We start from the raw sequence: 57671 nt of genomic DNA, 5'->3' as shown, positions 1-57671 counted from the left end.
GGTGACGTAATGGAAACCGTCGGCTCGAGCAATACCTGTAAAATTATCGAAGTTAAATAATCTAAGTGAGGCACACGAGCGGCTTAGCCGCTGAAGTGTGCCTCGATATCTCTGCACAACTCAATATATTCGTCCAGTTGCTCAATCAGCGTATCGCGTTGTTCAGGGCTTAGAGTACCGCTTAGCTTGGCAAGATAACGATGACGAATACTGGCTTTCTCTTGACGGTTTTCGCGCTGCGCTTCAGACAACATTTGTTCAGGATCGGTAATCAGCGATTTAATTCGTTGCTCGTCCATTGGCGATGCCTTGAGTGCGCTTTCGAATGCATCTAACCAACGCTGACGATACGCGAGCCAGTCATAATCATCAGGCACCGCGGCGGCTTCTTCCACCCATGCTTTGACCAATTGCTTTTGCGCGTCGCTCAATGTACCTAATTGCTCTTCTAGGTTTTCTTGGCTACGTTTCACACGGTCGTAAGTAGCAAATAAATCGCCCCCCTCCTCTGCTTCCTCTTCTCGCTCTTCATCAATCTTGCCCTGCATTGACGTAATGAGCTGTTGTTTTTGTGCTGAGGAAAGTGCGTTAAGGAAGCTGGTATGAGCAGCAATCTGGTTTTTCATTTGCTGCCAAAAATACCAGGCGTCTAACTCCAGTTGCTCGATTAAGTCACGATCAACGGTGTCTTCCGCTAATGCCTGCCGCAAGCTTTGGAGTCGGACGCGATATTGTGGAATCTGATCAGTCGCGTGCCATTGATGAAGTTCACCAATAATTTCTGATGCACGCTCCTGCTGGTCATCAGTAAGCTCAACGTAATCGCCCAGTTGCCACTCAATAAAAGTATCAAGGTAACGATACCCGAATTGGGCCGTACAACCGACTAGAAAAACTGATAAAACAAGTATTGCCGCATAGATTCGAAGCATTAGTTTAATATAAGTTGTTTGATCCTATCTTTATAACTACGGCTGACTTTTAATTTTTGACCATTTTTAAGTGAAATATGGTATTCACCGTTTTGACGAGTGCATAACTTCTCGACTTGATTCACATTCACAATGGCAGAGCGGTGAATACGCTGGAATAAATTGGGGTTGAGTTCTTTTTCCAGTTCTTTCATAGTTCGGCGCAAAATAAAGGTCTCGCCGCTGGCATGGATACACATATAGTCTCCCGCCGCATCAATCCACTCGATAGCGTTGACAGGAACACGGGTTATTTCGCCGCTATCTTTAATGGCAATATGCTCAGGATAACGGCTCATAGGCACCTCATCACCACTTGCCAAGCGCTCAAGAATCACATCGCAGTCTTCACCCGTCACCTCGGCAACAAGGTTGACTAACTTCTGCTGTGTCGCATCAAACTCATTCGGTTCGAGTTCATGCTTTACACGTTCTATAGTTTCCGCCAAACGTTCCTCGTCAACGGGCTTTAATAGATAGTCGAGTGCCCGCACTTCAAATGCTCGAATAGCGTATTGATCAAATGCGGTGACAAACACGATAGCAGGTAATGTTGGCATACTCTGTTGCAACGATTTTAACACCTCAAATCCGTTCAAGCCTGGCATCTGAATATCTAAGAATACAATATCAGGCTTCAATGCACTGATTTCTGCTATGGCTTCGCGACTATTGCCTTGATGACCGATCAACGTGATTTCATCAAATGATTCCAGACGGATGGCCAGTCCTTTACGTGCTAACGATTCATCGTCAACGATGTAAGCAGTAAAACTACGACTCATACACTCTCCAAGGTTTCATAAGGCAAGACGATCTCTACGCATAAGCCTTGCGGTTCATTTTTTGTCATCCGAAAACTAAAATCATCACCATATAACGCTGATAATCGCTCTCGAGTATTTTTTAAACCGACACCCGCGTTCCGCATTAACAGCTCTGGTTTTTCCGGTGCATTCGGACCATTATCACACAAACGAACCTTTAGTTCTCCGTGCTCTATATAGGCAATCAAGGATAATACGCCTTGATCCTCGGTCTTAGCAATCGCATACTTTATAGCGTTCTCAATTAACGGTTGGAACAGCAAACTCGGAACCAATGCCTTCTTTGCTTCATCGCTGACATCGACAATAATTTCTAAGCGCTCATCAAATCGCACTTTCTCGATGTCGAGATACAGCATGAGTGCCTCGACTTCCTTTTTTAAGGTGATTTTCTTAATAGGATCGTTATCCAACGAAAACCTTAAAAAGTGGCTTAATCGGTTGACCATTTTGTTCGCGATCTCGGTATCTTTTACCAGAATCAGTGTCGAGATCGCATTAAGGCTATTAAACAAAAAATGCGGATTTAATTGATAGCGTAACATTTTGAGCTGTGCTTGATGCGCCATCGAAGAGGCCATGAGCGCTTTCTGTTTTTCACTCTGCAGCATGCGGTAGTACTTAATACCAAAATACAAACCGCTCCAGCTCAAAACAATGTAGAACTTAGCAATATTATTCTTAAAATACGCGAGCTTACTATCGGGAGTAAATCCAAACTTATAAATTTCCCAATAGGTCGCATTATCGATGACTGCCCAAAGGCAAGCGATGGTGTAACTCGCCAAGATAACGACAATCATTAACAGCAGCGGGTGCCACTCCCACACGCGTTGATAAAAATAACGAAGCGGCAGCGTTAAAAAAAGACCCGTATACGCACCCAGAATCAACACCACGCCATAAATATCACGCATTTCGTGCATGAGCGAGCCGATGTAGTTGACCAGCGCATAACCAGCCCATCCGCCAAACTGTAAAAGCCAAAACCAGCGATCGGAGCCAGGAAACCATGACTTACTAAGAATTGCGTTTACCAACGTATTAACCCTTATTGCTATGCAAGTCGCGCATTAAGACTGAGCACGCGAGAGTGCATCAATATCGACTAAGCTTCCCGAAAAGAGTCCGTTAATCGCTTCTTTTTGATGACTATTGAACTGCACGCCCAGGGTGACTTCATCACTTGAGGTTTTAACCTGTCGTACGATACTTCCCAGCTTAATCGTGTTGCCAGACTTTTGATTAACGATGAGATTGGCTCGTTGACCAGTCTCCCATTCAGATGGGTTTTCTTGCTCTTCATCGACCGGCTCATCAAGTGAATAACGCAACTTACACCCTGTTTCTGAAACATCCAAAATGATGGCTTCAACGGAAGAGGCAACGGTATTATCCTCTGCGAGACGCTCTATTGTACAAGGCAGGTAAGCATCGAAGCGTCGCCCTTGACGTATCACGCGACTTTCAACTTGCTTAGGCCAGTCTAAAAACAGCATTTTAGTGGGATGGGCTACGACGAAGTCGATATCACTACGAAACGCGCAAATTTCACCGCTCTCGTTTTCTAGCACAAAGCGCACAATGATTGGCACACCCTCGTAAAGGTGTTCTCTAAGCTCACCGTAGCGCCGAGAATCAGGCATGTTGACGATAAACCAACGTCCCATAACAGCACCGATAAAGTCTGTCTGAAAACGCGCTGGCACATTAAGACCAGATATCTGAATTTCGACTTTTTGCCCTACGGTCAGCTGCTTGATTTTCGCCGTCATGCAATCCCCTGTAAATAAAACTAAGTATGTTAATATAATTCCTAAAAGCCAATGACTGTCAAACAAAGGAGTATAAGTTTGAATAACTACCACATTAACCCAATTGACCCTAAAGGTCATTTATTTGAGGTCACGGTCGATATCGCAAACCCTCATCCAGATGGTCAAGAACTCTGGCTTCCTAATTGGATACCCGGTAGTTATTTAATTCGCGATTTTAGCAAACATATCATTGGCATATACGCTGAACACGATGGACACGCAATTAAGCTCGATCAAATCAGTAAAAACCGTTGGCGCTTAGCGCCGTGCGACCATCCGGTGCAAGTAAGCTATCAAGTATACGCCTATGATCTATCGGTAAGAAGTGCTTATCTCGATGAGTTGCAAGGTTTCTTCAACAATACATCATTGTGTTTGGCTGTTGCCGGTCAGGAGCAACAACCTTGCCGCTTGAAACTTGAGCCCAGTGATGCGGTCGCTGATTGGCGAGTAGCAACGGGGATGCCACGGATCTCGGGCAAATCACACAGTTGGGGTGAGTTTGAGGCAGAAAACTATGACAAACTCATCGACTACCCTTTCTTGCTTGGTGATCTGACCATCGAGGAATTCATTGCCCATGGTATTAAGCACTCGTTGGTTCTCAGCGGACGCCACAAAGCAGATACCGCGCGAATCACAGCCGACTTGGCACGTATTTGTGAATATCAGCTAAAAATGTTTGGCGAACCGGCACCCTTTAAACATTATACCTTCTTGACCATGGTCGTTGGCGATGGGTTTGGAGGGCTTGAGCACAACAATTCAACCGCCCTCGTATGCAGTCGCAAGGACTTAATCAAAGCGGGGCAAACAAAGGTCGATGATAACTATGAGACCTTTTTAAGCTTATGCTGTCACGAGTATTTTCACAGCTGGAACGTCAAAACGTTAAAACCTAAGGCATTTATTCCGTATCCGCTTGAGCGGGAAACCTACACCGAGCAACTGTGGTTCTACGAAGGAATGACCTCTTATTTTGATGACTATTTGCTGCATCGCGCGGGGATTATTTCGGCTGACCGCTATTTACGCTTGCTCGGCAATACGCTGGCACGTGTAGAACGCGGTGTCGGACAATACCAACAGTCCGTGACTGAATCAAGCTTTCTCGCGTGGACCAAGTTTTATCAACAAAACGAGAACTCGCCGAACAGCATTGTGAGCTATTACGCAAAAGGTGGTTTGATTGCACTGTGCCTTGACTTGACCATTCGCCTGCAAAGCGACCATCAGCTCGACTTGCAACAGGTCATGCGCGACTTTTGGCATCGCTACGGTAAAACGAATGAAGGAACTGAAGACCATACCTTTATTGAGTATCTCAGCCATTACACGGCACTTGATGTCAATGAGTTCATGCACGCTGCATTGTACTCGCGCGAGCAATTGCCCGTAACGGCGCTACTAGAAAATTTCGGCGTAAAAGTAGCGCGTCATGTTCCAGCCAATGACTTACAAAGTAACGGTAAGCTACCAGAAAAATCGGCGAAAGTGACGTTAGGTGCTCGTTACAAGAGCCATCCACAAGGTATCGAGCTAACTCATGTCTACCACGATGAGACGGCCTACGATGCGGGTCTATCTGCAAATGACCGTATCATAGCGATCGATCATTTACAGGTCAGCGTTGATAACCTCAGTGAAGTTTTGGATGCCTTTAAGCCAGGCGACAGCGTCACCGTGCATGCCTTTAGACGGGATGAGTTAAGAACATTGAAGTTAACTTGGCAAGCACCGAAGAAAACAAGCTACGTGCTGTCTATCACGCAGCCTGAGCATTTAAACGGCTGGTTAAAAACGACGGCCTAATGAGTATCAGCTAACGGATAAAGCTGGGGTAATAACGCAGGATCGAGGCGTTCATTACCCCAGTTCACACGCCAATCAAGGTGCGGACCCGTTGCCCGGCCTGAAGCACCAATTTCACCAATCTTTTCACCTTGCTGAATGGTATCACCGACCTCAACAGATAGCTTACTCAAATGCAGATATGTTGTATTCACACGATATCCGTGATCAATAATCAGTGTACCACCCGAGTAAAATAAATCAGGCTCCGCCAATGTGACGACACCACTCCAAGGCGCATAAACGGGCGTCCCTGTTGGTGCCGCTATATCCTCGCCGTAATGCGGACGACGTGGTTCACCATTATAAAAACGCTGTGATCCATACACACCACTGATGCGCCCTTCTGCGGGCTTACGAACCGGTGTTAAAAAGTCCATGCGCTCCGAATCAGCTTGACGCGCGCGCCACACTTTTGCCGCTTCAGCTTTTGCGCGTTTTACCTGCGCAGGGTCTGGTGTGACGGTTTTTTGTGGTACGCCTTCAACACGGTCAATGTTGTATTCACGTTTGCTCAAGGTTAACTGCAAAGGCTTTTTGGTACCATTCTCAACCACTTCAAGCGTCTGATTTAACTCTGCATCGCGACCAAAGCCAATGACAAAATAACCCGCTTCACTGATGGCGAGCGGCTTACCTTGGTAGATGACTTGAGTATTAGGTTCGACCTGTCCAATGAGCAACGCACCTTGCGTCAGTTTACCGTGCCAAGTAACAAGGTCTTGGTCATTCGCCGCCCATACGGCAGAGGTAACACCGATACTCACTAATGAGATAAGAGAAACCAGTTGCTTCAACGGGCTAAGCATAGGCAATCGCTCCTTTACCCACCCCTTCGAACGCTTTAACTTTAACGCGTTGCTCTGGGTGCGTTTGTTTGATCTGAGCAGCAATGAATTCTGCAATACACTCAACAGTAGAGTCAGAATCAATAAAATCGTTCTCGCTTTTTGGCACCATTAATTCGAATAACCCCTGATCCGCCACATAGCTATAGCCAACATGCGTTGCCTCGCTAATTTGTTTAGCCGACTCAGAGCGCTGCAAACGCTTTATTTCAACTTTGTCTTCTTCAGAGCCAATGTAGATGTCTTCCCAACGCTCAGACCACTGCTTCTCAAGGACCGGTTGACGGATATTGTCGAGCGCAATTTGAATTTTTGACCGGTGTCCATGTGCAATACGTTGGCAGTTACCATCATGCTTTTTAAGACCATGAGTGTAATGGTAGTAAAATCCATCAATCGCTTCGGGGCGCAATGACAAACGTAAACCTTGTACATTTCCCGGCAACTCGCGCTTGATCACCGCGCGCAGATAATCTGTCACCGTTAACGCATCAACTTTTTCGGCATCAATATAAGCAAAGGCTTCAGCCGGACAAAAAAGATGAATTGAGCGCCCTTCTGGTCGCATAAAGTCGACCCAATGCGATTCATCATCAGCCGAGTGTGTCACCTGTGTGAAAGCATGCCCGCTCGGTACCAAGAGCTTATGATCGACTGACCGATCAATAATCGCTTTAATCTGCTTTTTTACACGACCAAAGTCTAGCACCATTGACTGTTCATTAAGTGAACCATCCAATTCGATATCGACAATCCAGCTTTCTCCCACGATACCGCGCTCAGCGCACAGGTAGGAACAATCAATTACGGTCAAATCATCTACAAATAACAGCATAGCTCTCGCTTACATCTTATAAAAATCGGTTCAATTATAACGTTATTCATTGGGTTACGCACCCAACGCCAACATGCTTAAGCAATAATTTTCAGTTCACTGAGTACATCAACAAGTAAATGCACCGCCAAGCCAATCAGTAATAAGCCCATCAATCGGTCAACCCAGTGCATGTAGCGCCAAACGCGTTTAAACACGCGCTCAGATGACAACACCCGAGAGAGAAACAAAAACCAAATGCCTGTCGCGATGATTAAGTAAACCGCGTAACCCATTTGCCAGGTAAACGGTGTTTCTGGGCTAATCACCACGGTGAACAAAGTCAAAAAGAATAGTGTGGCTTTAACATTAAGGCCGTTGGTAATAAACCCCGTCATAAACGCACGTCGTTCAGACGGTCGTTGAGGGTCATACTCATGTGTATTCGGCGCTGGCTTCGGTTTAGACTGTAAGGCGCCCACCCCCATGTACGCCAAATACAGTGCACCTGCGGTCAAAATAGCCGCATAAAGCCACTGGGTTTGTTTAATAATAATGGCAACGCCTACCAAGGAATATGTCACGTGCAAAATAATACCCGCAGCAATACCAAGGCTGACATAAGCGCCGACTTTACGACCATAAGATAAGCTATAGCGTGTCACCACGGCAAAGTCTGGACCAGGACTCGCCACCGCGAGTAAGTGATAGGTAGCAATCGTAAGAAACTCTGCCCAATAAGACACTACTTGCGCCTCCATGCAATTAAGGTTAACTTTTAGTTAATTCAAATTAAACAAAGCTGGTTAGCTATGAGCACTAAATCTAACTTGTCATTGAACGCGCTGCGTGTCTTTGACGTGGCTGCACGCGCGGGTACCTTTAAACAAGCAGCACAGCAATTGGGTGTCACGCAAGCCGCGGTGACTCGACAAATCCAAACACTCGAAAATCAATTAGGTATGCGGTTGTTCCAACGGGATAATCGCGTTCATGCGCTGACGCCTGCTGGACTCGAATTGGCACCCGCACTTGAAAGCATTTTTCGCGAGTTGGATCATACTATTCAGCGTGCTCGTTCGACCGCTGATCATAACATTACCCGACTGACACTGGCTATCAGTTCTGAACGCTTACGCTACTGGCTTCAAGACCGATTGGCTGACTTCCACTCTATTTATCCGCATATCCAACTCAGTTTTGTACGGAGCGATGAACAAGTCAATGATCATCAACAAGCAGAATGGGCAAGCCAAATACAGCACGAGAATATTGACTTACTGATCAGTCAAAGTCTCCTGCGTGACACGCAGGTGCAGCAAACCACGCTGTATAAGCCCAGTTACATCGCTATCAGCCCCGACTCCACTTGCCAACCAAATGAGGCGACTTGGTTTGTAGATAAGGGACACCCGATGCATCAACGGGTTATTAACCAACACACCCATGGCAGCGTGTCACTCAACATCAACCAGTGCGCTGATACCACCATGGCGCTCGATTTAGCCGATACCTATCAAGGCATTGCTATCATTGACGAGCAGCTTGCTTATCATCCCTCACTGAAACACTGGCACGTACTTGGAAATCCCGAATCCTCTCGAAGTGTCGCGGTGTATGCGCAGTATCGAAAGAAACGCCGTTATTCGGTGGCATTAGTCGCCCTACTCAATTGGCTTAAGTTACAAGTCAAAGATATCGACATCTAAGACGAGGAGTTATCAAGGTGCCTAACACCCCTCTAAAAACCGAACTTTTTAATTTTAAACGTCACGATATCGCACAGGTCGTAGCGATTGAGCAACAGCTATACAACGATCTGGCCTACCCTGAGCTGTTGTTTTATCAAGCCGTGCATCAATGGCCAAGTTCACAGTTCATTTGTCGCGACGCCGACAACATCCTCGCTTATGCCATGTACGCCCCAGCGGAGAAAGCCAACACCCTGTGGTTAATGTCAGCGGCGGTAAAACCTAATTGCCAAGGCCGTGGCGTCGGCACAAAACTTTTGAGCGATAGTCTGCGTAGTCTAGATGAACAAGGCACAACTTCGATTCTGCTCAGCGTGGCGCCGAATAACGCAGCCGCGGTCAGTGTGTATGAAAAATTAGGCTTCGAAGTAATAGAAACCGCCGAAGATTATTTAGGTCAAGGCCAACATAGACTCATCATGCAGAGGAAAATCACCGACAAGGATTCACTATGAACTTTTTGCAGGATTGGGCAAGTGCCGCACATACCAGTGTGGGCTTTTTCTGGATGGCATTATGGGCGTTCGCCCTTGGGTATTTAGTCAGTAGTCTGATCCAAGTGATGGTTAGCCGAGGTCGTATGAAGCGCCTGATGGGTGATGACTCACCCAAGTCGATGGCACTCGGCACCTTTTTTGGATTTATCTCGAGCTCCTGCAGCTTCGCTGCACTATCAACGACCCGCGCGCTGTTTAACAAAGGCGCCTCATTTCCTGCATCAATGGCATTTTTACTTGCGTCGACCAATCTGGTTATTGAACTCGGCTTCGTCATAGCAATCTTTCTCAGTTGGCAATTTGTCGCTGGCGAATATATCGGCGGCTTACTGTTAATAGTCTTTGCTTGGCTTTATATCAAACTGACCTCACCCACTGGGCTCATTAAGTCGGCACGTAAACAAGAAGATGGCGAAGACGAGGATAATTCGAGCAAAGCGTGGCGAGCCTTACTCAGTCGTGAAACCTGGCAACAGGTAGCAAAAAAGTACCAAATGGAATGGCAGATGGTATGGCAAGACGTTCTGCTGGGGTTTACCGCAGCGGGTATCATCTCGGCGTTCGTACCCAGTGAGTTTTTCCATTGGTTATTTCAAGGTTCAGGCGCTGAGGTGAGCGATGCATCGTTCTGGCAAGTGTTGCAACAAACCATCGTCGGACCGCTTGCAGCATTCTTCACTTTTATTGGTTCCATGGGCAATATTCCGCTGGCAGCGGTGCTCTATGGCGAAGGCGTTGCATTTGCCGGTGTCATGGCATTCATCTTCTCGGACCTCATTGTTCTGCCTGTGCTGCGTATTAACGCAAAGTACTACGGCTGGAAAATGGCATTGTATATTGCCCTCATGCTGTTTGTGTGCCTCGTATTAACAGCGCTGACGCTGCATTATGGCCTGTTCGCATTTGATGCGTTACCCGACCATTCACAGCAGCAGCACATCACCGAGCGCGCGTTTTTCTCAGTTGACTATGGCTTTATTCTGAACATTATCTTCGTAGCCGTCAGTGTTAGCCTCGTTTACTTAACCCAACGCCAAACACACCAACACAGTCATCACGGACACCACCACGACCATCATCACCATGCTAAAAGTTGGCGTGACCATTTGATGAACGGTCTCTGTGCTCTAGCCGGCGTATGGTTGGTCATAGGGCTCATACTCAATGGGGTGCTTTAGTGTCACTTTTTGATGGTGCCGATCCAGTCCAGTTTGCCCCGGGCGCTTGGCTTTATCCGGGCTATGCTACACAGCAGGCTGCCGACATATTGGCAGCCATTCGAGCGTGTGTGCGGCAGGCGCCTTTGCGACACTTCACTACGCCTGGTAATAAAAAAATGTCTGTTTTAAGTAGTAATTGTGGTGATTTTGGCTGGGTATCCGACACAAAAGGTTATCGCTATCAAGCACTGGATCCGCTCACCCATGCGCCATGGCCAAAAATTCCCAGCCTGTTATACGAGGACGCCGTGCGTGTTGCTGAGCAAGCAGGCTACCCAGATTTTGTGCCCAATGCGTGCTTAATCAATGTGTATAAACCCGGTGCTAAAATGGGACTGCACCAAGATCGCGACGAATCCGACTTAACTCACCCCGTGGTCTCTTATTCATTTGGTCTGCCCGCGCGTTTTATCTGGGCTGGTCAGTCACGTACCGGCGCGAAACAACGTCTGCCGCTGAATCATGGAGATGTATTAGTTTGGGGCGGTTCCAGCCGGCTCAATTATCATGGTATTGATAAACTCGTCGACGGCACCCACCCTCTCACCCAACAAACACGTGTAAACCTCACATTAAGAAAAGCTTAATATCTGCTGATCCATTTACATACAGTCACGTATGTATCATTACCTGTATATGAGAGGAAGTAGTATGAGCAGTATCAAAACAGCGGCAGTCGCATTGGCAGCCGCAACCTTTTTATTACCTGTACAAGCAGATGAGTGGCACGTGTCAGCCTCGTATTCAACCGATCAATTGCGTGGCGCACGTGTTGGCTATCGTACCGAGAGTACCCAGTTTGACTTTCTACAGTGGGCCGGTAGCCCACAAGTAAGTCTAGAAATGGGGCTCAATCATTGGCAAGATTCGAACGATACGTCTGATAATATTACCGCATTCACTGTTTCACCTGTGTTTCAGTGGCAGTTAACCGAAAGTGCCACTCCACTCTATTTGGAAGCGGGCATCGGCGGTAGTTATTTTGACAAAACACGTATTGGCGACCGCCGTTTATCAACACAGTTCCAGTTCGAAGACCGAGTAGGATTGTCATGGCAATACAGTGCCGCCAGCGATGCTCGTATTACCGTTCAATATTCCCACTACTCTAACGCGGATATAAAGCGACCTAACGACGGATTGGACTTTTATTCGATTTATTGGGTATTACCTATTTGAATACCTTAGCAAAGGAGGCAATTATGATTCCCCAGTTTGGTATGGGTACATTCAGACTCGAAGGGCAAGAACTCACGGATCTCGTTAGTGCGGCGATTGACATGGGTTATCAACACATTGATACCGCACAGTTTTATGATAACGAGGCGGATGTAGGCAAAGCACTCGCTCAGCATAGCAATAAAGATGTGTTTGTAACTACCAAAGTATGGTACGAAAAGTTAGTCTATCAAGATGTGCTGGATTCATTGCAAGAGAGCCGTGATAAGCTACAGCGCGACACCATGGATCTTGCGCTCATCCATTGGCCTTCGCCCAATAATGAAGTGCCAGTTGAAGAGACGCTAGATGCACTACAAAAAGCGCAGCAAGATGGTTTGATAAAACATTTTGGTGTATCTAACTTTACTATTGATTTGCTAAATCGTGCCGCTGCGCATGTAGGTCAGGAAAACCTGTTGACCAACCAAATCGAAGTACATCCCTTTTTCCAAAATCATGCAATTACCGATGCCTGTAAGCAGATGGGCGTCAAGGTAACGGCGTATTTGCCGTTGGCAAAAGGTGCCGTGATGGATAACGCGGTTATGCAAGATATCGCTGAAAAACATAACGCTTCACCTGCACAAGTGGCTATCGCTTGGCAATTGGCGAATGGCTATATCGCTATTCCATCAACCACCAAGGTTGATCACTTAAAGTCAAACTTTGAGGCACAGCAGTTAAAGCTCGACCAAGATGACTTGAAAGCTATTGCTGACATTGATAAAGACGATCGGTTAATTGATCCTGATTTTTCACCCGATTGGGATTAAAAAGTAACCTTTAGGCAGCGTACCTTGTGCGCTGCCTATTGAACATCCCTTAGGTTCTGGCACAATGCCGTTAAGTCCGTTTTTAAAACACAGTGCCATGACTCGATTTTCACAACATCAGAAACCTTCTTTCATTGCGGTGTGCATTGCGCTCGCGGTGGTGTTTGTGTTGTGTTGGGGTAATCGCTTCAGCCTCGTCAAAACGTGTCAGTTAAGTGACCAACACAGTCAAGTAACGGCATCTACGGACTCAGTCAATCACACATCACCCGATAGCCACAAACAATGTGATCACGCCTCGCATCTACTCAAAGTGAGCCAACTCGATATCAGCGCGCTGGCGCTATTCGTGGTGTTTATTGGTTTCATTCTTCATCAAAATCGAACCGCGCGACAACCAAGCTATCGCTATCGTGCCGCCAAGCCTAAACGAAGGTGCCATAGCCTGTTCTGCTTGTTCCTGGAATAGCCCCATACGTTTAACTCAACAACGTATTTATCAGCTATTTTAGGAGTATCAATGAAAACAAACACAACTTTTGGCTACCTGCGTTGGTTCAGCGTTTGGGTAAGTCTCTTGCTCTCTACGCTCAGTTGGGCGCAGACAGCCCCCACGACGGGCTGGTTAACGAGTGCTGAACATGATGCCGTTGAGGTTAAGCTCGCGTTAACCGGTGAGTTTAATCCCACAACACGTACCTTACCGGCACTCCTCTCGGTGCAGCTCAAAGACGACTGGAAGACCTATTGGCGCGCGCCCGGTGAAGGTGGAATTCCACCACGTATCGACTTAGCTTCATCCAAGGGCATTGAACAAATCTCTTGGCATTGGCCAACGCCGAGCGAATACTACGTGCAGTCCATTCGCACCGCGGGCTATAAACACCAGGTTACGTTTCCCCTTGAGATTGTTGTATCTGAAGCTGCTGAAATGGCTCAATTGGATGCCATATTCACGTTATCAAGCTGCACGAATATCTGTGTACTAACAGACTTCCCGTTACAACTGGACATTGATCTGAGCCAACTCACGCCTGATAGCGAGCAAAGCTATGCATTTGCGCGTGCCATGAGCCAAGTCCCGCAGCCACTCAATAACGCTGAAATCACACGAGCAAGCTACTCGGCTAATAATCAACAGGTGAGTTTTGAACTCTCTCGCGCATCGGGTTGGTCGTCACCACAAGTATTTATTCATAGTGATGCTAAACAGCTCGATGAGGTCGTCTTTAAATTGACTCAACAAGACCTAAGCGCTGATAAAGAGCGGTTATCCGTGAGCTTTGAGGCATCGCATTGGTTGGAGTTGCCTGAATTAGTCAATCAAAAGGCCACCATCACGGTGCGTGATGGTGAGTTTGCAGCCGCCTACACAGCCCCACTCAAAGCAGATGAAGTATCCGTACCGAATAACGCCGACCATACAATGACCGTTTGGAGTGCATTGCTGGCTGCGTTACTCGGTGGACTGATTCTTAATATTATGCCGTGTGTACTGCCTGTGCTTGGAATAAAAGTTCAGTCTTTGATTGCACACCATGGCACCTCGCAGCGATATGTTCGGATTCAGTTTCTTGCCACCGCCATGGGAGTTATCACCACCTTTTTAGCCATGGGGGCACTGTTAGGTTTACTTAAACTCAGCGGTGTAAACATCAGTTGGGGCATGCAGTTTCAAAACCCTTGGTTTATCGCGACCCTTGCCGTTATTACCTTTGTATTTGCCATCAATTTGTTTGGCCTGTACTCGATAAGCCTCCCGCAATGGCTGAGTCAGTGGGCGATGAAACCGCAAAGTGGTTCATTGTTGGGTCATTTCAGTCAGGGTGTATTCGCCACCGTTTTAGCGACGCCTTGCACAGCGCCTTTTTTGGGCACTGCCGTCGCCTTTGCATTGGGTGCGCCCATGTATTTGTTGCTACTGATATTTCTTGCATTGGGCGTTGGTATGGCACTCCCTTGGTTAGCCATTGCGGCATTTCCTCAAACACGGCGACTGCTACCCAAGCCCGGACCTTGGTTGAAATGGGTAAAACCGGTGTTTGGGGCATTACTGCTCGCGACAAGCATCTGGCTACTCACGTTGTTAGCACCGCATTGGCAACCCTCTTCCAGCGAATCAACCTCGGCTCAGACAACCACTGAACGTTCTTGGCAAGCCCTGTCGTTTAAGACCATCCATCAATCGGTTACACAGGGCAAAGTGGTGTTTGTAGATGTCACAGCCGACTGGTGTATTACCTGCAAGGCAAATAAGCTTGGTGTACTTAAACAGGAGCCCGTATACAGTGCACTCGCTGCCGATGATGTGGTCAGAATGCGCGGTGACTGGACGGTGCGTAATGACTATATTACTGATTTTCTGCGCGCCTATGACGAATACGGTGTACCTTACAACCGCGTCTACGGCCCAGGTGCGCCAGAAGGTATTGAGTTGCCTGTCATATTAACCAGCGACGCTGTGATGCGCGCGATTGAGGATGCACGCCATGAGTAAGTGGGCGTTGAGGGGTATTAAACTGCTGGGTTATCTCGTCGCCGCCGCCGCCATTGCGTTCGGCGTTGACTTATATCGTAACCACGATGTACCCAAGGCATTACCCAACGAATTAACACTAACAACCCTCGCGGGTGAGCCACTCTCGGTTGCTAAGATGAGTGAAAAAGAACCTGTGTTGATTTACTTCTGGGCAACGTGGTGTCCCGTGTGCCCGACGGTCTCGCCGACGGTGGATTGGTTAAGTGAAGACTACAAGGTCATCTCAGTGGCGTTGCGGTCGGGCCACAACGCTAAGATTTCCGCTTATCTTAAGCAACATGAACTGGAGTTTACGACCATTAATGACGCTCAAGGCGAGATCGCGCGTCACTTCAATATCAGCGTAACACCCACCATTTTGATTATTAATGACCATAAAGTAACCAGCGCCACCAGTGGCTTTACCTCGCCACCGGGTATCCTTGCGCGCTTATGGCTAAGCAAATTATCAGATTAACTTTTAAAGATAAGGAATTAACCATGTTTAAACGACTCACACTCTGTATGGGTGCCGCATTGATAAGCCATGCGATCAGCGCACAGTCGCTCACCGAAAAGCAAGAAACAGATCTTGAACAGATCGAAACCATGTTGCGTGACAACCCGCAACTCATTGGTAATATGCGCCAAGGGCTCGAGAATTTTCTTGATGAGCAGCGCGCCCAACAGGAAAAGTATACCGAATACAAGGACTGGTTATTTGATACATCGGTCCATCCCACGTTAGGCGATGTTGATGCGCGACACTCGATCGTTATTTTTACCGACTACAACTGCCCTTACTGCAAACGCCTAGAGCCAAGCCTTGAACGCATCATTGAAGAGTATCCATCGATTAATGTCATCAATGTCATCGTGCCGCTGCGCCAACGCGAAGTGAAAGGCATTGCTACCAATTCGACGGAGTTTGGTTTAAATGTGTGGGCCAATGCAGCCGACGACTATTACGACGTACATACGTTGTTAATGGATAAGTCGGGCATGCACACAGCCGACTCACTCACAGCGATTGCAGAACGCACTCAAACGACACAGTGGCTCAAATCAATGGATGCCAGCAAGCAAGTCGTGCAAAAAAACCTTGAGGCATTTCAAGCGTTAGGTTTTCGGGGGACCCCTACCATCATGATTGGTGAGCAGTGGATACCTGGTTTTATCCAGTACGGTCAGATCGAACAAATCGCCAAACAAGAGTTTGGTTTATAAACTTGGCCTTCAGGGGACTTTCGGGTCCCCAATTATATTTGCTCTAATGCCAGTTCTTCGTTGAACTGACCAATGGCACGTTGCCGACCTTCACGTTTGGCTTGATAAAGATAGTTATCTACCTGTTTCACCTCATGGTGAATATCTGAACTTAACTCGACCACTTTAAACCCCATCGAGATCGTAACTGCCAGTACGTGTTGCCCTGCACTAAACGGCTGCGAGTTAACCTCAGCAATAATACGCTGCAATGCTAAGCGTGTTGAATCGATAGAATCATTAACGGCCAAGTAAATCAGAAATTCCTCTCCCCCCCAGCGAATAACTTTGTCATCGCTTTTTGTCGCGTGCTTTAGACGTTTCACAAGTATTTGCAGCACTTCATCGCCTACATCATGGCCGTAGGTATCATTGAGTGTTTTAAAGTGATCAATATCAATAAGACCAATGAATGCTTTATCACGATCATCGCGCAACTTTTCATCTTCGAGGAATCGGTAAAAATAACGTCGATTATGAGCCCCGGTGAGCGGATCATGATGGTTCTCATGCTCTAACGCAGCATTGGCAGAGTCTAATGCTCGGTTAAGCCGTTTAAGTCTAAAGTGAGCAAATAAACCAATCGTAAGAGTCAATAACGCACCCGCTACAATCGCCGCAATCAACTGGATTTGCGCCCTTTGCCTCGCCTCCATAAAGGCAATTGATTGCTCGGCCTGCGCCAATGCTTGTTGCTTTTGCTCAGCTTCGAGCAATGCGGCGATAGTGTCGCTTTCGGAATGCCCATCGTTGCTCTCTAGTTCACGATACAGTTCAATACTCTTCTTTAGATAGCTGTAAGCCTCCTTAGAATAAGACTGTTCTTGCAGTAACCTGGCCCAATCTTCATAGCCTTCAGCAGTTCTTAAATCATAACCATTCGCCAAATACCATTGATCGGCTTCGTTAAATAATTTAGAGGCCCTATCGTATTGCCCCGTATCAAGCAGAGCGTACGCACGAGACATCTTGGCAGCGGCGACATAATAGGGGCTAGCCTTTGCTTCGGCGAGATTCAGCATATCCTGAGTCAGTGCTAAGTTTTTTTCGACCTGCCCTGTATTCATGTATATATAATGCAAGTTACTCCACACGATGAGCTTGAGTTCATAATCCCCTTGGCTGGATTCAAGCTGTAACAAGTCTTCGTAAAGCGCGATTGCTTCCTCATTACGCCCTGCGTAGCTCAGAATATAGCCTTTATCTAGCAGACGGTTAGAACGAGCATAGGTTGTCTCTGCTAGCTCAATAGCACGATCAATATTCTGCAAAGCCCTGTCAAATTCCTTCAGATCATTTTGCAAAAGCGCGCGAAGCGAATATGCCTGGCTTTGCAGGTGCTGAAAGTGACTTTCTTTTGCTATTGCAAGCATAATACGCGTCGCTTCAATACCTTCTGCAAAGCGCGCTTTCTTTATCGATTCGCTCGTATAGAGGTAGGCTGATAAATACCTTAATGGCGCAGAGGAAACTTCCGACTGCATAGAGTAAGCCACCAGTACTCGGTCATATGCCTTGCCTGACTCCCCCGCATTGTTAAAACGGTTTTGTTCACATAGGGACTCCGCTACAGCAAAGTTATTCCTCTCTAAAAGAGTGGCTTTGTCAGAGTCGCGTACAGACCTTAACTCAATGTTATTCACGCAAGCTAGATAATTGAGGTAGGCTTGCTCTCGTAATGAGTGTGGGGCGTACTCTTGAGCAAGAGACTTTACCGTGGCGGCATACTGTTCGGAATCATGAATCGTTTTTAACTGATTCTCTAATGCGGCCTCAAACTTCGTATATTGCCGCATGGAAGCATCGAGCTCTTGCGCAACCACTGAAAATGATGCCATCAGCAAGGTTAAACAAACCAACTGGTTACGACAGCGCACCATAAAAGACTCCAAGTTGTGCATAGCCCGCGCTCCGTGCTCTTGAATACGCTTTCCAGTATTTATAATGCAATTTGGATTGTCAATTCAAAAAAAGTTCTCAGAGAGCGGATGTCTACACCCGCTTAGCCGCCAATTATTTAATCACCGTTAAACACTAACCGAATCTAAACAATACTCACCAGATATCCGATGAACCATGGCGCAATACCGTATAAACACAATAATCCGCCTTATTTATTTTCTAGCTATCAAACACTAAAAAAGAGTACAGTATCCGCTTGAGGAATCAAAATATTGGTTTTTAAAGCTACATAGTGAAAACTCAATGAATAAAAACCTAACTTCGTTAATTCGGGCGTTGCTATTAATAGGCACAGTGGTCTCACTTTTTTTTGTGCCATGGCCCATCGTTACCACGTGGTTGACGCCGTTACCCGACACCGTGCAGCAACAAATTGAAGAAGCAACTCGATCGCACTTTGATGGCATGCTTGTTTATGTGCAACAAGGTGAGCACGAGGCTCAAATTTATACTTCTGGCTGGCATGATCGTGATAATAAAGTCCCCGCTCGACCCGATGCGTTATTTAAAATTGCGAGTATCAGTAAACTCTATATCGCGTTAGCAACCACTAAACTGGTTAGCGATGGACACGTATCACTCGATGACACACTCGATAAACTATTACCGAGACTCACCCATCAGATCGACTATGCTGATAAAATTACTTTAAAAATGCTTGTGCAACATCGCAGTGGGCTTCCTAATTACACGGATACGCCCGACTATTGGATGGAACCACCTGCTAGTATGGAAGAAAAACTATCGCTGATCCTAGATAAACCGGCGGACTTTGAACCCGGCACCGATTATGCGTACTGCAATACCAATTACCTGCTACTGGCTGAGATTATCAACACAACTCTTGGCCATTCTTATCAGGGTTTTATTAAAGAACGGATCTTACAACCGCTAAATTTAGACCAAACCTATTTCTCTCTCACTGAAGTTGATATGAATCATCTCATGGGCGGCTACTATGTGGGGGTGCAATCCGACATAAAAGGGAACAATTACGGTTCGATGATCGCCAGTATCAGCGATGTGGGTCGGTTCATTCGAGCACTTAACGATGGCGCTGCATTTGCACCGGGTGAACAAGCCATCTACTCGTCGATCTATGAGTTCGAGCACGGTGGCTTAATACCCGGCTATCAGAGCTTAGCCGAGTATCACCCAGACATAGATACCGTCGTTGTGCAGTTTGTAAATACAACCGACTTTAACGGATACGAGTGGAATCTCTCGGAAGTTTATATAAATCGTATCGTGGACATACTTAAAAAGAAGCCTTAGCTGGCTTCTTTTTGTTTCGCAAACTTATCAACCGTATTGGCATCCACATCACAAGCGGCTTTAAATTCTTCCGAACCTTCACTTTTGCCCACCTTAAATACCGAAAACATTCTGGTCATAACAGGGGTGCGCTCGACATTTTGTTCAGTCGGCTTAAAACGAAAGTAATGTAAGTTTACAGCGATTGCTTTGGCAACCGTTTCGTTGGGATATGCATATTCGACTTTGTAGTTTGGCACGCGTCCCTCACTATTTATTGTATAGATAATTGAGGCGCAGCCATTTTGATTGTTACGTGCAAGTTCCCGTGCGTATTTATCAGAGGTGTTACGTGTTTTTTCTTGTTTCTGCATAACCCAGTAGTCGGTTACAACCTGACCATTTTTTTCTTCGGTTAAGTCCAAAACATACTCGGGCTCTTCGGGTAAATCCCGACCCATACTTTCACATCCAATCAGCCCCAGTAAACATATTGCTCCCGTGAGGCCAAATGCCAACTTTTTCATTTTTATATCCTTGTAAATTGACTAAATTAGCTACTGGAAACATAAATCATATCACAGTGTTAACAAAAGTTAACAAAAAGTAACAATAAAACCCTTTATACTGGCGCCTGTTTGGAGGACGACCTCCCCCATTCTGGGTATAAATGACCAGGACGACCTGGCAAATTCAATGAGCTTTTTTATGTCTTGGATATACCTTATATTGGCTGGATTACTTGAGATCGTATGGGCGTTCTCAATGAAACAGTCCGCTGGATTTACTCGACTTACGCCATCCATTATTACCCTTGTTGCGATGATCGCTAGCTTTTGGTTGCTCGCTGTAGCGATGCGTTCAATCCCCCTCGGGACCGCCTACGTGATTTGGACGGGCATTGGCGCTATTGGCGCGTTTATTGTTGGCATCGTGTTCTTATCAGAGGCTGTGACACCCATGCGATTAGTTGCCGCAGGCATGATCGTATGTGGTTTATTACTGTTGTCATTAACCAAGCAATAACCAAATTCGAGTTTTAAGGGCTGTTCAATCTGAGAAATCAGAGCACTGATTTAATGATGACGAACAGCCCCATGCCCACTAAGAATACCGCAAAGCCTTTTTGCAGTTTATCCGTAGCAATCGAGCGGCCGAGTTGAGCACCGAACACCGATCCCAATACGCCCCCCGCTATCATGATACCAATAACAAACCAGTCAAAGGTGATATTTTGGCTCGACATGACAGCGTAATATTTAAAGAAGCCAACTACCGACTTGATGACAATAATGAGGAGACTGGTGCCAATAGCAACGGGCATTGATAAACCAGCCAGTAAGACCAATGCAGGTACGATTAAGAACCCACCGCCAACCCCCACAAACCCAGTAATCACGCCAACGGTTAAGCCCTCAAACATGACCTTAGTGTAATTAAGTGTTTGCGTGTTGCCGTGTTCTGCCGGTTTACTGCGCCACATGAACACGGCAGCGACGATCATCAGCAATGAAAACACCAGTAATTGCCAGCGACTGTCCACCAAGGTTCCGAGCCACGCCCCACCATATGTACCGATCATGCCAGGAATACCGAATACCCAAAGGTGTTTCCAACTCACAGACTTTCGACGAATGTAAGAAATAGATCCGAAAAGACTAATACCTGCGACAATGAGTAAAGACGAAGCGATGGCTAAATCGGCGGGCATATTTACCAGGTACATTAAAACAGGTACGGTTAGGATCGAGCCGCCCGAGCCGAATAGCCCCAGAGACGCACCGACAATTAACGCACCGATCATCGCAAAGAGCATGAGCCGCCTATCTGTGGGATGTGCATTGTGTACTCACTATAATTTAGCTTTTCACAGATTGAAACCTAAATAACGTTATGGTTATATACTTATTGTTAGTGAGTATACTTAAGTGATTTCAATTAAGAGGTAACATCATGTCAGTGCTCAAACCTATTGTGACTCACTTTTTTGATGAGCCGACAAATACCTATAGCTATGTGGTGCAAGATCCTAACTCCTCACACTGTGCCGTCATCGATTCTGTCCTTGATTTTGATTATGCTGCGGGTCGCACAAGTACGGCATCCGCAGAAAACATTTTAAAATTTGTAAGCGATAACGCGCTTACGGTGGATTGGATTCTTGAAACCCATGTACATGCTGATCACTTATCTGCTGCGCCTTTTTTAAAAGAGCACACAGGTGGTCAATTGGGCATCGGTGAGCATATTAAAACCGTGCAAGAGACCTTTGGCAAGGCGTTTAACGAAGGCACTGAGTTCGAACGCGATGGCAGTCAATTTGACCACCTTTTTGCCGATGGTGATACGTTTAGCATCGGCGAGCTACAAGCCAAGGTATTACACACCCCGGGTCACACACCCGCTTGTTTAACCTATGTGATAGGCGATGCCGCGTTTGTTGGTGACACGCTGTTTATGCCGGATTACGGCACCGCGCGTTGTGACTTCCCAGGTGGTGATGCACGTACACTTTATCGCTCAATTCAAAAGGTCTTTGCCCTACCCGATGACACGCGACTGTTTATGTGCCACGACTACAAAGCGCCCGGCCGTGATGAATACGCCTTTGAGACCACGGTAGCAGAAGAAAAACAAAACAACGTCCACGTTGGCGGCGGTACCAGCGAAGATGCATTTGTAAAAATGCGCACCGAGGGCGACGCAACACTGAACATGCCGCGTTTAATATTGCCTTCAGTGCAAATCAACATGCGTGCCGGACACTTCCCCGAGCCAGAAGACAACGGCCAACGCTACCTCAAACTTCCCCTCAACCTATTCTAGTAGGTCGCGCCTTTGGCGCGACACTTCGTTCTGTCCACACCAATTCACTCAAACCATTTGACATATGTTTTTTCATATATATGATTTACCATATATATTAAACAGGAATGGACACGATGACCCCATTACAGCTTTTTAAATGCCTATCGGATGATACCCGTTTAAAGTCGGTGCTGATCGTAAGTACGCTCAAAGAAGCTTGCGTCTGCGATCTGATGGACGCGCTAGAGCTTGATCAGCCAAAAGTCTCGCGTCACCTCGCTGAACTGCGTAAGTGCGACATCGTGCTAGGTGAGCGCCGCGGTAAATGGGTGTATTACCAACTGCATCCTGACCTACCTGCGTGGGCAAAAGACATCATCAATCAAGCCGCTCGTAATAATCTAAATTACTTTTCCGCTGCCCTCGACAAGCTTAAGCATGCCAAAGCCCAAGGCACTAGCTGCTAACACAAAGGTTTATTATGAAGATACTCTACATCTGCACCCATAATCGTTGTCGCAGCATTTTATCTGAAGCGATCACCAACCACTTTGCCAGCGACCATATTCAGGCAAAAAGCGCTGGGAGCCAGCCTGCAGGCGAGGTACACCCTCTCTCACTGCGTTATTTGAACGAAGCCGGCATACCGACGGATGGGTTACAAAGCCAATCGTGGGATGAATTCGAAGACTTCAAACCCGACATCGTCATTACCGTCTGTGACTCGGCGGCAGGCGAGGCTTGCCCGGTTTGGTTCGGACAATCAATTAAAATGCATTGGGGACTTGCCGACCCTTCAAAGCTTGAAGGCACCGAAGAAGAGATTGCCACCGCTTTCCGCGAGTGTATCAAAGAAATCAAACACCGCGTGAGTCAACTGCAAGGAATTGCCGTGCAATCACTTGAGCGCGAACAACTTAAAAACGCATTGAACCAACTAGGAGCACAGTAACCGATGTCTTCTGATGTCTCACTACCTAATATCGATAGTAACTTAATGGATAAACCGACACTCGAGAAGTGCCTACCTCAGCCCGCAGAACATGCGCCCCGAATTTTGCTGTTGTATGGTTCGCTTCGCAAGCGCTCATTCAGTCGATTAGTGGTCGAGGAAGCGGCGCGCCTTCTTACCCACATGGGTGCCGACGTTAAGATATTTAATCCCGAGGGATTACCCCAGACAGACACCGATGACGGCAGCCACCCAAAAGTCCAAGAGTTGCGCGACTTAATGATGTGGTCAGAAGGACAAGTGTGGTGCTCACCTGAGCGTCATGGCTCGATGACCAGCTTGTTCAAAAGCCAAATTGACTGGGTCCCGCTCAATCTTGGTGGTGTGCGCCCTACACAAGGTAAAACGCTTGCGGTTATGCAAGTCTGTGGTGGCTCACAATCATTTAATACGGTCAATCAACTTCGGGTTTTAGGTCGTTGGATGCGTATGGTCACAATTCCCAATCAATCGAGTGTACCAAAGGCGTTTCTTGAGTTTGATGATAACGACCGTATGAAGCCATCGCCTTATTACAACCGCATTGTGGACGTCATGGAAGAGCTCATGAAGTTCACCTTATTACTCAGAAACAACAAAGATTATTTCGTCGATCGATACTCTGAGCGAGTTGAGTCTGCCGAAGAAGTCAGTCAACGCGTTAACCAACGAGCGCTTTAAGGAGCTAGCATGGGTTTATTTGAACGTTATTTGTCTGTTTGGGTGGCACTTGCCATCATCGCAGGTATCGCCCTGGGTATTGCAGTCCCAGGCGTTTTTACCGTGGTATCAGAGCTGGAGTATGCCCACGTTAACTTAGTTATCGCGGTGCTCATCTGGCTAATGATTTACCCGATCATGGTACAGGTCGACTTCTCATCCATTAAAGATGTCGGCAAAAAACCAAAAGGCTTGGTATTAACCTTGGTCATCAACTGGCTGATCAAGCCGTTTACCATGGCATTACTGGGGTGGCTGTTCTTTAAAGGGTTGTTTGCCGACTGGGTCGACCCGCAAACCGCATCCGAGTATATCGCTGGCATGATTTTACTGGGTGTTGCACCCTGTACAGCAATGGTGTTTATTTGGAGTCAACTGACAAAAGGTGACGCTAACTACACCTTGGTGCAGGTCTCTATCAACGACGTCATCATGATATTTGCATTTGCACCTATCGCCGGCTTACTTTTGGGTGTAACTGATATCACAGTGCCGTGGGACACCTTGTTGCTGAGTGTCGTGCTGTATGTGTTGATACCACTCATTCTTGGCGCATTAACGCGCAAGAAACTGGATAAAGGCAACGACCACACACGCCTGAACAACTTTCTTGCAGCCATGAAGCCTTGGTCGATCGTGGGTCTACTCGCGACGGTTGTCCTTTTGTTTGGTTTTCAATCCGAAACCATCATCGAAAAACCGCAGGCGATTGTACTCATAGCGATTCCGCTACTGATTCAAACCTACGGTATTTTCGCTGTGGCGTATTTCTTAGCGAAGAAAATGAAGTTGCCGCATAACGTAGCTGCGCCTGCCTGCATGATAGGCACTTCAAACTTTTTCGAACTCGCGGTGGCGGTTGCCATCTCATTGTTCGGCCTGCACTCAGGTGCGGCACTCGCCACCGTTGTGGGCGTATTAGTCGAAGTACCTGTCATGCTCTCATTGGTGTGGTTTGCTAACCGCACGCGGCATTGGTTTAACGACTAAAAACGATACGATGCCTGTATCGCAAATGACCGACCGGGCTGGCTGTACTGCTCGGTCGGCGCATCGGCCGACAGTCCTGCGACACGTTGATAAGGCACATAATACTTATCGGTTAAATTGAGCGCCGCCACGTTCACCTGCCAATCGCCCAAACGCATTCCCGCCAAAACGTCCACAGTGGTATAGCCCGCCGTTTCGATATAAGGTCCCGACTCGGCCGACGCACTCGGTACATCATCCATTTCAGCGACGGCATTGACAATACCTCGGATATGCCAGTTATCGGCAAAATAGCCAAAAGAGACATTACCCGACAGCGGCGATAATGAGGTCAACGCCTCGCCCGTTGCATCGTTCTCACCCGTCACGTACGCAGCAGAGCTATCGAAACGCATGAAGTCAGTGAGCCAGTGCGTCAAACTTGCCTCAGCTCCCTTGATTGTCACTTCATCTTGATTCACATACTGATATTCAACCCGGTCAACGCCTGGAATATAAGTGGGGCTCGTGCCGACGACAGCGGTCTCAATGAAATCATCAAAGCGGCTGTAAAACGCAGCAAAGTTCCATCGCGTTGTGTCATTACTGAACTTTAAACCCGCTTCTAGAGCGCGGCTGCTTTCTGGCTGTAGGTCTGGGTTGGGCAAGATGGCATAAAACGGCTCAATGCCATGGCTCTGATAGGCTTGGTCATGCGGTGGGATCTTAAAGCCCTCGGCGTACTGCAAGTAACCGCGTACACCCGATTCAAAGGTATAAACGCCCGCCACCTTAGGTGAAAATGCCGTCTCGCTGATATCTGCAAGCTCAGACATATCGTACAGCGTGTTCTCATTTGGGCTCATCTCATAGTGATCAAGCCGTGCGCCAATAATCAGTTTAAAGGCAGTTTCTTTAAACGCGATGTTATCCTGCAAAAACACACCTGTAAGCCATGTTTCAGCACCGGGGAAGGCTTTCTGTGGCTCATTATCTTGCAATACTGTGCCATCGGTGGCGATACGCGTCTTAAATCGCGGTCGCTCGGTGTCGTAATAATCAGCATCAAAGCCATAGACGATGTCATGCCGTGTTGAGGCAGCATCACGTTGCTTTTGTGCTTGCCAACGCGCACCGATGATCTGTTGCTCAAAACCATAGTCATTGTAGTCGATATAAGCACCGGCTTGGCTGGCTCCGGCACTGACCTGATCGCTCCCCTGCTGATAATCCGTCAAATAAAGTTGCCAATGCTGCGAGTCGGCGAATGCGTTGGCTTGATTACGTTGGTAATCGACCGAAAGCGCTGTTTGGCGGTTATCGTCATCGGTTTGGTTGGTCTGAGAAAGCAATTGTTCAGTGTCTTGCTGAAAGTGGTCTAAGGTAAATTTCAATTCATCACCACCGACATCAAGTGCCCATTTAGCTAACACACTCTGACTGTCATACTCATAACCAGGCAGTGATTCTTCATAGTTCTGCGTCTCCTCGCCTTGTCGCGCGGATACCTGAATCATTGCGCTCGAGCCATCGAACTGCCGGGCACCGCTAAAGCCGAGCTTTGTCTCATCGGTCAGACTATCAAAGCCAAGACTCAAGCGTGCTGCACTCTCATCACCCTTTAATAAATCGCTCGGGTCGGGTGTTGATATAACAATCACGCCACCTAAACCATCGGAGCCATAGAGCGGTGATGCGGCCGCTTTCGCCACTTCGATTTGTTGTACCTGGGCGACATCTAAGTAACCGCGCCCCACCAAATAACCGCCTCCGCCTGCGTAGGCGTCGTTGAGTCGACGACCATCTTTAATGTACACCACCCGGTTACCACCGATTCCTCGAATCGATAAGGTTTGCGCCTGACCTTGGGTGCCCGTCGACTGAATACTCGGATCATAGCGGAACACATCCGCGAGACCATTACTCACTTGCACATCGATATCGTCTGCCGAAATAACGCTCACTGCACCGGCGACGTCTTCGAGTTTTTCCTCGGTACGCGATCCAGTTACTACTAAAATCTCATCAACGCTCTGGTCGGCTGCAGGCAAATTCACTTCTGCGGCATACACACCGCTGGTCATAGTTGCCGCGATGGCAGCGGCCAATAGCGAAGGTTTAAAAGAGTCAGTTTTCTTAATCCAAACGTTCACAAGCTTCTCCAATTTCTTTGAATGACAAAACAGGCATCGTGAAAACGCATTAGATCTAAACGAAAACTATTTGCATTTGCAACTAAAACTTACTATTTTATTTTACGCAATCGCAAATCAGAACGATAAGAGGCTCCTATGACGCGGTTTTACAGAAGATTTAAACACTCGTTGCTTATATTGGCAGTAGCCCTGCCCTTGCTCACTCACGCGCAAACCTCACCTCAAGGCGGAATTATTACCGCAGGTGGCACACTAACCGATATCGTATTTGCCGTCGGGGGCGGCGAAAAAGTGATTGGCGTGGATACCTCAAGCACCTCACCCAGTAAGGTGCATAAACTCCCCAAAATCGGCTACTACCGTAATCTATCCGCCGAGGGCGTGCTCAGCTTTAATCCGAAACAAGTATGGGTACTCGAAGGTGCCGGCAGTGAACGCGCATTAGCGCAAATCGAAACGGCCGGTGTACCTGTTAGCGAATTCAGCAAGCCCACAACGCTATCTGAGCTGTATGCCCTGATTCACCAAGTCGCCGAAAAGCTCGCTACGCCTGAACGCGCTGAGCCCGTAATTAACGGCATTAAAGACAAGTTTCATCCCGTTTCGCGTGTGCAACCACTCAGTGGCCTTTTTGTCTTGCAAGTATCCGAACGCGGTGTTGTAGCCGCGGGGCACGACAGCGTACCCGATTTACTATTCAGCCAGTCGGACATTATCAATGTGGTTGACCATAAAGGCTTCAAAACCGTATCGCGGGAGCATTTATTGGTAAACCAGCCTGACTTTATCGTCGCCCCCTCCCACGTCGTCGATGCCGCTGGGGGGCGCGAGCGATTCTGCCAAAACGCAACTTTACAGTTATTAAACGCGGGGCAATCCTGCCAGCTATTGGTAATGGACTCGTTACTCGCACTGGGGATGACCACGCGCATTGCCGAAGCACATGAGGCGCTTTTAGCGTATGTTAATGACCTTTGAGCGACGCCGCTGGCTAATTGCCGGCACATTCGGGATCTTGGCAAGTAGCTGGCTGCTGTTATCGAGCGGCCCCGTGCTAAGCGATTGGCGACTACCGTTGATGTGGTTGCCTGGCTTCGGCACGCCCATGAGCGAACTCGAGCAAACCGTCGTCACACAATTACGTTTACCGCGTTTGGTTTTAGGGCTTTTAGTCGGTGCGGTATTGGCACAAAGCGGAACAGCGATGCAAACCCTGTGTCGCAACCCACTGGCTGACCCAGGACTCATCGGCATCTCAGGCGGCGCGGCCGTATTCGCACTAGCAGTGATCGCATTGGGTGAACAAATCGGTATACAAGGCAGTATTTGGGTGTCTTTGGCCGCCTTTCTGGGCGCCCTCCTCACCACCTTTGTTGTCTATCGCTTAGCTGGCGGTAAAACAGGCGTCGACGTCGCCACGTTATTACTTGCCGGTGTGGCAATTAACGCGCTAGCCGGCTCATTACTCGGCTTACTGAGTTATTACGCTGATGACGATGCACTGCGACTCATGAGCTTTTGGCAAATGGGCTCACTCGCGGGTGCCAGTTGGCAGCAGTTACCCTTAGGCATAGTACTCATGGGTGTCAGCTCAATCGCATTATTTATGTTGCGCAAGCCTATTAACACGCTGCTGCTGGGTGAACGTCAAGCGCGTTACTTAGGTGTGAATACCGTGTCACTTAAGCGGCAACTGATTATTTGGGTGGCATTAGGTGTGGGCGGCGCAGTCGCGTTGACCGGTATGATCGGCTTTGTCGGTTTAATTATACCCCACATCGCTCGCATGCTGGTGGGCGCTAATATCCGTTGGCTGATGCCCGTATCCATGTTGTTTGGTGCCGCAGTTTTGGTACTCACTGACTGGATCGCTAAAACCATCGTCGCGCCAGCTGAATTACCCATCGGCATCATCACCGCTGCGGTCGGCGCCCCCTTCTTTATTTACCTACTTATCCAACAAAAACGGAGGCTTCATGCTGGATATTAATATCACTCATGTTAACTACGGTCACAAACGGCTCTTGGGCGCGTTCGACCTATCCCTTGAAGCAGGCGAATTTGTTGCCGTGATCGGTGAAAATGGCGCGGGTAAATCCACTCTACTCAATACCTTGGCGGGCGAGCTCTATTATCACGGCACCATTCAACTGAACGGTCGCGAACTCAACCACTGGATACCGTCGCAGCTGGCACCCGTACGCGCGGTAATGGAACAAAAGCTCAGCGCTCCTTTTGGTCTCACGGTTGCAGAATTGGTCGGTATGGGACGGTTTTGGTCCCAAGAACCTGATTATGCAGCGCATCAACGCGCATTAAAATGGCTCGAACGGCTCGATGCCGCTAAATTTGCTGAACGCACCATGGATACTCTGTCTGGGGGCGAACAGCAACGTGCACATATCGCGCGTTGCTTGTGTCAGCTCGATGTCACGGTACCCGGCGAGCAAATGCTGCTACTCGATGAGCCTACGTCTGCGCTTGATGTCTATCACCAGCATTCGGTGCTCGCAGAACTGCGTCGTTTTACCCAGCAAGGCAATTTAGTCATCGCCGTGATGCATGACCTAAATTTAGCATCTTTATATGCGGACAATATTTTGCTGCTCGCCGACGGCGAACTCAAACATTTTGCCAAACCCGAGGCGGTGTTCCGCACCGAAATACTTGAACAAACTTATCGCAGTCCGGTCTACATCACTGAGCACCCGAGCATTCGCAAGCCCATGATTTTTACCGAACCCAGACACCTATAACAACGAACACAAAGAGGACGAAAAATGAACGAACGTCAACACGCCGCTCAACAAGCACGGGCGCTTGCACAACGCAATAGCACCGCTGTCTTGTCGACTTTATCAAAGAAACTTGGTGGTATGCCGTTTGGTTCCGTATCGCCGGTGATGCTGACCGATGAGGGGCATATCGTGTTTTATGTCTCTGATATTGCCCAACATGCGCGCAACCTTAATCAAGACAATCGTTTGAGCGTCACGCTGTACGACAGCACCGATAAAGGTGATCAAAATACCCAAGGGCGACTCACGCTCAGTGGTCATGCCCGAGTGATTGACAACAACGACTTAGCCGAGCGCTACTACCAACGCTTTCCAAGTGCCGAGGGCTACAAAAAAGCACATGATTTTAAATTTTGGCAACTCAACGTCGAGCATATTCGCTTTATTGGCGGCTTTGGTGAGATATTTTGGCTGGAGCCGAACGAGTGGTTAGTATCCGCGCCCGAGTGGGATCATAATGCGGCACTTGGCATGATCACACACATGAATGAGGATCATGCCGATGCCTGTGCACTTATCTTGCAACAGCAGTTAAACCAACACTCACATGTGAAAGACAATACGTTCGAAGCGGGCAGTGTCACTATGCGCAGTGTTTACCCAGACGGCTTTCACCTCAGCTACGATGAACGCACGTTTTTTGTTCCGTTCGAAGCCCTGGCAACCAACGGCCAACAAGTGCGCCAGCAACTCGTTAAAATGACCCATCAAGCACGCGCCGCATGATACGTAAAGCGTGCGCTGCGGCGCACGCTTCTTATCATAACAATTAACGGTGTTGGCTAATCAGCGAGCCTAACCGCGGCGATATTGAGGTAGAATCGTTGCCGTAGTCGCTAAATACCACACTGGTGTATATCAATGCCGCAACACTCAGTGCGATAGAAGCACTGCCAGTTATTCCTAACCATTTTGCCAAATGCGGATCGCGCCGTTGCGTGCGAAGGTAATGCATTCGCATGCCGCCAATCACTAAGCTCGTTAACATGAGTCCAAAAACAGCGTAAATCACTTTGACCAACCACCCGCTCACTGAGCCAGTAGCGAAGTTACCAAAATGCAAAGGATCAGCGGTATCAGCAATACGCGCCACAATCGCTAATTCAGAGGCATACTGGGTGCTCACCACCTCAGAGGTAACCGGGTCAAGGTAAACACGGTTCGCTCTATCGCGCACCAGCGTCGCGCCATTTTGACCAACCAAGCCCATCACTTGATGATGTCGATGAGGATAGAAGAACCCGGTAATATCCATATCGGGACGCGCCTGCTGCGCCGCACTAACCAATTCAGTCAACGAGCGAGCGGGTTGCGAAATCTGCGCGTCGTCATGGGTTATCGTTGGCGCAGCGGGATAATGATCGATATCGACATCATACATAATACGTTCAGCCAAATACCAAGCACCCGTTACCGCCATAATCGCAGTAAGCCACCATGCCCATAACCCAAGCCATTTATGCCATCCTGACCAATCGGTGCGTTTTTTCCACGCGAGCCCTTTAGGTGCAGTAAGAAAGCCCCGCCACCATTTTCGGTACACATAAAAGCTGGATATCAGTGACAACAGGAGCAAAATACTGGTGGAGGTGACAATGTACTTACCGACGGTACCCATTGATAAATACATATGAATATCACGCAAATAACGCGATAACTGTCCCCACTCACCCTCGCCGAGTAATTCGCCCGAGGCCGGATCGAAGAACACAAACCGAAAGCCCTGTGGCGTCATCAACCGTGCTTCACCCGCTAAATAGCCTTGCTGATGCACCTGCGCACCGAGTAGGTGACTGTCGGGATACGCGCCTGCAAGGTTAGACTCCAATTCAGCCCACGCAACCGCACCCTCACGCTCGGTCAGCGCGCGGTACTTGGCATCACTGACATACTGAATTTCATAACTTAGCGTTGCGAGCACACCCGTTGCGGTAATCAGTAGCAGAAGGCCGGCAAAAGCAAAGCCGGCCCATGAATGTAACGCAAACCATTGACGATTCGTCATCATAGCGATCCATTAAAAACGGTATTTAACGCTCGCATAAATGCGACGTGGCTCACCTGGGAAGTGACCCGTACGGCTCAAGAAACCGCTTGATGCGTATTCTTTATCAAACAGGTTTTTAATATTGACCTGTACCAACCACGCGTCAAACTCGGTCTGCCAACTGATGTCGAAAACGGTATAGGGCTTTACTCGTTGCCCCGAAAAGCTTATTTGCTCGCTCACGTAATCCATACCACCGCTGATGGCTGAATCAATCATGGGCAAGTCGTACCGAGTCCACAGACCCAGCTGATGCATCGGCGCGTTCACAAAGCGATCCCCCACCGAGTTAGTGATACTGTCATTCGGTGAAGCCTCAGCAACCCGCGCATCGTTGTAGGCATAGTTCGCGTTGACTACCCACTTATCCGTCAGGTCACCCAAGACATCAATTTCAAAACCGCGGCTTTGGACTTGTCCCACATTACCCAATACTGAGCGGCCATCTTCGGTCACTTCATCGGTTGCTTGTAAGATATTCTCGCGATTGATCTCATACACGGCGGTATTCACGCGGATAGCGTCATCCATAAACGTCCAGCGCGCACCGATCTCAACGATATCCGATTCCTCGGGTTCAAACGGACCACCCACTTCAGGATCTTGCTGACCCGCTGACTGTGGTAAAAAGCCTGTACCATACAACGCGTAAGCGCGTACCCAATCCGTGATCTGGTAGGTGCCACCCACGCGGTAGGTTAAATCACCGTCATCAAAGGTCTCAGTACCCGAGGTATCCTCAAACTGGTCATAACGTAACCCGACTAACAGGTTCAGCTTTTCATTAAATGTGATTTGATCTTGAATATAAAAGCCATCACGCGTGGTTTCTGACTCACTCGGCGTGGCACTTGCAAGATCGGTCGAGTAAGGACCCGACGTGAGACCGTATTGAGGGTTTACCAATTCAAGATTAGGCACCTCGCCAGGATTAGCATTTGAACCAATAAATACACCCTCTGATGTATAGGTCTCCACACCCATGAGCAAGGTATGCTCAATAGTACCGAGTTCAAGCTCACCGACCAAATTCGCGGTGACGCTGGTGGCATCGTTTTCGCGGTACTGATTACGGAACTGGCGTGTGCTGTAAACGGCCTCGGCTGGATTATCAACCGGCTCTAGATTTTCGTCGAGCAATCCACGCGGTTCATGGTAGTTTTGGCGTTCCGTATTTTCGTAATGGCGCACGGTTACATCACCCCGCCAATTTAACGAAAAGTCATGATCGATGCGCGCTTGGTATACCGTGGCTTCTAACGTTTGAAAATCAGTGGCTTCATTGTGATTCCACGCCCTATCGGTGACAAAATTACCCTGATTATCAACCGGTACCCCGCGTAACCGCGCGCCTTGGTAGGTTTGTTGATAATCGGTCAACTGTAGCGTGACTTCACTCGCGGCGCCTAAGTCAAAGGCATAGCCTAGATCCAGTACTTTATTAGTTTGTTCTGTGTTGTAACGAAACGGCGACTCATTATCGTAATAGTACGCTGCACGATAACGTTGGCTCGCATCCTTTGTAACCGGTCCACTGAGTTGCACTGAGCCGCGACGGTATTGGTCGTTACCCACGGCAAGTTCAACTGAGCGTTGTGCAGTAGCGGTTGGCTTTTTCGTTACATAGTTAATAATGCCACCCGGTTGTCCGCTACCAAACATGGCACCGCTTGGGCCTTTAAGCACCTGTATTTGCTCAATATTAAACAGCTGCGGTACTGCGAATCCGTTAAATGGGTCACCGCGTACACCGTCGTATAAGATCTCATCTTGGCGAAATCCGCGGAACGTGACGCCAGAGTAACTAAAACCGTTTACGCCACTGATACTGCGGTATAAGTCGGTAATCTGACGGGCCGCTTGGTCAGTGATGAGTTCTTCGGTCAGCACCTGAACACTCTGCGGGATCTCTTCAATCGGCGTGTTAGTGCGGGTTGCTACGCTGCTTTCATTTTGCCGGTACAAGGTTTGTGCGCGGCCCTGTACGTTGATACGTTCAATTTGCTCATCAGCAGAATCTTGTTTGGTCTGTTCACCATTGTCTTGTGCAACAACGGGTAATGCAGTGAGCCCGGCGAGCGCCAGCGCAATATAACACGGTGTGTACTTCATTCTTATGTCCCCCAAGAAAAGTTCGCGATGGATCATAAATAAGAATGATTTGCATTACAAGTTGTAATTTAAAAGTTTGTTCAATAATTCTAAATACGTTAATTTTAGGTTCTGCAACTTCTTAATAACCGACATGGAATGGCAAAGACACTCATACGCAATGTTGGCTTAAGCGGCGCGCTGGTCATCGGTTTAGGCTCTATCCTCGGCACTGGCGCCTATGTTAGTGTCGGGCTTAGCGCCGCCGTCGCAGGCGAATACTTACTTTGGGCGATCCTGATCGCTGCCGTCACCGCCCTACTAAACGGTCTCTCATCAGCACAATTAGCCAGCGCCCACCCAGTGAGCGGTGGCACCTATGAGTATGGTTATCAGTTTTTAAATCCGCTCAGTGGTATCACTGCAGGCGCGTTATTTATTATCGCCAAAAGTGCCTCAGCAGCGACCGCAGCGCTTGCCGTTGCGTGGTATGTAGGACAGCAGTTTGGTCTCAGCGCAGTAATGGTCAAGGCCGTGGCTGTCGCCCTATTGCTCGCCTTGACCCTGTTCGTTCTACTCGGTTTGCGGCGCACCCATTGGCTGAACACGCTGTTGGTCGCTATCAGTATTTTTGGTTTAGTGGTATTCGCTACCATTGCTATCCAGCAAACGGAACCCGCCGCACATGTTAGTCAAAGTCGCTCACCTTGGTCGGTTTTTCATGCCGCAGCGCTGATGTTCGTCGCCTTTACAGGCTATGGGCGCATTGCCACCATGGGCGAGGAGATCACCGAGCCGCGACGCAATATCCCGCGCGCGATTGTCACCACTTTAGCGGTGGTAACGGCACTTTATATCATCGTGGGTTGGAGTATTTTATCCCTCGGTGGGATCACGGCGTTTGAGCAAAACAACTTTAACATCGCTAACCTGGTACCAGAATCGCCCTGGCAGTGGCTCATTATTCTCGCGGGTGTTGTTGCCATGAGCGGTGTTGTGCTCAATTTGTTGCTCGGCGTTTCACGCGTGGTGCTCGCCATGGGCCGACGCGGTGATTTACCGCGCGGTTTAGCGACCCTCAGTGCATCGGGTCATTCGGCACCAGCGGCGACCTGGGCGACATTCGTTGTCATGGCTTTAATCGCTCTCTTCGGCGGAGTCGAATCCGCCTGGACCTTAAGCGCGCTGACGGTACTTATCTACTACGGTATTACTAACCTCGCGGCACTTAAAGTAAGTACTGAAAAGCGCTTTATTCCTAAGTGGGTATCCGTGTTGGGTCTGATACTCTGTTGCGCGCTGGTGATACTTGCGCTGGTAGCATCCACTAGATAGTGCTCACACGTCGTTAATCTGTCACCGCATTGTCACACTGCCTCGCTAATCTGCTATCACGCAGAAAAAAGGGAGAGTTTGCAATGCTTGATATCAATCGTCGACGCTTTTTAAAAGTGGTCGCCTCGGCAGGAGCCGCCGTAACCGTATCCACTGCATTAGGTGGTTGTTCATCGCTCGTGCGTGCCGATAACGCGGACGCCGTTGACTTCACCCACGGTGTGGCGAGTGGTGACCCAACTACAAACGCACTGATGCTATGGACCCGTGCTGTTCCGAAAGCAAGCGCTAAGCCTGTTATCACCGTCGGTTGGGAAGTCGCGCGTGATCCGAGTTTTAGCGACATTATTCGTAGCGGTACCGCAACGACCTCTGCTCGCCGCGACTATACCGTGAAGGTCGATGTCCAGCAGTTACCCGCTGGCATGGCACTGTATTACCGCTTTGTTGGCAATGGTCAATACTCAGCCATCGGCGAAGGCGTCACCTTACCTAAACAAGGCATTGATGCCATTCGTCTAGGGGTGTTTTCTTGCTCCAACTATCCGGCTGGCTTTTTTAACCCCTATCATCACGCAAGCCAAGATGACACAATCGATTTTGTGTTGCATTTAGGCGACTACATCTACGAATACGGCGCAGGTGGTTATGGCTACGATGATGCCGAGCGCATTGGTCGCACCTTCCCGGATAACAACAATAAAGAAATCATCTCGCTTGATGATTATCGTCGACGCTACGCACTGTATCGAACAGATGAGGGCTTGCAGGCACTGCATGCCGCCAAACCGTTTATCGTGGTGTGGGATGATCACGAGATCACCAACGATACCTACACCGACGGTGCACAAAATCACCAACCCGAAACCGAAGGTGATTTTTATCAACGCCGTGCGGCAGCCATTCAAGCCTATTATGAGTGGATGCCGATTCGCCCGCCACAAGGTGATGCTAGCCTACAAATTTACCGTTCGTTTGAGCTCGGTGACCTCGCCAATCTGATCATGTTAGACACCCGCATTATTGGTCGTGATAAGCAGTTATCGTACGCCGACTTTACCGACGCAAGCACCGGCGAGTTCGATAGCCAAGGTTTTCAGGCGGCCATGCAAAGCGATCGCAGTATCTTAGGTAAAAAACAACTGCAATGGTTGGTCAATCAGTTGGCGCAATCAAATGCGCACTGGCAGATCCTCGGGCAGCAACTGTTGATGGCACGCATGAACTTCCCCGCTGCCATTATTGGTTCGAAAGATCGCTCCACCATCGCCAATAAACTGCTCAATGCCGCCCAGCTAAAGCAAGCGCGTGCCAACGGCCAACAACTCACTGAGCAACAGCAACGCTACATTGACACCGTCACGCCATATAACCTCGATGCGTGGGATGGCTATGCAATGGAGCGCGAAGTGTTGTTTCAGCAGGTAAAACAAATGGGCAAAAAGATCGTCGTCTTAGCAGGCGATACGCATAATGCCTGGCACAACCACCTCACGACGCATACCGGTGAGCAGGTCGGCGTGGAGTTTGGTACCAGTTCAGTATCATCGCCCGGAATGGAAACTTATCTTGGTCTTGATGACGCCACCGCAAAAAAATTGGCGCAGGCATTGCCGACTGTTATCAATGATCTGCAATACACCAACTTGCATGAGCGCGGCTATATGGTCACTCAGATCAGTAAAGATGCCATTGATAACGAATGGCGATTCGTTGATACCATTAAATCAAAAGATTATCAGCTAAGCGGGACACACCGAGCGCAATTCCGCGGTTAGTCACGCAGCTCAAAAAGAAAAAGCCGGTAAGCGCTTCCATGCACGCACCGGCTTTTTTGTTTGTCATGCTTACCATTCGAAACGCTGACGAAACTCGAGGTAAACTAAGCGGCTGGGTCCAGCAATAAACGTCGGATTACCGAAGCTACCGCCCGTGTTGCCGGCATCAACAAGATACTCTTTATCAAGTAAGTTGCTGCCCTTCAGTACTAAGCTCCAACCCGCCTGTTCGTCGTACAAGCCAACGCTGCCATTTAATAGAGTGACGGCGTCTTCCTTAATTGGAATACCAGCAATCGGCGCGTTCGCAGGCTCAAAGAAAATCTCAGAGCGGTAAGTCGCAACTAAAGAGCTACGCAACATCAAACCATCGCTCACCATCATATCGTTCATCAGACCTAAGCTGGATGTCCACTCGGGTTGTAATCTAAATCGGTTGCCCGCTAACTGCCCGTTATTCGCATCGTCATCAATCTGCGCATCCAAATAGGCGACATGACCAAAGAGCTCGAGCTGATTAGAGAGGTACGCGGTAAATTCAGTTTCAACACCCCAGTTGGTCGCATCACCTGCATTATCGGTATAAAAGTTACCGGCTTCATCCTGCAAGGTAACCTGAAAATCTGAATAGTCCTGATAAAAGATCGAGGCGCTGTAGTTAACTGCATCGGCCCAGTTACCTTTGATACCAGTCTCGTAGTTCCAAATCGTCTCAGCGGGTATCTCGGACGAATCGGCAACCACCTCGCCCTGCTCGTTAAGTGTTGAACTCACATCCACGACAAACGAACGTTGGCCTTTAGATGCGGTCGCGAACCAATTGGTATCGTTATTGAGAGCGTACAACACATTGAATCGCGGGAGTAACGCACTGTCGTCACCCGAGTCACTCAATACCGCACCTCCGGCAGAAACCGTCGGTAGCAAGGGTTGTGTAGGCTGCCCCAGTAAGGTCAGTAATTGGCTATTGGGCATGACGGCCGCAAAGCCGCTTTCGCGTGACTCATCAATATATCGCAGGCCACCCGAAACAGTGAGTTCGTCGCTGATATCATAAGTTACATCAAAGAAAGCCGACCAAGAACGGTTATCACCCATATTGGTGTAGCTGCCTTGGTACGCAATTTCATTGAGTGCTCCGCCGGTTAGTACCGGTGTAAGCAAATTGACGCTACCGTCTTCATTAATACACGGCAGCCCAGTACCTAACGCACCCAAACAGTTAAAGTAGATCGATTCCTCGGTGCTAAATGGCACACGTTGAGAGCCTTCTTCGCTGAAATAGTTAGCGCCCCAAAGAATAAACGCGTTATCCAATGTATGGCTAAAGCGTAGTTCTTGGCTCCACTGCTCGCCTTGCGCATCTTCAGCAAACTCCAAGAACCACGCTTGAGTGCCATCTGCATCAAAAATTTCTAACGAATCAAATTCACGATAACCGGTGACCGATGTAAAGGTGGTGCTTTCATTTAAACGCCAGTCTACTGTTAAGTTGAAGTCATCAATGGTGCGATCAAGACCCAACTTAGGCGCACCGAGTGCATCCTCCGAGTAAGGTGAGCCAGTCATTTCAACAAAGCTATAGGGGCTGGTATCACCACCGGTTGGCGCATAAATACCGTTTTTAAACGCAGTACCCGTGTCATCGTTCTTTTCGTAGCTGTAGATAAAGTCGGCAGTGACCGCATCGCTTGGTGTATAACGTAACGAAAGGCGCGCGCCCGTACGTTCAATACCATTCATATCATCTTGCTCAGGTGCGATGTTATCAATGTAGCCATCACGCTCACGATAACTGAATGCTAAGCGCCCTTTCAGATCATCGCCCGCCAAGTTAATAAAACCGTCCGCACGACGCTGCGATAAGTTGCCTGCGCCCAATGCCAACTCGGCATTATCAAAATCATCTGGCTTGCGGGTAATCACACTAATGGCACCCACCGCTGCTGCGGTACCAAATAAAGTCGCCTGAGGTCCTTTAACCACTTCTACACGCTCAATATCAAACAGCTCAAAATAAGAGCCACGTGAACGCGACACATCAACGCCGTTGTAGTAAATCGAAACACGCGGAGAAATTTGTGACGAGCCGCTATCGGAGGTAATCCCGCGGATCACAAAGCCCGGGTTGTTAGGACTTTGCTCCTGAATCACCAAGCCTGGCGTGAGATTCGAGATCATATCCAACTCACTCAAACCGAGCTCTTCTAAGCGCTTACCATCAAACGCCGAAATGCTCGCAGGCACATCCACTATCGACTGCGTGCGTTTTTGCGCAGTGACTTCAATTCGTTCGAGTTTATCTTGGGCATTGTCTCGTTGTTCGTCTTGGGCATAACTCAGCGCCGGCAACGAAGCCAAAACGGGTAACGCCAAAACCAATGCGCGCGTAATCACGTTGCGTGTAAAAGTGTATTTCATATCCAATCATCCGTTTGAAAAGTCTGCGCAGAAGATAGGTGGCTTTGATGACAATTCAGGTGCGGATAAATGACAGAATGCTGAAATTATTGTGTCAAGGAGGCGCTGTAGCTAAGACGAGTGGCTACTCTTGCTTTATTAAGTCAATCACTTGGCTACGAGTGAGTTTAAGTAATGGCAATACAACGGCACTGAGGGTAATTAATCCAACCAAGACTAGTGCGATTAAGTTGATAGCACTCGCTAAGTTAACGTGGTGCAAGTAGCCCAAGTGAACTAGCAGCATGTAACCTGCGAACGTCACGATAACAGCGGCACCAAAGCCCATGGCGATTGGCTTGCATGCTTTAATCAGCAGTGCGTTAAACGGCGCACCAATGGCAATTAAAACACCATAATCGGCTTTTTCTAGCTGGAGTCGCGAGCGCACTTGATACCCCAGCGTTAAGGCTATACCGAACAAGGTAATAATCACCACCGAAATAGAAAAATAAAAAAGCTGCTGCGCGCGCGCCTCTTGCGCATCAATAACCGCTTTAAGCGTGGATGATGATGTGATCTGCGCATCAACCAAATGGGTATCGAGATAATTCTGTAAGGCACCCGAGCTCGACACATCCATCCGTTCGTCAAGGTACAGCGTGTAGGATTGAGGTGTTGAGAACACGGTACTCAACGGTAAATACAATGTGGGCTGATCGCGCTTAAACCGTCCTCCATGGGGAATATCATCGACGACACCGAAAATACGATGCGAGCCGAGAATCTTGCCAAGATACAACGGCGTTGCGCGTATATTAAATCGGTTTTCAGCCAAAAACTGTTGTGCCGTTCGGTTAATCACCACCCCACTCTTCCAGTCTCGCGTATCGGCTGAAACTTGCGCCGAGAGTTGGTTAAAATAATTCTGCGAGACATAGTGCACTTCGAACTCGCGCTCAAAACCCAATTCACGTGCGCCGACACTGAGCGTTTGCGGTTTATCAAACGGGGCGACTGATAACGCCAACGCATTGTTGGTATCATCGTTGCGAACATCCTCGATGGATTCAATCGGCAAACGACCACCATGATGATTAATCACCACCTGTTGCACTGAGGTATTAAAATTAAACGGCGCAAACAGTGCGAGTTGTTGTTTGCTGATTTGAATCGCGGCAATCGTGGCAATAATGGCAATAGAGAGCTGAAAAATAAGACTGCCTTGCCCCACCAACAATTGTTTGTAGCCCCGATTAGTCCCCATAACGCGACTGAATAATGTCTTTTTACGCAAGCTCATTAACGGAAAAATAATCGCAGTTGCGTAAATCAGCGTGATAAACACCAAACTGAGTGCCCAATAATAGGGATACTTTCCGTCTAAACTAAAAAGGTCGAGTCGTGTAACGTGAACGTTCATACTTATGAAATGGCTCGCCAACACATTCAGACCCAATGATATCAACGCGATAATACCCATTTTAATGACCGACGCGACAATAACGGGACGCACCAAATCAATAGGTTGTGCGCCTATGGTTTGTAACACACGATACTCGTCGGCCAGTAATAAATTACGATTCGAAAAACTCATAAACGCGTTTAAAGAAAAAATGCTCACCAATGCAATAACCAATAAAACACTAAAGGTCCAAAGCTGTTTAAGCATTGTCGCCGACTTCTGATCGAGCATAATGCCGTTAAAAATGTTCAGTTCACCGCCATGACTTTCAACTTGCATACCTTGAACCGAAAAATCATTGTTGCGCATTTCCTGCGAGAGGCGTTCGACATCAATTGGACGACGCGTCTTAAAAAATCCGTAATACTCCGGCACTGAACGCAAAAATCGGTCGATCATCAGCGTACTGCTTGGCGCAAAGGGGGTGACATAACGTAAGTAATCGGCAGGCAATAAGATGTCTGGTGACCACGGACCGATGCGATTAAATTGCTGAGGTAAAACACCACGAATCGGCACGCTGTTGGACAGCTTTTCATGCGTTAAATATTTGCCAACCACCTCTGGATCGCTATTAAACGCCTCTCGCCAGTAACGCTGTGTCAACCACACGCCAGTCGAACGCTTGTCGGTCGCTGGGAACTCAAGCTGCAACAAGTCAACAAGGTGAGGTTCGAATACTAATGCAAGCGGTTGGTAAAGAGCGTAATCATTGGATCGAAAGTCAAACGTGCGTGTGCGCAGCCAAGCAACATCGGTGACATAGGGTAAATCCTTTAATGACGCTATGGTTTGCTGACTTACGCCCGCTTGCCGACCATCATCATACACCGATGAAAGGGTGTAAAAGTCGGCTTCACTGCCGACCCAATCGGGGTTCTCAAAAAACAACACGTCGCCCAAACGCAGAACCATAGCAAACACAAAGCTAATGAGGCTGAAACCAACAATGAGGATTAACACTTTACCGCGCTGACCCGCCCAGCGGTTCCATTCGCAGAGTAAGTCAAACAGTAGCCGACTACTCACCATGCGCGATGGTTCCGTCTTTTAAACGAATTTGCGTATCACACTTCGCCGCGACCTTATCATCGTGAGTCACGATAATTACGGTCGTGCCCGCTTGAGCCAACGACATGAGTAACTCAGAAATCATATTCCCTGTTTTCGAGTCAAGGTTACCGGTCGGCTCGTCGGCGAGCACCAAACTGGGTTGATTCGCCAAAGCGCGTGCTATTGCAACGCGTTGTTGCTGCCCCCCTGATAGCTGACTCGGCTTTGCGTCCAGCTTATCTTTTAACCCAACACTGTCTAACACCGCCAATGCGCGTTGGTGATATGCCCGTTTGTCGATCTCGCGGTTGTAGCGCATCGGCAACACGACATTATGAAGCACACTTAAGTGACTGATTAAATTGAAATTCTGAAAAACCCAGCCAATCTCACGGTTTCTAAGGTGTGCGAGCTGTTGATTATCCAATGCTGCCGCATTGGTATCGCTTATTGTGTAGGTGCCTTTATAGCCTCTATCCAACAAGCCTAAGATCGATAAAAGCGTTGATTTACCGCTACCCGAGGGCCCAACAATCGCCAGTGTTTCGCCCTCACTGACCGAGAAACTCACATTGCTTAGCGCCATGACCTGTTGCGTGCCATCACTAAATGCCCGTGTAACCTTGTCTAGCTTAAGCAATTCAGCCATGTTCTAACTCGCTCATAGGTATTTCTGTTGCAGACTGATACGCTTCAGGCACATTGATCAGCACACGATCGCCCGCTTTAAGACCACTCAACACCTCAATGTATTGGTTGCCCATCAGCCCGAGCCGCACCTGCTGCCGCACGTAGCGATTATCACGTAGTACAAACACATCGAGCATCGAGTGATTGCGCGTGACCGCCTCAAAGATAGGTAAACGAGTCACTCCTGTGAGTTGTTGCGTTGCTATCTCAGCCGAAATATCTAAGTTCGGCCGTGCCGATTCGGGCAACGCCTCACTGAACTTAACCTCAAGGCGAACCTGATTATTCTCGGCACTGGGATAAACCCTAAGTACTTCGCCATTGACCACAGTATCGCGAATATTAACCGTGACGTGCTGAGATGGCACAACCTGATTAGCGTCTTGCGCCGAGATCAGCAAATCGGCATATAAATGAGACGGTTCCGTTACCTGTGCGAGTGTCTGCCCGCGCTCAATCGAGCTACCGACCTCTAAGCTCGTACCCAACTCATTAAGAATGCCAGCCCGCTTGGCAGTCACATTAAGTTGTTGAATATCATACCGAACCATTTCCAGCTCTTTTTCTGCCTCTTTGAGCTGATATTGAGCCGCCTTTAACTCAGCCTGCTTAGACTTCTCAAAAGCATCTAGCTTACGTTGCTGCAACTGATGCTTTAACTTAGTTTGCTCTAAGCTGGTCTCTGAGCGCATGTAATCAAGCTTGGCGACGATCGCCTCTTCGAGCAAAAAGGCTTTCGTCTCTAACTCCTTCTGTGCAAAGGTGATTTCGCTTTCCATTAGCGCCAGATCGTTCTCGAGCGTAATGCGACGCTCATACAATTGAGCCTCGGTGGACTCTAAATTTGCCTGAGCACGAAGAACCGCCAGTTCAGCCGTATCAAGCTGCCGCATTAACGACGGATTGCGCAGCGTGATAATTAGCTCAGACTGCTCAATATGTTCGCCAGGGTACTGATGAATCGTTTCAATCGTGCCACTCACCTCTGCAATAACCGTACTGCTATTTCTTGGGCGCAACCGACCATATGCCGCAACCGAGCGTTTAACGGCACCCGTATCCACCTCAAGTTGACTTGGATTCAGCACCGAATTTTGACTTAACGACGCAACCGCACTGCTGAGCCCCCAAAATACAAGTGCAAGCGCGGAGCAAGACACGGCGATAATAAGCCACTTTTGCAGTTTCGATTTTCGCGAAGGTATGGTTAGCATAACGTCAGCACTTATTGGTTGTAGCCAGTTAAGGAAGTCACGACTTTATACTTCTCGAACTTATTAATCTTGGATAAACCGGCTAGGCGCGCCTTATAAGCCGATTTGAGATCGTCAGATAGCATATGTATGACCGAGCTGCCATCTTGAGCAACCGCCAAATCAAAAAATAGAATGACCTTGGTGTTTTCAGGAATGCGCTTGTCGTAACTTAATACCTGACTCAGCGCCTTGGGGGATACCTCAATTGAGCAACCGTGTTCCATAAACAGATCCGCATCTGCAGGCAGTACCTCTTTAACCTCAGCCTTACTGATGAAGCGTGCGGACCCACTGTCGTAAATAAACGCTGCATTTTGATAAAACTCGCAGCCATTTTCTAAAAAAAACGCCTCGACCCTATCAAACCTATCAGCGTGTATTTCGATCCACCCCTCACGCTGTTGCGCAGATGCATGTGTAAAGAAGAAAGTAGAGACCATAAGCAGTGCAGGCAGGCTACCCCATACTTTTTTCTTATTCATTTTTGAGTTCCTTGTTTTAGGTATCACATGCTGTTTATCAGGATTTTGATCAGCAAATTAGTAATACCAATAACAAACATGAAAATCAAATTTAGATATGACACATGTGATAGGAGCGCTGCCCACAATAAACAACAACGCCTTAAGAGCTTCCAGTAGAGTCGCGCTTATTTGGCAGAAATGAGTTTAAGCTGTATGGCTGGTTAGCTTGAGTGAGTTGTTAGGGGTTACAGCCACTGGAATATAAATCCAGCAGTGGCAAGTGCAATCCCAACGTAAGAAAGGTACTTTGACCAGAGTACAGCATGAGTGCTAGTCGATGCTTTCTTGACGCCATCAATGCTGGGATAAAAATAGGCAAAAGGTGCCATGAGCAAGAAACCAAGTCCCTTTAATAAGTCTTCAGTGTGGAATGAGTATTTGTATAAATAATCTACTATGCCAACTATCCCCAAAAGCGCGAACACAATGGCTAAAAAATAACTATGCTTTTCTAAAGCTGTTTTTGTCATAAAACCCTCCATGTAGATGTTTGTGTGCCTTTAGTACGGTTGTAAATAGTACGGTTGTAAACTCCTTTGTTGCACACAACCTACGGAAAATACTTAACTTTTTCATTAAGGAATCGACATTAAACGACTTAAATACACAATACAACAGAAAGGCTAGAAGTATAGTGTTCGCCATTAGAAATATTAACAAGCCCAAGGAGCCGTTCATCGCTCAAACCCGCCGTTCTTCAAATCCGCTCTTCAAGGTCTCCAATATCGCTGATTGCGATTATTTATCCTACTCCCAACACTTGTAGCCGCCGCTCGGAATGGAGGAGTCAACAGCGTTAGCTGCTTGCCACGCTAGCGAGAGAGGATTCATTGCATTTGGTGTATCTTCACGATTAGTCAGCACGATAACCGACAGTCCAGTGTCGACATCTCTAATATAAGCCGTACCGGAATAACCACCATGATTAAGGATACGGCGCCCATTCACGATCTGAGCTTGCCAGCCACGGGCGTAACCCCAAGTGTCGCATTGTCGGCCAGTATCGAACGAACGTTGAATCTGCCATGTTGCTTCCAGCGCGTTCTGATTTATATGCTTCGGGTTTGAAAGTTCCGCTTCCCAACGACTCAAGTCTTCAAGTGAGGACATCACACCAAAATGCGACGTCAAAGAGAACTGCCAAACTCGTCGATTTCGTTGTAGCTCACCGTTATTCCAAGCATAGCCCTTTGCCAAGTGCGGTACAATCTTCCGCTGATCTAAGAAGTGTGTCTGTTCCATACCCAGGGGGCGAAAGAAATTTTCCTGCATGTAGTTTGCATACGATTGCTCAGTCACCTCTTCAATAATGATACCCAGCAAAAAGTATCCCTGGTCAGAATAGTTCCAATCGGTACCTGGCTCAGCGAGCATAGACGTGTTTTTTGCTGACGTCAGCATGTCGTCACGCGAGTACTCGAGGAGGAGTACATCGTTCACCGTCCGTTCGAATCGATGGGTAAGTCCGGCTGTGTGGCTCAAAAGCTGGGCTACGGTAATCTTGTCCCAAGCTGAGGGCGCGTCGTCAATCCACTCGACGAGTCGGTCGTCAAGGCTCAAACGCTCTTCCTCCACCAATGTCATCACCGCTAAGGCAGTCATCTGTTTAGTTAAAGATGCAATCTCGAAAACAGTTTGTGTGGTTACGGGTATTTCATGACTGAGGTTTGCCATGCCGTGGGTGCTTATATGCACAGTCTGACCTGCGCGCATTACGGTGACTGCTACTCCAGGGAAATGTCCCTCTTCCATCAGATTATTGATCCTCGTGTCGACCCGCTCGATGTGAGGCAATTGAGAAATGTCTTTAGCATCTACTCCATCCACCAAGGTAATGAAAAAGGTGAATGCAAAGGCAGCATGCCAAATCGCTACTCTGAATGTCATCGGCGAGTCTCCATAGTCAACATAATTCCAGGTAATGGACTAATAATAGTGAGATAGCGATAAGAATGCTTTTCAAGTTCGCTGCTAAAGAGGTTATTAAATCATTCCAATCACTTTATTTCTACCTTTGGCGTAGCCCCCAATAAAGGCATGTTTTAGGCATTGTCCGTTCCTCTCTCATAGCTGACCTACAGCTCATTGCCAACACCGGACGTTTACGTTTGAACAATGCATCAGAGCTTATTCCATTCGTTTGACTAAGGAAGTTTATCAAGCGCTTTTTCACTGGCGAAGAAACTAGTAAGTCCGTTCAAGTCTTACTTTCCCTAGCAAACTGACATAGCTAATAAGCGCCGCTACGATCAGCCAGAACAATACAATAGCCGACCAAACAATCGGCGATGCTTGGCTGACACCAAACTTTCCCCAAGTGAGCTGGCTGGAGTCAAATAACGAGCCAATGCCTAGGTACTGAAGTGGAATATTTGCCCATAGCAATGCCGAAAAAATAAAGGGGAAAATATCGAGTTTAGCTAACAGCATGAGTTTTAAAAATAGCGGTGGCAGATTTAAAACAATACCTATTTTTATCGTTCTTAGAAGAAAATGTTTCACGCATCTATCCTTTCAACATTTGGACTGTTCACAACACTCGCTGCATAAAATAACTGCTTGGATCGAGCTTGTAGCTGCCAAACGGTCCTGTCTCTGTAAAGCCGAATTTGGCGTAGAGGTTTCGAGCAGGTAAGAAATAATCTTGTGTACCTGTTTCTAAACCAATGGTCTTGTAACTGTTTTGTTTTGCGAAGTCGAGTACATGCGCTAACAGCTTGGATGCTACCCCTTTGTTTCGGTGTGTCGAAACGGTGCGCATCGACTTTATTTCTGCTGAATCTTGGTTTAAACGCTTAATTGCAATACACCCGGCGAGTTGTTGATTCTCGCGTGCACTAAAAAACGTGATATCGGGTGCTTTTAATTCATGAATTTTAAGTGCATGCACGCTTTCAGCTGGCGAAGTGGCGTACATATCTCTTAAATGTTCCTCAAGCAATGCGATCACTTTGCCATCGCTTAAGTCGTCTAGTCTTACTTCCACGATTTATAATTCCTTATTCACCGATCGCTGTTGCTTAGGTTATTAAGTAACGTGCATCGTTACCAACGGCTTTTGAAGTGAAGGTCCCCCTTACTTCCGCCCCAGTATGCGTAAAATACGCAGGAACAAATTAATAATATCCATATAAAGCGCCGCTGCGCTATCAATCGCGTTGTCGACGGTTTTAGGTATCTGGCACGCCCTGCCCCAGTCGTAGCCAATGTAGCCGCAGAATATTAGTGCAACGACCCAATCAAGCACTTCGTGGTGCACGCCAAATATAAACACTTCGATAAGCTCTACGACAATCACAAGCAAGAGCGCTACGGTGAGTGCACCGGAAATCTTTTTGAAGAAGACAGGAAACAACGCGCCCAAGCACATCATGCCTATAGTGACCATACCCGTTACTCGGATGGCTTCAGCCACGACGTCGGGATCATGTTGACTCACAACAAGGTTAACGATTAAGCCAAAAGGAACAACCACAAAGTTATAGCCAATAAAGCTCACCAATGGTTTTCTTGATTTGTTAAACAAGTAAACGCCATAAAAGCACGACGCAAAGTAACCTAGAAAAAACAGCCATGGGTTAATATTAGAAATCGATTCTGTTTCGATATGGGTCACTATCCACCAGTTTATGATGAAGCCCCAGCATAGCGTTAAACCGATAATTAAATGGTATCTAGCGTCACTGATAATAGGACAAGTCGTGCTTTTTCTATCAAATACATCACTTTCCATGTAACTTCCTGCTGTTATTAACTAAATTCACTTCACCACTCCGCTAATTGCTGGATATCTTTAATTCTATCCCGCTGTAGCGCCAACGCTTCAAATACATCATCAAAGCTTTGGTTGTGGTGGCTTAAATTGGGCAGCGCCAGGTTGGCTTGAGTAAAAAATTCACTTTTATTTATCTGCCAGCCCTGCTGCCACCACGTCAGAATCAATTCTCTTGCGGTGCTCAATCGTTCGCGACTGGGTAACCTATCTAATTTCTCTAAGTTGACTTTGGCTTGGCTGGGCAACAGGTTCCAAAGGTCATTATTGGGCCACCGGGCAAAGGGAAACGCATGATCAACAGCATAGCGGTTAGGCTTAATCGGTCTACCGGTCCAACAACAATGCACCTTATCCTCTGCCAGCAATGTGTTGATGCGTTGACGCACCCGTGTTGTGGTTCGTGTGTCGTCTTTCCAATCGAGCGCTACTAAATAATCGCTTCGGTTAAATGCCTTTTGCTTATTCGGCGCATAACTTGCCATGAGCGCCGCCCATTCATTCACCAGCGCAGGTTCAATCCAAACGCTAAAACGCGTTAATGAATCCCAAATGTGCTTGGGCACATAAAAGGTACCCAACGCACTTAAAAATGGTAAGTCTAAGGTGAGGTTTCGCTTTGGCTTTTGCGTGCGATTCAGCTCAACTGCAAACACAGCATTACCCGAGCCCGGGATGGTGATGTATTTGGCGGGCATGTTTTTAATCGTTGAAGCAATATCTTTTAAGGCTCGGTACAGCGGCTGCACAATATCCTCATCGCGATACTGAGCGCCAATACTAAAATCCTCTGCACTGCGGTCGCTGAGTAATTGCCAGCCGTGGGGTTTCACAAAGCCAAGCCCTTTACCGCTATTAGTGCTTTGATGCATGCCATAATGATCGACTAAGGGCTTGTACAGTTTTAGCCAATACAATGCCACCAATCCCACAGGGAGTGCGATGTGGTCGTCTGTTTGCTCCAACACAGCGCCCGGATGACCTTCGGCAATGCGGAGCAAGCTGCGCAACAACGCAACTTTATACGTTGATGTTTTATTGTCATTCACAACGATATTGCGGAGTAGCGGAAACGCCCCCGTGCCGTCATCTGGCAGCGTCAGCATGACCGTCTGCCAACTCACATCATCGCGACCTAACTCATCGGTTTGTTGCTCAGGGGTCAGTAATTCAAAGGTTAGGCCGTAATGACTCGCCAGTTGCGCCAGCTCGTCCGCCGAAACAGGGTACATCGTACGCTCATCGTGACAGGCACCGTGACGCAGCGAGATCACCAACCTACCATTGGGCTTTAATAAGCTACTTAATTTGCGCAGGCTGCGCTCGCGAGTCGATGATGGGATATGCATCCACACCGCACTGAGTAGGATCAGGTCAAATTTGGTTTGCAGCGCAAAGACTTTAGTTAAATCGGGCAGGCTGTCGGCTATCCAACGTACGGCACTATTGACGGTATATTGCTGCGCGACTTCGCGGATCCCGTGCGCGGGCTCTACCGCGACGACATTTAAGCCGCGTGCAGCCAAATAGCGCGCATCACGCCCTGAGCCCGCCCCTACATCAAGCACCATGCCCTGCTCTGGCAACGCATGTAGCCAGCCTTTATGGACCGACTCAAACGGCACGCGATTATAATTATCAGCTAGTGACTCGGCATATTTTGAATAGTATGCGATGTTTTCGGACATGGTTTGCCAGTTTCAAGCAGCGCTAACATTTTTGCAAACATATCTAAAATAAGAAGACACTGTATTGCTTTACGCTATCATTTTTACGCTAGGATGATTTATTTCTGTATTAAAGTAAAGCTAACAAAGAAAAGCCGAATTAGTTTGTTATTCATATAATTAAGGGGTACGGTAAAATCCGTTACTGGAGAAAAACGACTGTCTATGATTGAAATAACTGACATTCTAAGACCCATCGAACAAGGTGCAACAAACCCTTTCCTTTGCTTAGCAGATGATGGGAAGAGCTACGTAGTAAAAGGTCAGGCTACCACGAATCGACAGCTGATTGCTGAGTTCATCAGTGCCCACCTTGCTAGACTATTTGGGCTACCCGTACCTCAATTTGAGACTGCTTATATCGATCACCTTCTTCTCAGATACAATGATGCTGCTAGCAACTCTCTTGGCGAGGGAGTCGCATTTGCATCAGAATTCATTGAAGGGTTACAACCCATTACGTACCAGTTACTTACCAATCAAGGAAAGTCATTGGCTTCAGAATTATTTATCTTCGACCTATGGGTCCGTAATGAAGATCGAACCCTGTCAGCTATAGGTGGCAACCCAAACCTTTTCTACCAACCTGCAGAAACCAAATTTTGGGCGTTGGATCATAATTTGGCCTTTGATATGAATTTCAAACTAGATGAGTTTAAAAGCTCTCATTTGGGTTCAGACGCTTGGATTGAGCAACGTAACCTGCCTTCAAAAGACTATTTTCAATCAAAAGCTGATTCTTGCATCGATAAAATCGACCAAATATTTAAGGAAGTCCCAAAAGACTGGGAACCAAGTGATGACTACTTTAGTCAAATTCGGTTAATATTGGATCAAATATTTGAAGATAGCTTCTGGAGGCAGATAACATGAAAACACTATGTATGTACGCTACTGTGCGTTTCATGCCGTTTGCAGAGACTCAGGAGTTTGCGAATATCGGTATAGTAGTGTGTGCACCTGATAAGGGTAAAATAGAGTTTAAACTTGCTAGAAAACGGTTTGCTCGAATAAACCAATTTTTTGATGACCTTGACGGTCGTCTATTTGGTAAAGCAATTGAGATGGTCAACGCAGAATTAAACCGTTTAAAGCAGTTCGCTTATGAAAATCCAGGTAAAAGAACAGCCGATCTATTTGATGAACTAACTCGCCACCGCGAAGGCGTGGTTTACTTTGGTAAAGTAAGTACAGCTATAGTCAACAATGTTGATGAGAAGCTGAATAACCTTTTTGAACATTATGTTGAACGTCGTTTCTTAACTGAACAGTATCGCGAAACCGTGTTGGAGCGAAATATTCGAACATTGTTCAAAACCAAGAATATTTCTGGTTTCGGACAAAAAGAGCTAAACACTAATCTAGGCTCTTTCCGATTACCTTTCGTTCGAAAAACCAACAAAGGTTTAGAGGCTATCAAGCCAATTGCGTTTGAACGTAAAACCCCCTTGGCGGCTTATGAGCATACCAAACAGTGGGTCGACAGACTTACGCGTTTAAACAACGAAGGTATAATAATTAGTAATTGCATGCTTTTAGCTGTAGAGAAACCAACTAAAAACGAATTTTATACAGCCTATACCGATGCGATCAATGCCGCAAAAATGCATAAACTATTGGTAGCAAACGTCAATGATGAAAATGCTATTCTAACTTTTGCGCAAAGTTAAATCATAAACGCAGGCTGACTCGTAAAAAGGTCAGCCTCGTTTTTGTGAGGTCAACAAATACGGCGTAAACAATAATAATGCGACAATGCTGACAAATAAACCCGAATGTGAACTTGTTGTTAAACCCGTCAGCAAGCCGTAATACGCCACATCAAATAGTAGATAACTAGCAAAAAGCGTTTTAAACCAAGGGCTATTACGCCAAACACCGATAATCAGTGCCAACTGCAGCGGGATAAACAAGATGAGTTTCCAACTCCACGTCGCGATAAATATGCTAGACAGGTTGTTTGCCTGCTCGCGCAAGGGCCCTAACAACGCCTCTTGGTAGTTCCGCGCGTATTGAAGGTCGAACATTATCCAGTAGAAAAAGGCAACGGTGTACGCAATGTTCAACAGTAAATACAGCGAGACCGACTTTTTAGGAGCAGTCGACTTTGCCGACTTAGCCTGTGTTTCGACCGCTGCGCGCGTTGCCAACACGACTACAGCGACTAAGTACAGGATCTCGGTCGCAATATACAGGCTACCAGCAAAAATACCGGCGTTTTCTTCTCGCGCAAATGAGTAATACGACCCCGAAATATCATCCGTTAAACCAGCTAAATGCAGTAAACTACTGAACATGAGCTCAACGGTATACAAAAACTCTGCTGTCCATTGCATGGGGTAAACGAGCCAATCGGCGGCGTATATCGATGCACCTGCACCTATCGCGACAGCTAAACCCAACAAAGCAAACATACCGAGCGGCGGAATAAGGCGACCTGAAAGGGTCATGTGCATAGCAATCATTTTTGAATATCTTTTAAGTTATTGTTTTGGCGAACTATACAGAGATCGGTTAGGTTTAACAAATTGACTTAATACCGCGCGTAACATTGGAGCCATTATGAGCAATCTAGCCAAATCTTTAGAGGGTGAGTGTAAAGCGATATCGGGGTGTGAGGCGTTAAAACGCATTATCGATCCGCGGGGACGTGATATCGGTGGGTTTGAAGTGAAGCGTATTTTGCCGTCGCGCGGCATGAAGTCAGTGGGACCATGGGTGTTTTTTGATCATATGGGGCCTGCGGACTTTGCCAAGGATGAAGGCATCGACGTGCGCCCTCACCCACATATTGGTTTGGCAACGGTTACTTACTTGTTTGAAGGCGAGTTGCAGCACAAGGATTCACTCGGCACCGATGTCACAGTTAAGCCCGGTGACATCAACTTGATGGTAGCAGGTCATGGCATCGTGCATTCGGAGCGCCAACCGCCGGAAGTCAAACAACAGCCCCACCGCGCGCACGGGTTGCAACTATGGCTCGCGCTGCCCGAGGCCGACGAACAATGCGATCCCAGCTTTCACCACTACGACGAAGCCGAACTCCCCTCAGCAGATATCACAGGCGGCAATGCGAAAATATTGATCGGTGAAGCCTATGGCAAGACCTCACCGGTCAAGACATTCTCAAACACACTCTATATCGAGGTTAATTTAGCAGCGGGCGAAACCTTCGCTTTACCCAAAGCACAAGAGCTTGCGGTCTACGTTGTTAAAGGCTCAGTACAAGTGAATAAAGCTGAACTCGCTGAACACCATATGGGTGTATTTGGTGATACGACGGGTGTCGCGCTCACGACGCTGGCTGACAGCCACCTTGTACTCGTTGGCGGCGACGCAATTGGCACACGGTATATGTATTGGAACTTTGTGGCGAGTAACAAAGAACTGCTTGAAGCAGCCAAAGAACGTTGGCAGCAACAGGCGTTCCCAAAAATCCCCGGCGATGCCGAGGATTTTGTGCCTTTGCCTTGAAATCGATGACATGGTAAATCTAACCGGAGGAACGGCGTCTGCAACGATGTACAAGTATGGCCAAAAGCGGCATGCTACAACTTAAGCAAAGACAGTTGGTACTTTTTAACTGACCTTCCCGATGTGACGAGCGCTCATCCTGTCGTGAACTACCAAGGTGACCTGTATAGCTTTGGCGATTACGAGGCGTTGAGTCGTGCACTCAAATATGACAGCACTAACCAAACGTGGACACCGACGAATTTGCCCTATATCGGACGACGTCACACTGCCGCCGTAGTATTTAACGACAGCATTTATGTGATTGGCGGCAACACAGGTAGCCGAGGTCCGTTTCTAGACACAGTACAAGTGTTTGATATGGCGGTTGAGTAATTTTGATCTTTTTCATGGTTTATCTCGTGTACAAATAATAGACACTTATAAAAAGATTGAGGTAAACCATGAGCCATACATTAAAAGTAAACGATGTTACCGAAGTCACTCACAACGTGAGACGGATTCGATTAGAAAAGCCGGACGATTATAATTTCACCCCGGGACAAGCTACCGAGGTCGCGATCGATAAAGAAGGTTGGCGCGATGAGAAACGCCCGTTTACTTTCACGTCGCTCAACAGCGATCCGTGGCTCGAGTTTGTGATTAAGGTGTATCCCGATCATGATGGCGTCACAGAACAAATTGGTCAGTTGCAAAAAGGCGATTCGCTAATTATCGAAGACCCTTGGGGTGCCATCGAATACAAAGGCGAAGGTACATTTATCGCAGGTGGCGCAGGTGTCACGCCATTTATCGCTATTTTTCGCGATTTGGCACGCAAAGGTGAAATTGGCAATAACCGACTCATCTTCTCGAATAGCGGTGAAAAAGACATTATTTTGAAAGAGGAATTCGAGCAAATACTCGGTGATCAATTCATCAATGTCATCACGCACGAAAAACCAAACGGCGATCACCTGTTTATCGATGGACACATCGATAAAGCCTTTCTAAACGAGCATATCAACCACTTTAACCAGCACTTTTACGTCTGCGGCCCCGATGCATTCAACAACGGCATAATGGACGCATTAAAAGAGCTAGGCGCCGATCCCGATGGCTTGGTGTTTGAGGAATAACTTGCTTCTTTGGCCGTAACTTGCGGCTTTCCCCTGTAAATTTCGCCCTCGACCCGTAACTTGCGCCTTTGGCGCAAGTCCACAATCGATTCACAACTTAAGATTAAGTGCTACCAAAGTTATCGCCATTATCAATGGCTCGATTTATCAGCCTTTTGGCTAAATATTTTTTGCTATCAAGTCTGCTTTTAATAGCCCGCCTTTAGTAAATAGCTTGGCAGAAAACTTAGGGTTACGGCGCGATTTATGCGCTTCCAGTATTTTCTTTAGTCCCGAAGCTTCCAGAAGAGAAATGTTGACCTCTGTATCCATTTCAGCTGATTCAACAAAGTCATTCGAGAAACTAGGTGCAACAATAAGCACTTGGGCAACGCGTTTGCCCACCGCTTCACAGCGTGAAACATAGGCCTTTACTTGCCTCGAGGTTGTTGAGTATTTAGCAAAATCCCCTTTTTTAGAAGTTTTCGCTTCACCAATGATAATATCGTCCTCGCTGAGCGATAACAAAATATCAGCCTTGTCCTTCGCAGTATTAATGTCTCGTCGCAGATCCTCATCAACGACTAACCCTAACTCTTCGAATATAGCCTTTGTGACTTCTTCGAACTTAACACCAATATCTGCCTCTGCAATTTCTATATTTTTTTGCTTTAACTCAGCTAGATCTCTTCGGGCAAGAGCCTCATAGTTCTCGACTAACTTATCCGTTGCATCTGCGAAACTCTCTAAGATAACCTGCCTTGCGTCACCTCGGCGACTAATGCACATTTCCGACTTCAGTGCCTTAATTTGATCGTTAGATAGCATAAACAGAATATCGTAAGGCGTTATTGCTAAAGCTCTGAGCTTCTCAACATCAATTTCTTGGTTAGGCTCTAGCTCGAACTCAGTTTTTAACATCGCCGGCAGCTTTGGCATATGTTGACTGAGCGTAGCAAAAAGTGACTTATAACCCGTCGCGGACAGAATATTAAACTCATGCTCCGCTGATGAGTTTAATGACTGGATAATAAGACTACACCGCTCTTCTAGCGTAGAACCCAACTTATTTACAGCAAGTTGCAAGTCATCAATCAGTAGCTTCAGACGATCTTTTCTTTCTGGGAGAGCCGTCTGCTCATTATGCATGTCCTTGCATAAAATATCGCTGACGGATAAGCCCATTTTGAAAACCGTATCTATTTTGTCTTCACGGTCGACGCCACGAATCCGTTTATCATGGTTCTTTAAAACATTTGAAAGTTCAGCATCTGAAAAGGTTCTTAAAATTCTGAGTAGATGCTTGTCAGCCAGTTCCTTGGACTGAATACGGTGCAACAAGGCAACAATTTCGTCAGGGACATAGACCGTTTGATGCTTCTTCGAAACAAAAACAATACCGATTTCTCGTAGCTGGTTTAAGCATTCTGCTACGCCAGTTTTTGGTATTGGATCGATCAAATGCTCAATAGCAACGCGGTTATCAGCTGTAACATCAAGCTTATGAGCAAGTACGTTTAAAATCCCGCGTTCTTCATCGGTGATTTTCCCCTCTCTATTCACCCTCTCGTCATTGTGAAGCGCTTCGTATAAACACGCATGATATATTGCAAGGCGTTTAGGTTCATCATACGCATCTGATTTGTCAGTGCTTGTAAAAAACGTCTGCAGCTCTTTTGCTTGTGCATCAATTTGTTTCCATTCTCGAGCGTATAATTGTTCAATCCAAGATACACGAGCTACACAATTTCCATCTCTGCTCAGAATATTTACTAAAAGTGCGGCCTGTGCTCCACTGAGTGCCAGTTGTGACTTTACTTCTTTCTGATAAAGCGGCAGTGCTAGCTTAAATAACTGAGTTACCTCGCCACTCGATGCGTTCTTAATTTGACCGTCAAGATTCTTAAATTGCTTTGCGAGCTCTTTATCGTGCGCACTCGCCTCCGAACAAATACGATCTAGGAAGTTAATAAACTTGGATTTCTCAAATTGATTGACTGTCGAGAGAACGTTAGAGAGTTTCATTTAATGCCATTCCATGGTTAGTGGAATTTTTATACAAATAAACTAACCTACTCGCATATTTTTGCAACCTCTTGACCAAATTAGCTGGTTGCCATTTGAAAAAAGTGGCCACCCCTTAATATTAAGGGTAGCCTTATTGTTTAACTTATTGGATAATTTCAATTATTTCTCCAGTCTGGAGATCGGCTTTAGCATGAATTGTTTGTTTCACAATACCACCAAACGCATTAGCTCCTCGAAACTCGGTTACCAATGCGACGTGTGAGTCTTCTCCATCTTTAACTACACTGTATCTCGTCTGAACGTGTTCATAAGAACCTGAATCATTCATATTATTTTTTATAAGCTGCTCGAGCTCTCGGTGTGAACCGTCATACAGAGAAAATTGAGACTCTAGTTTTTGGTAGTCAACATAGTAGCGTATAAAGGATTTCCTGAATTCAGATAATAACCGCAACACTCATGTAATGGGATAGGTCGGAAGGAGGTCAGCTACCCACATGTGGTAGTCTTACTTTTCGACCAAAAAAAGTGAGCTCTAACATGAGTTATCGGCAGCTGACCGAGGGACAACGATACCAGATTTCTGCGTTGCTCTCAGAAGAATTTTCACAACGAGAGATTGCAAGAAAGCTGAATATTGCGCCCTCGACCGTCCATCGAGAGTTGCGACGTAACAACTGTTTATGTGGGTCTTATGACCCTCAACTGGCTCAAGAGCGCACGCTAAAACGGCGTTTAAAGCCAAAGCCCAAAAGGGTTTGCGAGAATACGCGAAACGCTGTAGAGCTGATGCTCGAGATGGACTGGAGCCCGGAGCAAATATCGGCTATCTGCACCCGAATAGGCTATCCAGTCAGTCACGAGTGGATTTACAATTATGTATTGGCTGACTTTTATGGCGG

Annotated in this window: 56 protein-coding genes and 1 pseudogene (1 of these 57 running past the window's edge); 31 read left to right on the top strand and 26 right to left on the bottom strand. The window is 47.4% G+C overall.

What is annotated here, in order from left to right; genetic code table 11:
• A protein-coding gene (pyk, locus tag DFP83_RS02890) for a pyruvate kinase (RefSeq protein WP_110572998.1) crosses the window boundary here: on the top strand, positions 1-60 show its end. Its footprint begins 1371 nt before the window's first position; 60 of the gene's 1431 nt are visible here — the last part of the coding sequence; its start codon lies beyond the left edge, outside the window; it ends in the stop codon at positions 58-60.
• A 23-nt stretch (positions 61-83) separates the two neighbouring features.
• Here pyk and DFP83_RS02885 read toward each other — a convergent pair whose 3' ends face one another.
• The 4 genes from DFP83_RS02885 to DFP83_RS02870 are packed head-to-tail and all read right to left on the bottom strand — an operon-like array spanning position 84 to position 3573.
• On the bottom strand, positions 84-932 hold the full coding sequence (locus DFP83_RS02885; protein ID WP_110572996.1) for a DUF6279 family lipoprotein: 849 nt from the start codon (positions 930-932) through the stop codon (positions 84-86).
• Positions 932-1756 carry a LytR/AlgR family response regulator transcription factor gene (locus tag DFP83_RS02880; RefSeq protein WP_110572994.1) on the bottom strand — a complete coding sequence of 275 codons (825 nt, stop codon included), beginning with the start codon at positions 1754-1756 and terminating at the stop codon, positions 932-934. The genes DFP83_RS02885 and DFP83_RS02880 overlap by 1 nt, the downstream gene beginning before the upstream one ends.
• On the bottom strand, positions 1753-2838 hold the full coding sequence (locus DFP83_RS02875; protein WP_110572992.1) for a sensor histidine kinase: 1086 nt from the start codon (positions 2836-2838) through the stop codon (positions 1753-1755). Before DFP83_RS02875 ends, DFP83_RS02880 begins: the two co-directional genes overlap by 4 nt.
• 33 nt (positions 2839-2871) lie before the next feature.
• Positions 2872-3573 (bottom strand): flagellar brake domain-containing protein, encoded by a 702-nt coding sequence (locus DFP83_RS02870; RefSeq protein ID WP_110572990.1) that lies wholly within the window; start codon positions 3571-3573, stop codon positions 2872-2874.
• 78 nt (positions 3574-3651) lie between these two features.
• On the opposite strand from DFP83_RS02870, the gene DFP83_RS02865 reads away from it, so the two are divergent.
• Positions 3652-5427, top strand: coding sequence for a M61 family metallopeptidase (locus DFP83_RS02865; RefSeq protein ID WP_110572988.1), 1776 nt, complete (start codon positions 3652-3654; stop codon positions 5425-5427).
• Here the strand turns inward: DFP83_RS02865 and DFP83_RS02860 are convergent.
• From DFP83_RS02860 to DFP83_RS02850, 3 genes are all read right to left on the bottom strand, one after another.
• Complete coding sequence (locus DFP83_RS02860) at positions 5424-6275, bottom strand: M23 family metallopeptidase (RefSeq protein ID WP_110572986.1); 852 nt, start codon at positions 6273-6275, stop codon at positions 5424-5426. The two genes, DFP83_RS02865 and DFP83_RS02860, sit on opposite strands and share 4 nt — an antisense overlap.
• Positions 6268-7149, bottom strand: coding sequence for a 6-carboxytetrahydropterin synthase (locus DFP83_RS02855; RefSeq protein ID WP_110572984.1), 882 nt, complete (start codon positions 7147-7149; stop codon positions 6268-6270). The genes DFP83_RS02860 and DFP83_RS02855 overlap by 8 nt, the downstream gene beginning before the upstream one ends.
• Positions 7150-7226: 77 nt before the next feature.
• Positions 7227-7874, bottom strand: coding sequence for a LysE family translocator (locus DFP83_RS02850; protein ID WP_110572983.1), 648 nt, complete (start codon positions 7872-7874; stop codon positions 7227-7229).
• Between the two features lie 66 nt (positions 7875-7940).
• Here DFP83_RS02850 and DFP83_RS02845 point away from each other — a divergent pair, with 66 nt between their 5' ends.
• The 10 genes and pseudogenes from DFP83_RS02845 (at position 7941) to DFP83_RS02800 (ending at position 16335) form a co-directional block, all read left to right on the top strand.
• The gene (locus DFP83_RS02845) at positions 7941-8837 is read left to right on the top strand and encodes a LysR family transcriptional regulator (RefSeq protein ID WP_110572981.1); all 897 of its coding nucleotides are present in this window, start codon (positions 7941-7943) and stop codon (positions 8835-8837) included.
• A 17-nt stretch (positions 8838-8854) separates the two neighbouring features.
• On the top strand, positions 8855-9334 hold the full coding sequence (locus DFP83_RS02840; RefSeq protein WP_157981523.1) for a GNAT family N-acetyltransferase: 480 nt from the start codon (positions 8855-8857) through the stop codon (positions 9332-9334).
• Positions 9331-10203, top strand: a pseudogene (locus DFP83_RS02835) (permease); the annotation flags it as partial. The gene DFP83_RS02840 and the pseudogene DFP83_RS02835, both read left to right, overlap by 4 nt.
• Positions 10204-10553: 350 nt before the next feature.
• Positions 10554-11183 (top strand): DNA oxidative demethylase AlkB, encoded by a 630-nt coding sequence (gene alkB / locus DFP83_RS02830; RefSeq protein WP_110572975.1) that lies wholly within the window; start codon positions 10554-10556, stop codon positions 11181-11183.
• A gap of 64 nt (positions 11184-11247) precedes the next feature.
• Complete coding sequence (locus DFP83_RS02825; protein ID WP_181416357.1) at positions 11248-11775, top strand: acyloxyacyl hydrolase; 528 nt, start codon at positions 11248-11250, stop codon at positions 11773-11775.
• 23 nt (positions 11776-11798) lie between these two features.
• Positions 11799-12590 (top strand): 2,5-didehydrogluconate reductase DkgB, encoded by a 792-nt coding sequence (gene dkgB / locus DFP83_RS02820; RefSeq protein ID WP_110572973.1) that lies wholly within the window; start codon positions 11799-11801, stop codon positions 12588-12590.
• A 64-nt stretch (positions 12591-12654) separates the two neighbouring features.
• Entirely contained in the window at positions 12655-13059 is a 405-nt protein-coding gene (locus DFP83_RS02815; RefSeq protein WP_110572970.1) for a hypothetical protein, read from the top strand.
• A 51-nt stretch (positions 13060-13110) separates the two neighbouring features.
• On the top strand, positions 13111-15087 hold the full coding sequence (locus DFP83_RS02810) for a protein-disulfide reductase DsbD family protein (RefSeq protein ID WP_110572969.1): 1977 nt from the start codon (positions 13111-13113) through the stop codon (positions 15085-15087).
• Positions 15080-15586 (top strand): protein disulfide oxidoreductase, encoded by a 507-nt coding sequence (locus tag DFP83_RS02805; RefSeq protein ID WP_110572967.1) that lies wholly within the window; start codon positions 15080-15082, stop codon positions 15584-15586. The genes DFP83_RS02810 and DFP83_RS02805 overlap by 8 nt, the downstream gene beginning before the upstream one ends.
• A gap of 23 nt (positions 15587-15609) precedes the next feature.
• On the top strand, positions 15610-16335 hold the full coding sequence (locus DFP83_RS02800) for a thioredoxin domain-containing protein (RefSeq protein ID WP_110572965.1): 726 nt from the start codon (positions 15610-15612) through the stop codon (positions 16333-16335).
• Between the two features lie 32 nt (positions 16336-16367).
• Here the strand turns inward: DFP83_RS02800 and DFP83_RS02795 are convergent, their stop codons facing one another.
• Positions 16368-18254: a tetratricopeptide repeat-containing diguanylate cyclase gene (locus DFP83_RS02795; RefSeq protein WP_157981524.1), complete on the bottom strand. Its 1887-nt coding sequence runs from the start codon at positions 18252-18254 to the stop codon at positions 16368-16370.
• 325 nt (positions 18255-18579) lie between these two features.
• Here DFP83_RS02795 and DFP83_RS02790 point away from each other — a divergent pair, with 325 nt between their 5' ends.
• The gene (locus DFP83_RS02790; RefSeq protein WP_110572961.1) at positions 18580-19611 is read left to right on the top strand and encodes a serine hydrolase domain-containing protein; all 1032 of its coding nucleotides are present in this window, start codon (positions 18580-18582) and stop codon (positions 19609-19611) included.
• On the opposite strand, the gene DFP83_RS02785 is transcribed toward DFP83_RS02790, so the two are convergent.
• Positions 19608-20117, bottom strand: a complete 510-nt coding sequence (locus DFP83_RS02785) for a hypothetical protein (protein ID WP_110572959.1) — start codon at positions 20115-20117, stop codon at positions 19608-19610. The genes DFP83_RS02790 and DFP83_RS02785 overlap by 4 nt on opposite strands.
• Positions 20118-20298: 181 nt before the next feature.
• Between DFP83_RS02785 and DFP83_RS02780 the strand changes: the two genes are divergently transcribed.
• Complete coding sequence (locus DFP83_RS02780) at positions 20299-20616, top strand: DMT family transporter (RefSeq protein ID WP_110572957.1); 318 nt, start codon at positions 20299-20301, stop codon at positions 20614-20616.
• 37 nt (positions 20617-20653) lie between these two features.
• Here the strand turns inward: DFP83_RS02780 and DFP83_RS02775 are convergent, their stop codons facing one another.
• Complete coding sequence (locus DFP83_RS02775) at positions 20654-21406, bottom strand: sulfite exporter TauE/SafE family protein (protein WP_110572955.1); 753 nt, start codon at positions 21404-21406, stop codon at positions 20654-20656.
• A 137-nt stretch (positions 21407-21543) separates the two neighbouring features.
• On the opposite strand from DFP83_RS02775, the gene DFP83_RS02770 reads away from it, so the two are divergent.
• From DFP83_RS02770 to arsB, 5 genes are all read left to right on the top strand, one after another.
• Positions 21544-22416 carry an MBL fold metallo-hydrolase gene (locus DFP83_RS02770; RefSeq protein ID WP_198679842.1) on the top strand — a complete coding sequence of 291 codons (873 nt, stop codon included), beginning with the start codon at positions 21544-21546 and terminating at the stop codon, positions 22414-22416.
• A 116-nt stretch (positions 22417-22532) separates the two neighbouring features.
• Positions 22533-22865, top strand: a complete 333-nt coding sequence (locus DFP83_RS02765) for a metalloregulator ArsR/SmtB family transcription factor (protein ID WP_110572954.1) — start codon at positions 22533-22535, stop codon at positions 22863-22865.
• 14 nt (positions 22866-22879) lie between these two features.
• Positions 22880-23350, top strand: coding sequence for an arsenate reductase ArsC (locus tag DFP83_RS02760; RefSeq protein ID WP_110572952.1), 471 nt, complete (start codon positions 22880-22882; stop codon positions 23348-23350).
• Positions 23351-23353: 3 nt separating this feature from the next.
• Complete coding sequence (arsH, locus tag DFP83_RS02755) at positions 23354-24070, top strand: arsenical resistance protein ArsH (RefSeq protein ID WP_071463821.1); 717 nt, start codon at positions 23354-23356, stop codon at positions 24068-24070.
• Between the two features lie 9 nt (positions 24071-24079).
• The gene (arsB, locus tag DFP83_RS02750) at positions 24080-25099 is read left to right on the top strand and encodes an ACR3 family arsenite efflux transporter (protein ID WP_110572950.1); all 1020 of its coding nucleotides are present in this window, start codon (positions 24080-24082) and stop codon (positions 25097-25099) included.
• Here the strand turns inward: arsB and DFP83_RS02745 are convergent.
• Complete coding sequence (locus tag DFP83_RS02745; protein WP_110572948.1) at positions 25096-27231, bottom strand: TonB-dependent hemoglobin/transferrin/lactoferrin family receptor; 2136 nt, start codon at positions 27229-27231, stop codon at positions 25096-25098. The genes arsB and DFP83_RS02745 overlap by 4 nt on opposite strands.
• Before the next feature lie 138 nt (positions 27232-27369).
• Here DFP83_RS02745 and DFP83_RS02740 point away from each other — a divergent pair, with 138 nt between their 5' ends.
• Genes DFP83_RS02740 through DFP83_RS02725 form a run of 4 tightly spaced genes read left to right on the top strand, consistent with a single transcriptional unit; the run spans position 27370 to position 30758 of the window.
• Complete coding sequence (locus DFP83_RS02740) at positions 27370-28212, top strand: heme/hemin ABC transporter substrate-binding protein (protein WP_110572946.1); 843 nt, start codon at positions 27370-27372, stop codon at positions 28210-28212.
• Positions 28202-29224 (top strand): FecCD family ABC transporter permease, encoded by a 1023-nt coding sequence (locus DFP83_RS02735; protein ID WP_110573655.1) that lies wholly within the window; start codon positions 28202-28204, stop codon positions 29222-29224. Before DFP83_RS02740 ends, DFP83_RS02735 begins: the two co-directional genes overlap by 11 nt.
• On the top strand, positions 29211-29990 hold the full coding sequence (locus DFP83_RS02730) for a heme ABC transporter ATP-binding protein (RefSeq protein ID WP_110572944.1): 780 nt from the start codon (positions 29211-29213) through the stop codon (positions 29988-29990). Before DFP83_RS02735 ends, DFP83_RS02730 begins: the two co-directional genes overlap by 14 nt.
• Positions 29991-30014: 24 nt before the next feature.
• On the top strand, positions 30015-30758 hold the full coding sequence (locus DFP83_RS02725; RefSeq protein WP_110572942.1) for a HugZ family pyridoxamine 5'-phosphate oxidase: 744 nt from the start codon (positions 30015-30017) through the stop codon (positions 30756-30758).
• 43 nt (positions 30759-30801) lie between these two features.
• Here the strand turns inward: DFP83_RS02725 and DFP83_RS02720 are convergent, their stop codons facing one another.
• Positions 30802-32040, bottom strand: coding sequence for a PepSY-associated TM helix domain-containing protein (locus DFP83_RS02720; protein WP_241971581.1), 1239 nt, complete (start codon positions 32038-32040; stop codon positions 30802-30804).
• 9 nt (positions 32041-32049) lie between these two features.
• Entirely contained in the window at positions 32050-34191 is a 2142-nt protein-coding gene (locus DFP83_RS02715; RefSeq protein ID WP_110572938.1) for a TonB-dependent siderophore receptor, read from the bottom strand.
• A 138-nt stretch (positions 34192-34329) separates the two neighbouring features.
• On the opposite strand from DFP83_RS02715, the gene DFP83_RS02710 reads away from it, so the two are divergent.
• Positions 34330-35505, top strand: coding sequence for an APC family permease (locus DFP83_RS02710; protein WP_110572936.1), 1176 nt, complete (start codon positions 34330-34332; stop codon positions 35503-35505).
• Positions 35506-35588: 83 nt separating this feature from the next.
• Entirely contained in the window at positions 35589-37283 is a 1695-nt protein-coding gene (locus DFP83_RS02705; RefSeq protein WP_110572934.1) for an alkaline phosphatase D family protein, read from the top strand.
• Between the two features lie 69 nt (positions 37284-37352).
• Here DFP83_RS02705 and DFP83_RS02700 read toward each other — a convergent pair whose 3' ends face one another.
• From DFP83_RS02700 to DFP83_RS02650, 11 genes are all read right to left on the bottom strand, one after another.
• Positions 37353-39704, bottom strand: coding sequence for a TonB-dependent receptor (locus DFP83_RS02700; RefSeq protein ID WP_110572931.1), 2352 nt, complete (start codon positions 39702-39704; stop codon positions 37353-37355).
• A 124-nt stretch (positions 39705-39828) separates the two neighbouring features.
• Positions 39829-42180 carry an ABC transporter permease family protein gene (locus DFP83_RS02695; protein WP_110572929.1) on the bottom strand — a complete coding sequence of 784 codons (2352 nt, stop codon included), beginning with the start codon at positions 42178-42180 and terminating at the stop codon, positions 39829-39831.
• Complete coding sequence (locus DFP83_RS02690; protein ID WP_110572927.1) at positions 42170-42850, bottom strand: ABC transporter ATP-binding protein; 681 nt, start codon at positions 42848-42850, stop codon at positions 42170-42172. Before DFP83_RS02690 ends, DFP83_RS02695 begins: the two co-directional genes overlap by 11 nt.
• Positions 42843-44105 carry an efflux RND transporter periplasmic adaptor subunit gene (locus DFP83_RS02685; RefSeq protein ID WP_110572924.1) on the bottom strand — a complete coding sequence of 421 codons (1263 nt, stop codon included), beginning with the start codon at positions 44103-44105 and terminating at the stop codon, positions 42843-42845. The genes DFP83_RS02690 and DFP83_RS02685 overlap by 8 nt, the downstream gene beginning before the upstream one ends.
• Positions 44106-44116: 11 nt before the next feature.
• Entirely contained in the window at positions 44117-44629 is a 513-nt protein-coding gene (locus tag DFP83_RS02680; RefSeq protein WP_110572922.1) for a hypothetical protein, read from the bottom strand.
• Positions 44630-44856: 227 nt separating this feature from the next.
• Complete coding sequence (locus DFP83_RS02675) at positions 44857-45141, bottom strand: hypothetical protein (protein WP_110572920.1); 285 nt, start codon at positions 45139-45141, stop codon at positions 44857-44859.
• Positions 45142-45418: 277 nt separating this feature from the next.
• Positions 45419-46558, bottom strand: a complete 1140-nt coding sequence (locus DFP83_RS02670) for a serine hydrolase domain-containing protein (RefSeq protein WP_110572918.1) — start codon at positions 46556-46558, stop codon at positions 45419-45421.
• A gap of 297 nt (positions 46559-46855) precedes the next feature.
• A complete protein-coding gene (locus DFP83_RS02665) occupies positions 46856-47173 on the bottom strand; it encodes a hypothetical protein (RefSeq protein WP_110572916.1) in 318 nt (105 codons plus the stop codon).
• A 28-nt stretch (positions 47174-47201) separates the two neighbouring features.
• Positions 47202-47657: a GNAT family N-acetyltransferase gene (locus tag DFP83_RS02660; RefSeq protein WP_110572914.1), complete on the bottom strand. Its 456-nt coding sequence runs from the start codon at positions 47655-47657 to the stop codon at positions 47202-47204.
• Positions 47658-47747: 90 nt separating this feature from the next.
• Positions 47748-48404: a Bax inhibitor-1 family protein gene (locus DFP83_RS02655; protein ID WP_110572912.1), complete on the bottom strand. Its 657-nt coding sequence runs from the start codon at positions 48402-48404 to the stop codon at positions 47748-47750.
• 32 nt (positions 48405-48436) lie between these two features.
• Positions 48437-50131: a class I SAM-dependent methyltransferase gene (locus DFP83_RS02650; protein WP_110572910.1), complete on the bottom strand. Its 1695-nt coding sequence runs from the start codon at positions 50129-50131 to the stop codon at positions 48437-48439.
• 204 nt (positions 50132-50335) lie between these two features.
• On the opposite strand from DFP83_RS02650, the gene DFP83_RS02645 reads away from it, so the two are divergent.
• Together DFP83_RS02645 and DFP83_RS02640 are read left to right on the top strand one after the other, a co-directional pair.
• On the top strand, positions 50336-51043 hold the full coding sequence (locus tag DFP83_RS02645) for a HipA family kinase (protein WP_181416356.1): 708 nt from the start codon (positions 50336-50338) through the stop codon (positions 51041-51043).
• Positions 51040-51840, top strand: coding sequence for a DUF3037 domain-containing protein (locus DFP83_RS02640; protein WP_110572908.1), 801 nt, complete (start codon positions 51040-51042; stop codon positions 51838-51840). Before DFP83_RS02645 ends, DFP83_RS02640 begins: the two co-directional genes overlap by 4 nt.
• Positions 51841-51870: 30 nt before the next feature.
• Here DFP83_RS02640 and DFP83_RS02635 read toward each other — a convergent pair whose 3' ends face one another.
• Positions 51871-52626 carry a hypothetical protein gene (locus DFP83_RS02635; protein WP_126753142.1) on the bottom strand — a complete coding sequence of 252 codons (756 nt, stop codon included), beginning with the start codon at positions 52624-52626 and terminating at the stop codon, positions 51871-51873.
• Positions 52627-52732: 106 nt separating this feature from the next.
• Between DFP83_RS02635 and DFP83_RS02630 the strand changes: the two genes are divergently transcribed.
• The 3 genes from DFP83_RS02630 (at position 52733) to DFP83_RS02620 (ending at position 54762) form a co-directional block, all read left to right on the top strand.
• Complete coding sequence (locus DFP83_RS02630) at positions 52733-53644, top strand: pirin family protein (RefSeq protein ID WP_110572904.1); 912 nt, start codon at positions 52733-52735, stop codon at positions 53642-53644.
• A 123-nt stretch (positions 53645-53767) separates the two neighbouring features.
• Entirely contained in the window at positions 53768-54019 is a 252-nt protein-coding gene (locus DFP83_RS02625) for a Kelch repeat-containing protein (protein WP_110572902.1), read from the top strand.
• Positions 54020-54087: 68 nt separating this feature from the next.
• Positions 54088-54762, top strand: a complete 675-nt coding sequence (locus DFP83_RS02620) for an FAD-binding oxidoreductase (RefSeq protein ID WP_110572900.1) — start codon at positions 54088-54090, stop codon at positions 54760-54762.
• A gap of 159 nt (positions 54763-54921) precedes the next feature.
• Here the strand turns inward: DFP83_RS02620 and DFP83_RS02615 are convergent, their stop codons facing one another.
• A complete protein-coding gene (locus DFP83_RS02615) occupies positions 54922-56766 on the bottom strand; it encodes a hypothetical protein (protein WP_110572898.1) in 1845 nt (614 codons plus the stop codon).
• A gap of 543 nt (positions 56767-57309) precedes the next feature.
• Between DFP83_RS02615 and DFP83_RS02605 the strand changes: the two genes are divergently transcribed.
• Positions 57310-57671 (top strand): helix-turn-helix domain-containing protein (locus DFP83_RS02605; protein ID WP_146228802.1); only part of this gene is annotated, 362 nt, incomplete at its 3' end.

This window comes from Idiomarina fontislapidosi (assembly GCF_003226255.1).
In the GTDB taxonomy this organism is placed as follows: domain Bacteria; phylum Pseudomonadota; class Gammaproteobacteria; order Enterobacterales; family Alteromonadaceae; genus Idiomarina; species Idiomarina fontislapidosi.
This window is presented reverse-complemented; position numbering and strand designations above follow the sequence as displayed.

What these genes read in the sequence shown, in the direction of transcription:
- DFP83_RS02885 (WP_110572996.1), bottom strand. Translation starts at nt 932, where the DNA reads ATGCTTCGAATCTATGCGGCAATACTTGTTTTATCAGTTTTTCTAGTC.
- DFP83_RS02880 (WP_110572994.1), bottom strand. Translation starts at nt 1,756, where the DNA reads ATGAGTCGTAGTTTTACTGCTTACATCGTTGACGATGAATCGTTAGCA.
- DFP83_RS02870 (WP_110572990.1), bottom strand. Translation starts at nt 3,573, where the DNA reads ATGACGGCGAAAATCAAGCAGCTGACCGTAGGGCAAAAAGTCGAAATT.
- DFP83_RS02860 (WP_110572986.1), bottom strand. Translation starts at nt 6,275, where the DNA reads ATGCTTAGCCCGTTGAAGCAACTGGTTTCTCTTATCTCATTAGTGAGT.
- DFP83_RS02855 (WP_110572984.1), bottom strand. Translation starts at nt 7,149, where the DNA reads ATGCTGTTATTTGTAGATGATTTGACCGTAATTGATTGTTCCTACCTG.
- DFP83_RS02845 (WP_110572981.1), top strand. Translation starts at nt 7,941, where the DNA reads ATGAGCACTAAATCTAACTTGTCATTGAACGCGCTGCGTGTCTTTGAC.
- DFP83_RS02825 (WP_181416357.1), top strand. Translation starts at nt 11,248, where the DNA reads ATGAGCAGTATCAAAACAGCGGCAGTCGCATTGGCAGCCGCAACCTTT.
- dkgB (WP_110572973.1), top strand. Translation starts at nt 11,799, where the DNA reads ATGATTCCCCAGTTTGGTATGGGTACATTCAGACTCGAAGGGCAAGAA.
- DFP83_RS02815 (WP_110572970.1), top strand. Translation starts at nt 12,655, where the DNA reads ATGCCGTTAAGTCCGTTTTTAAAACACAGTGCCATGACTCGATTTTCA.
- DFP83_RS02810 (WP_110572969.1), top strand. Translation starts at nt 13,111, where the DNA reads ATGAAAACAAACACAACTTTTGGCTACCTGCGTTGGTTCAGCGTTTGG.
- DFP83_RS02805 (WP_110572967.1), top strand. Translation starts at nt 15,080, where the DNA reads ATGAGTAAGTGGGCGTTGAGGGGTATTAAACTGCTGGGTTATCTCGTC.
- DFP83_RS02800 (WP_110572965.1), top strand. Translation starts at nt 15,610, where the DNA reads ATGTTTAAACGACTCACACTCTGTATGGGTGCCGCATTGATAAGCCAT.
- DFP83_RS02795 (WP_157981524.1), bottom strand. Translation starts at nt 18,254, where the DNA reads ATGGTGCGCTGTCGTAACCAGTTGGTTTGTTTAACCTTGCTGATGGCA.
- DFP83_RS02790 (WP_110572961.1), top strand. Translation starts at nt 18,580, where the DNA reads ATGAATAAAAACCTAACTTCGTTAATTCGGGCGTTGCTATTAATAGGC.
- DFP83_RS02785 (WP_110572959.1), bottom strand. Translation starts at nt 20,117, where the DNA reads ATGAAAAAGTTGGCATTTGGCCTCACGGGAGCAATATGTTTACTGGGG.
- DFP83_RS02780 (WP_110572957.1), top strand. Translation starts at nt 20,299, where the DNA reads ATGTCTTGGATATACCTTATATTGGCTGGATTACTTGAGATCGTATGG.
- DFP83_RS02775 (WP_110572955.1), bottom strand. Translation starts at nt 21,406, where the DNA reads ATGCTCTTTGCGATGATCGGTGCGTTAATTGTCGGTGCGTCTCTGGGG.
- DFP83_RS02770 (WP_198679842.1), top strand. Translation starts at nt 21,544, where the DNA reads ATGTCAGTGCTCAAACCTATTGTGACTCACTTTTTTGATGAGCCGACA.
- DFP83_RS02765 (WP_110572954.1), top strand. Translation starts at nt 22,533, where the DNA reads ATGACCCCATTACAGCTTTTTAAATGCCTATCGGATGATACCCGTTTA.
- DFP83_RS02760 (WP_110572952.1), top strand. Translation starts at nt 22,880, where the DNA reads ATGAAGATACTCTACATCTGCACCCATAATCGTTGTCGCAGCATTTTA.
- arsH (WP_071463821.1), top strand. Translation starts at nt 23,354, where the DNA reads ATGTCTTCTGATGTCTCACTACCTAATATCGATAGTAACTTAATGGAT.
- arsB (WP_110572950.1), top strand. Translation starts at nt 24,080, where the DNA reads ATGGGTTTATTTGAACGTTATTTGTCTGTTTGGGTGGCACTTGCCATC.
- DFP83_RS02740 (WP_110572946.1), top strand. Translation starts at nt 27,370, where the DNA reads ATGACGCGGTTTTACAGAAGATTTAAACACTCGTTGCTTATATTGGCA.
- DFP83_RS02735 (WP_110573655.1), top strand. Translation starts at nt 28,202, where the DNA reads ATGACCTTTGAGCGACGCCGCTGGCTAATTGCCGGCACATTCGGGATC.
- DFP83_RS02730 (WP_110572944.1), top strand. Translation starts at nt 29,211, where the DNA reads ATGCTGGATATTAATATCACTCATGTTAACTACGGTCACAAACGGCTC.
- DFP83_RS02725 (WP_110572942.1), top strand. Translation starts at nt 30,015, where the DNA reads ATGAACGAACGTCAACACGCCGCTCAACAAGCACGGGCGCTTGCACAA.
- DFP83_RS02720 (WP_241971581.1), bottom strand. Translation starts at nt 32,040, where the DNA reads ATGATGACGAATCGTCAATGGTTTGCGTTACATTCATGGGCCGGCTTT.
- DFP83_RS02715 (WP_110572938.1), bottom strand. Translation starts at nt 34,191, where the DNA reads ATGAAGTACACACCGTGTTATATTGCGCTGGCGCTCGCCGGGCTCACT.
- DFP83_RS02710 (WP_110572936.1), top strand. Translation starts at nt 34,330, where the DNA reads ATGGCAAAGACACTCATACGCAATGTTGGCTTAAGCGGCGCGCTGGTC.
- DFP83_RS02705 (WP_110572934.1), top strand. Translation starts at nt 35,589, where the DNA reads ATGCTTGATATCAATCGTCGACGCTTTTTAAAAGTGGTCGCCTCGGCA.
- DFP83_RS02700 (WP_110572931.1), bottom strand. Translation starts at nt 39,704, where the DNA reads ATGAAATACACTTTTACACGCAACGTGATTACGCGCGCATTGGTTTTG.
- DFP83_RS02695 (WP_110572929.1), bottom strand. Translation starts at nt 42,180, where the DNA reads ATGGTGAGTAGTCGGCTACTGTTTGACTTACTCTGCGAATGGAACCGC.
- DFP83_RS02690 (WP_110572927.1), bottom strand. Translation starts at nt 42,850, where the DNA reads ATGGCTGAATTGCTTAAGCTAGACAAGGTTACACGGGCATTTAGTGAT.
- DFP83_RS02685 (WP_110572924.1), bottom strand. Translation starts at nt 44,105, where the DNA reads ATGCTAACCATACCTTCGCGAAAATCGAAACTGCAAAAGTGGCTTATT.
- DFP83_RS02680 (WP_110572922.1), bottom strand. Translation starts at nt 44,629, where the DNA reads ATGAATAAGAAAAAAGTATGGGGTAGCCTGCCTGCACTGCTTATGGTC.
- DFP83_RS02675 (WP_110572920.1), bottom strand. Translation starts at nt 45,141, where the DNA reads ATGACAAAAACAGCTTTAGAAAAGCATAGTTATTTTTTAGCCATTGTG.
- DFP83_RS02670 (WP_110572918.1), bottom strand. Translation starts at nt 46,558, where the DNA reads ATGACATTCAGAGTAGCGATTTGGCATGCTGCCTTTGCATTCACCTTT.
- DFP83_RS02655 (WP_110572912.1), bottom strand. Translation starts at nt 48,404, where the DNA reads ATGGAAAGTGATGTATTTGATAGAAAAAGCACGACTTGTCCTATTATC.
- DFP83_RS02650 (WP_110572910.1), bottom strand. Translation starts at nt 50,131, where the DNA reads ATGTCCGAAAACATCGCATACTATTCAAAATATGCCGAGTCACTAGCT.
- DFP83_RS02645 (WP_181416356.1), top strand. Translation starts at nt 50,336, where the DNA reads ATGATTGAAATAACTGACATTCTAAGACCCATCGAACAAGGTGCAACA.
- DFP83_RS02640 (WP_110572908.1), top strand. Translation starts at nt 51,040, where the DNA reads ATGAAAACACTATGTATGTACGCTACTGTGCGTTTCATGCCGTTTGCA.
- DFP83_RS02635 (WP_126753142.1), bottom strand. Translation starts at nt 52,626, where the DNA reads ATGCACATGACCCTTTCAGGTCGCCTTATTCCGCCGCTCGGTATGTTT.
- DFP83_RS02630 (WP_110572904.1), top strand. Translation starts at nt 52,733, where the DNA reads ATGAGCAATCTAGCCAAATCTTTAGAGGGTGAGTGTAAAGCGATATCG.
- DFP83_RS02620 (WP_110572900.1), top strand. Translation starts at nt 54,088, where the DNA reads ATGAGCCATACATTAAAAGTAAACGATGTTACCGAAGTCACTCACAAC.
- DFP83_RS02615 (WP_110572898.1), bottom strand. Translation starts at nt 56,766, where the DNA reads ATGAAACTCTCTAACGTTCTCTCGACAGTCAATCAATTTGAGAAATCC.